The organism is Idiomarina sp. (genome assembly GCF_048260185.1).
Taxonomy (GTDB): domain Bacteria; phylum Pseudomonadota; class Gammaproteobacteria; order Enterobacterales; family Alteromonadaceae; genus Idiomarina.
Map to the genome: position 1 here is coordinate 748374 of NZ_JBLXHB010000001.1, position 56697 is coordinate 805070.

The 56697-nt window shown below is 47.6% G+C and carries 61 protein-coding genes, 1 pseudogene and 1 riboswitch (2 of these 63 running past the window's edge); of the genes and pseudogenes, 22 read left to right on the plus strand and 40 right to left on the minus strand.

Features of this window, described 5'->3' with window-relative positions:
* Positions 1-319: the 3' portion of an EAL domain-containing protein gene (locus ACN0RF_RS03675; RefSeq protein WP_417438094.1), read on the plus strand. 2171 nt of this gene lie to the left of the window's left edge; only the last 319 of its 2490 coding nucleotides appear in the window; its start codon lies off the left edge, out of view; its stop codon occupies positions 317-319.
* Between the two features lies 1 nt (position 320).
* On the opposite strand, the gene ACN0RF_RS03680 is transcribed toward ACN0RF_RS03675, so the two are convergent.
* Positions 321-587 (minus strand): DksA/TraR family C4-type zinc finger protein, encoded by a 267-nt coding sequence (locus ACN0RF_RS03680; protein WP_317496746.1) that lies wholly within the window; start codon positions 585-587, stop codon positions 321-323.
* A gap of 107 nt (positions 588-694) precedes the next feature.
* Here ACN0RF_RS03680 and ACN0RF_RS03685 point away from each other — a divergent pair, with 107 nt between their 5' ends.
* Entirely contained in the window at positions 695-997 is a 303-nt protein-coding gene (locus ACN0RF_RS03685; protein WP_417438095.1) for a DUF2007 domain-containing protein, read from the plus strand.
* A gap of 31 nt (positions 998-1028) precedes the next feature.
* Positions 1029-1451 (plus strand): MAPEG family protein, encoded by a 423-nt coding sequence (locus ACN0RF_RS03690; protein WP_417438096.1) that lies wholly within the window; start codon positions 1029-1031, stop codon positions 1449-1451.
* Positions 1452-1472: 21 nt separating this feature from the next.
* On the opposite strand, the gene ACN0RF_RS03695 is transcribed toward ACN0RF_RS03690, so the two are convergent.
* Positions 1473-2129, minus strand: coding sequence for a Fe2+-dependent dioxygenase (locus ACN0RF_RS03695; protein ID WP_417438097.1), 657 nt, complete (start codon positions 2127-2129; stop codon positions 1473-1475).
* 88 nt (positions 2130-2217) lie between these two features.
* On the opposite strand from ACN0RF_RS03695, the gene ACN0RF_RS03700 reads away from it, so the two are divergent.
* From ACN0RF_RS03700 to thiH, 11 genes are all read left to right on the plus strand, one after another.
* The gene (locus ACN0RF_RS03700; protein WP_417438098.1) at positions 2218-3012 is read left to right on the plus strand and encodes a hypothetical protein; all 795 of its coding nucleotides are present in this window, start codon (positions 2218-2220) and stop codon (positions 3010-3012) included.
* A gap of 135 nt (positions 3013-3147) precedes the next feature.
* Positions 3148-3540 (plus strand): c-type cytochrome, encoded by a 393-nt coding sequence (locus ACN0RF_RS03705; protein ID WP_417438099.1) that lies wholly within the window; start codon positions 3148-3150, stop codon positions 3538-3540.
* Between the two features lie 33 nt (positions 3541-3573).
* Positions 3574-4731: a multicopper oxidase domain-containing protein gene (locus ACN0RF_RS03710; RefSeq protein WP_417438100.1), complete on the plus strand. Its 1158-nt coding sequence runs from the start codon at positions 3574-3576 to the stop codon at positions 4729-4731.
* A gap of 10 nt (positions 4732-4741) precedes the next feature.
* Positions 4742-5494, plus strand: a complete 753-nt coding sequence (locus ACN0RF_RS03715) for a formylglycine-generating enzyme family protein (protein WP_417438101.1) — start codon at positions 4742-4744, stop codon at positions 5492-5494.
* Positions 5487-6131: an SCO family protein gene (locus ACN0RF_RS03720; RefSeq protein ID WP_417438102.1), complete on the plus strand. Its 645-nt coding sequence runs from the start codon at positions 5487-5489 to the stop codon at positions 6129-6131. Before ACN0RF_RS03715 ends, ACN0RF_RS03720 begins: the two co-directional genes overlap by 8 nt.
* 40 nt (positions 6132-6171) lie before the next feature.
* A riboswitch (TPP riboswitch) is annotated at positions 6172-6290 on the plus strand.
* Positions 6291-6373: 83 nt separating this feature from the next.
* Positions 6374-8077 (plus strand): phosphomethylpyrimidine synthase ThiC, encoded by a 1704-nt coding sequence (gene thiC, locus ACN0RF_RS03725; protein WP_342487555.1) that lies wholly within the window; start codon positions 6374-6376, stop codon positions 8075-8077.
* Positions 8074-9597, plus strand: a complete 1524-nt coding sequence (thiE, locus tag ACN0RF_RS03730; protein ID WP_417438103.1) for a thiamine phosphate synthase — start codon at positions 8074-8076, stop codon at positions 9595-9597. The genes thiC and thiE overlap by 4 nt, the downstream gene beginning before the upstream one ends.
* On the plus strand, positions 9587-10345 hold the full coding sequence (locus tag ACN0RF_RS03735; RefSeq protein WP_417438104.1) for a HesA/MoeB/ThiF family protein: 759 nt from the start codon (positions 9587-9589) through the stop codon (positions 10343-10345). Before thiE ends, ACN0RF_RS03735 begins: the two co-directional genes overlap by 11 nt.
* Positions 10329-10529, plus strand: coding sequence for a sulfur carrier protein ThiS (gene thiS, locus ACN0RF_RS03740; protein ID WP_417438105.1), 201 nt, complete (start codon positions 10329-10331; stop codon positions 10527-10529). The genes ACN0RF_RS03735 and thiS overlap by 17 nt, the downstream gene beginning before the upstream one ends.
* Before the next feature lie 3 nt (positions 10530-10532).
* Positions 10533-11303 carry a thiazole synthase gene (locus tag ACN0RF_RS03745; protein ID WP_011234021.1) on the plus strand — a complete coding sequence of 257 codons (771 nt, stop codon included), beginning with the start codon at positions 10533-10535 and terminating at the stop codon, positions 11301-11303.
* Positions 11300-12442: a 2-iminoacetate synthase ThiH gene (thiH, locus tag ACN0RF_RS03750; RefSeq protein WP_417438106.1), complete on the plus strand. Its 1143-nt coding sequence runs from the start codon at positions 11300-11302 to the stop codon at positions 12440-12442. Before ACN0RF_RS03745 ends, thiH begins: the two co-directional genes overlap by 4 nt.
* Here thiH and ACN0RF_RS03755 read toward each other — a convergent pair.
* The 15 genes from ACN0RF_RS03755 to ACN0RF_RS03825 form a co-directional block, all read right to left on the minus strand.
* Positions 12393-13070, minus strand: coding sequence for a hypothetical protein (locus tag ACN0RF_RS03755; RefSeq protein ID WP_011234023.1), 678 nt, complete (start codon positions 13068-13070; stop codon positions 12393-12395). The two genes, thiH and ACN0RF_RS03755, sit on opposite strands and share 50 nt — an antisense overlap.
* Positions 13024-14316: a phosphopyruvate hydratase gene (eno, locus tag ACN0RF_RS03760; protein WP_153849041.1), complete on the minus strand. Its 1293-nt coding sequence runs from the start codon at positions 14314-14316 to the stop codon at positions 13024-13026. Before eno ends, ACN0RF_RS03755 begins: the two co-directional genes overlap by 47 nt.
* Positions 14317-14355: 39 nt before the next feature.
* Positions 14356-15993, minus strand: a complete 1638-nt coding sequence (locus ACN0RF_RS03765; protein WP_317496729.1) for a CTP synthase — start codon at positions 15991-15993, stop codon at positions 14356-14358.
* A 236-nt stretch (positions 15994-16229) separates the two neighbouring features.
* Positions 16230-16460, minus strand: a complete 231-nt coding sequence (locus ACN0RF_RS03770) for a hypothetical protein (protein ID WP_417438107.1) — start codon at positions 16458-16460, stop codon at positions 16230-16232.
* A gap of 127 nt (positions 16461-16587) precedes the next feature.
* On the minus strand, positions 16588-19719 hold the full coding sequence (locus ACN0RF_RS03775) for an efflux RND transporter permease subunit (protein WP_417438108.1): 3132 nt from the start codon (positions 19717-19719) through the stop codon (positions 16588-16590).
* A 10-nt stretch (positions 19720-19729) separates the two neighbouring features.
* Positions 19730-20635: an efflux RND transporter periplasmic adaptor subunit gene (locus ACN0RF_RS03780; protein WP_417438109.1), complete on the minus strand. Its 906-nt coding sequence runs from the start codon at positions 20633-20635 to the stop codon at positions 19730-19732.
* On the minus strand, positions 20632-21879 hold the full coding sequence (locus ACN0RF_RS03785) for a TolC family protein (RefSeq protein ID WP_417438110.1): 1248 nt from the start codon (positions 21877-21879) through the stop codon (positions 20632-20634). The genes ACN0RF_RS03780 and ACN0RF_RS03785 overlap by 4 nt, the downstream gene beginning before the upstream one ends.
* Positions 21880-21928: 49 nt before the next feature.
* On the minus strand, positions 21929-22255 hold the full coding sequence (locus tag ACN0RF_RS03790) for a hypothetical protein (RefSeq protein ID WP_417438111.1): 327 nt from the start codon (positions 22253-22255) through the stop codon (positions 21929-21931).
* Positions 22256-22322: 67 nt separating this feature from the next.
* Positions 22323-24293: a hypothetical protein gene (locus ACN0RF_RS03795; RefSeq protein ID WP_417438112.1), complete on the minus strand. Its 1971-nt coding sequence runs from the start codon at positions 24291-24293 to the stop codon at positions 22323-22325.
* Between the two features lie 38 nt (positions 24294-24331).
* On the minus strand, positions 24332-25042 hold the full coding sequence (locus ACN0RF_RS03800; protein WP_417438113.1) for a hypothetical protein: 711 nt from the start codon (positions 25040-25042) through the stop codon (positions 24332-24334).
* Positions 25043-25238: 196 nt separating this feature from the next.
* Positions 25239-25631 (minus strand): SecDF P1 head subdomain-containing protein, encoded by a 393-nt coding sequence (locus ACN0RF_RS03805; RefSeq protein WP_034820564.1) that lies wholly within the window; start codon positions 25629-25631, stop codon positions 25239-25241.
* Between the two features lie 47 nt (positions 25632-25678).
* Positions 25679-26323 (minus strand): class I SAM-dependent methyltransferase, encoded by a 645-nt coding sequence (locus ACN0RF_RS03810; RefSeq protein ID WP_034820562.1) that lies wholly within the window; start codon positions 26321-26323, stop codon positions 25679-25681.
* 34 nt (positions 26324-26357) lie between these two features.
* On the minus strand, positions 26358-26978 hold the full coding sequence (locus ACN0RF_RS03815; RefSeq protein WP_153849036.1) for an HAD-IB family hydrolase: 621 nt from the start codon (positions 26976-26978) through the stop codon (positions 26358-26360).
* Between the two features lie 187 nt (positions 26979-27165).
* Positions 27166-27531: a cupin domain-containing protein gene (locus ACN0RF_RS03820; RefSeq protein ID WP_417438114.1), complete on the minus strand. Its 366-nt coding sequence runs from the start codon at positions 27529-27531 to the stop codon at positions 27166-27168.
* Between the two features lie 79 nt (positions 27532-27610).
* Positions 27611-28639, minus strand: coding sequence for a DUF2157 domain-containing protein (locus ACN0RF_RS03825; RefSeq protein ID WP_417438115.1), 1029 nt, complete (start codon positions 28637-28639; stop codon positions 27611-27613).
* A gap of 91 nt (positions 28640-28730) precedes the next feature.
* Here ACN0RF_RS03825 and ACN0RF_RS03830 point away from each other — a divergent pair, with 91 nt between their 5' ends.
* The 4 genes and pseudogenes from ACN0RF_RS03830 to ACN0RF_RS03845 all read left to right on the plus strand — a co-directional run bounded on the left by ACN0RF_RS03830 (position 28731) and on the right by ACN0RF_RS03845 (position 32936).
* A complete protein-coding gene (locus ACN0RF_RS03830) occupies positions 28731-31061 on the plus strand; it encodes a glucose/quinate/shikimate family membrane-bound PQQ-dependent dehydrogenase (RefSeq protein WP_417438116.1) in 2331 nt (776 codons plus the stop codon).
* 122 nt (positions 31062-31183) lie between these two features.
* The gene (locus tag ACN0RF_RS03835; RefSeq protein ID WP_417438117.1) at positions 31184-31672 is read left to right on the plus strand and encodes a hypothetical protein; all 489 of its coding nucleotides are present in this window, start codon (positions 31184-31186) and stop codon (positions 31670-31672) included.
* Between the two features lie 134 nt (positions 31673-31806).
* Positions 31807-32046 (plus strand): annotated as a pseudogene (locus ACN0RF_RS03840) (superoxide dismutase); the annotation flags it as partial.
* Positions 32043-32936, plus strand: a complete 894-nt coding sequence (locus tag ACN0RF_RS03845) for a ZIP family metal transporter (RefSeq protein ID WP_417438118.1) — start codon at positions 32043-32045, stop codon at positions 32934-32936. The pseudogene ACN0RF_RS03840 and the gene ACN0RF_RS03845, both read left to right, overlap by 4 nt.
* Positions 32937-32985: 49 nt before the next feature.
* On the opposite strand, the gene ACN0RF_RS03850 is transcribed toward ACN0RF_RS03845, so the two are convergent.
* The 4 genes from ACN0RF_RS03850 to ACN0RF_RS03865 form a co-directional block, all read right to left on the minus strand.
* On the minus strand, positions 32986-33204 hold the full coding sequence (locus ACN0RF_RS03850) for a type II toxin-antitoxin system Phd/YefM family antitoxin (RefSeq protein WP_417438119.1): 219 nt from the start codon (positions 33202-33204) through the stop codon (positions 32986-32988).
* A 275-nt stretch (positions 33205-33479) separates the two neighbouring features.
* Positions 33480-33905 (minus strand): GNAT family N-acetyltransferase, encoded by a 426-nt coding sequence (locus ACN0RF_RS03855; protein ID WP_417438120.1) that lies wholly within the window; start codon positions 33903-33905, stop codon positions 33480-33482.
* Positions 33906-33922: 17 nt separating this feature from the next.
* Positions 33923-34525, minus strand: coding sequence for a hypothetical protein (locus ACN0RF_RS03860; protein WP_417438121.1), 603 nt, complete (start codon positions 34523-34525; stop codon positions 33923-33925).
* 187 nt (positions 34526-34712) lie between these two features.
* Positions 34713-35108, minus strand: a complete 396-nt coding sequence (locus tag ACN0RF_RS03865) for a helix-turn-helix domain-containing protein (RefSeq protein WP_011234052.1) — start codon at positions 35106-35108, stop codon at positions 34713-34715.
* Between the two features lie 79 nt (positions 35109-35187).
* On the opposite strand from ACN0RF_RS03865, the gene ACN0RF_RS03870 reads away from it, so the two are divergent.
* On the plus strand, positions 35188-35679 hold the full coding sequence (locus ACN0RF_RS03870; RefSeq protein ID WP_417438122.1) for a DUF2938 domain-containing protein: 492 nt from the start codon (positions 35188-35190) through the stop codon (positions 35677-35679).
* Between the two features lie 49 nt (positions 35680-35728).
* Here the strand turns inward: ACN0RF_RS03870 and mazG are convergent, their stop codons facing one another.
* The 14 genes from mazG to rpoE all read right to left on the minus strand — a co-directional run bounded on the left by mazG (position 35729) and on the right by rpoE (position 48989).
* On the minus strand, positions 35729-36502 hold the full coding sequence (gene mazG / locus ACN0RF_RS03875; protein WP_417438123.1) for a nucleoside triphosphate pyrophosphohydrolase: 774 nt from the start codon (positions 36500-36502) through the stop codon (positions 35729-35731).
* A gap of 22 nt (positions 36503-36524) precedes the next feature.
* Positions 36525-38714, minus strand: coding sequence for a GTP diphosphokinase (relA, locus tag ACN0RF_RS03880; protein ID WP_417438124.1), 2190 nt, complete (start codon positions 38712-38714; stop codon positions 36525-36527).
* A 3-nt stretch (positions 38715-38717) separates the two neighbouring features.
* On the minus strand, positions 38718-40070 hold the full coding sequence (gene rlmD, locus ACN0RF_RS03885; protein WP_417438125.1) for a 23S rRNA (uracil(1939)-C(5))-methyltransferase RlmD: 1353 nt from the start codon (positions 40068-40070) through the stop codon (positions 38718-38720).
* 27 nt (positions 40071-40097) lie between these two features.
* The gene (gene acpS / locus ACN0RF_RS03890) at positions 40098-40478 is read right to left on the minus strand and encodes a holo-ACP synthase (protein WP_417438126.1); all 381 of its coding nucleotides are present in this window, start codon (positions 40476-40478) and stop codon (positions 40098-40100) included.
* Positions 40478-41206, minus strand: coding sequence for a pyridoxine 5'-phosphate synthase (gene pdxJ, locus ACN0RF_RS03895; RefSeq protein ID WP_011234058.1), 729 nt, complete (start codon positions 41204-41206; stop codon positions 40478-40480). The genes acpS and pdxJ overlap by 1 nt, the downstream gene beginning before the upstream one ends.
* 38 nt (positions 41207-41244) lie before the next feature.
* A complete protein-coding gene (gene recO, locus ACN0RF_RS03900; protein WP_417438127.1) occupies positions 41245-41949 on the minus strand; it encodes a DNA repair protein RecO in 705 nt (234 codons plus the stop codon).
* A gap of 3 nt (positions 41950-41952) precedes the next feature.
* On the minus strand, positions 41953-42870 hold the full coding sequence (gene era, locus ACN0RF_RS03905; protein WP_034820514.1) for a GTPase Era: 918 nt from the start codon (positions 42868-42870) through the stop codon (positions 41953-41955).
* The gene (rnc, locus tag ACN0RF_RS03910; RefSeq protein ID WP_417438128.1) at positions 42867-43556 is read right to left on the minus strand and encodes a ribonuclease III; all 690 of its coding nucleotides are present in this window, start codon (positions 43554-43556) and stop codon (positions 42867-42869) included. Before rnc ends, era begins: the two co-directional genes overlap by 4 nt.
* Positions 43553-44473 (minus strand): signal peptidase I, encoded by a 921-nt coding sequence (lepB, locus tag ACN0RF_RS03915; RefSeq protein ID WP_417438129.1) that lies wholly within the window; start codon positions 44471-44473, stop codon positions 43553-43555. Before lepB ends, rnc begins: the two co-directional genes overlap by 4 nt.
* Before the next feature lie 3 nt (positions 44474-44476).
* A complete protein-coding gene (gene lepA / locus ACN0RF_RS03920; protein WP_417438130.1) occupies positions 44477-46288 on the minus strand; it encodes a translation elongation factor 4 in 1812 nt (603 codons plus the stop codon).
* A 103-nt stretch (positions 46289-46391) separates the two neighbouring features.
* Positions 46392-46835: a SoxR reducing system RseC family protein gene (locus ACN0RF_RS03925; RefSeq protein WP_417438131.1), complete on the minus strand. Its 444-nt coding sequence runs from the start codon at positions 46833-46835 to the stop codon at positions 46392-46394.
* A complete protein-coding gene (locus ACN0RF_RS03930; RefSeq protein WP_417438132.1) occupies positions 46835-47800 on the minus strand; it encodes a MucB/RseB C-terminal domain-containing protein in 966 nt (321 codons plus the stop codon). The genes ACN0RF_RS03925 and ACN0RF_RS03930 overlap by 1 nt, the downstream gene beginning before the upstream one ends.
* A 4-nt stretch (positions 47801-47804) precedes the next feature.
* A complete protein-coding gene (locus tag ACN0RF_RS03935; protein WP_417438133.1) occupies positions 47805-48392 on the minus strand; it encodes a sigma-E factor negative regulatory protein in 588 nt (195 codons plus the stop codon).
* 18 nt (positions 48393-48410) lie between these two features.
* Positions 48411-48989, minus strand: coding sequence for an RNA polymerase sigma factor RpoE (gene rpoE, locus ACN0RF_RS03940; RefSeq protein ID WP_011234067.1), 579 nt, complete (start codon positions 48987-48989; stop codon positions 48411-48413).
* 145 nt (positions 48990-49134) lie between these two features.
* Here rpoE and nadB point away from each other — a divergent pair, with 145 nt between their 5' ends.
* Positions 49135-50736 carry an L-aspartate oxidase gene (gene nadB, locus ACN0RF_RS03945; RefSeq protein ID WP_417438134.1) on the plus strand — a complete coding sequence of 534 codons (1602 nt, stop codon included), beginning with the start codon at positions 49135-49137 and terminating at the stop codon, positions 50734-50736.
* Here the strand turns inward: nadB and ACN0RF_RS03950 are convergent.
* Together ACN0RF_RS03950 and ACN0RF_RS03955 are read right to left on the minus strand one after the other, a co-directional pair.
* Positions 50733-51002 (minus strand): hypothetical protein, encoded by a 270-nt coding sequence (locus ACN0RF_RS03950; protein ID WP_417438135.1) that lies wholly within the window; start codon positions 51000-51002, stop codon positions 50733-50735. The genes nadB and ACN0RF_RS03950 overlap by 4 nt on opposite strands.
* 9 nt (positions 51003-51011) lie before the next feature.
* Positions 51012-51284: a succinate dehydrogenase assembly factor 2 gene (locus ACN0RF_RS03955; RefSeq protein ID WP_417438136.1), complete on the minus strand. Its 273-nt coding sequence runs from the start codon at positions 51282-51284 to the stop codon at positions 51012-51014.
* Positions 51285-51364: 80 nt separating this feature from the next.
* Between ACN0RF_RS03955 and ACN0RF_RS03960 the strand changes: the two genes are divergently transcribed.
* Both ACN0RF_RS03960 and slyD read left to right on the plus strand, forming a co-directional pair.
* On the plus strand, positions 51365-52258 hold the full coding sequence (locus tag ACN0RF_RS03960) for a YgfZ/GcvT domain-containing protein (RefSeq protein WP_417438137.1): 894 nt from the start codon (positions 51365-51367) through the stop codon (positions 52256-52258).
* Between the two features lie 4 nt (positions 52259-52262).
* Positions 52263-52745 carry a peptidylprolyl isomerase gene (gene slyD / locus ACN0RF_RS03965; protein ID WP_034820491.1) on the plus strand — a complete coding sequence of 161 codons (483 nt, stop codon included), beginning with the start codon at positions 52263-52265 and terminating at the stop codon, positions 52743-52745.
* 62 nt (positions 52746-52807) lie between these two features.
* Here the strand turns inward: slyD and lysS are convergent, their stop codons facing one another.
* The 3 genes from lysS to recJ form a co-directional block, all read right to left on the minus strand.
* Positions 52808-54319 (minus strand): lysine--tRNA ligase, encoded by a 1512-nt coding sequence (gene lysS, locus ACN0RF_RS03970; RefSeq protein WP_417438138.1) that lies wholly within the window; start codon positions 54317-54319, stop codon positions 52808-52810.
* A gap of 36 nt (positions 54320-54355) precedes the next feature.
* Positions 54356-55454, minus strand: a protein-coding gene (prfB, locus tag ACN0RF_RS03975) for a peptide chain release factor 2 (protein ID WP_110012522.1) whose coding sequence is annotated in 2 segments (ribosomal slippage) — positions 54356-55378 and positions 55380-55454 — 1098 coding nt in all. Because the reading frame shifts where the segments join, the coding sequence is not laid out codon by codon here.
* Between the two features lie 39 nt (positions 55455-55493).
* A protein-coding gene (gene recJ, locus ACN0RF_RS03980; protein WP_034820485.1) for a single-stranded-DNA-specific exonuclease RecJ crosses the window boundary here: on the minus strand, positions 55494-56697 show its 3' portion. Its footprint extends 509 nt past the window's final position; the window shows 1204 of its 1713 coding nt (coding positions 510-1713); its start codon lies beyond the right edge, outside the window; its stop codon occupies positions 55494-55496.

A 56697-nucleotide genomic window follows, 5' to 3' on the forward strand; every position in this document is an offset into this window, starting at 1 on the left:
CCTTGGTATTGAGTTCGCTCTGGACGATTTTGGTACAGGTTACTCGTCGCTTTCTTATCTTATGCAAATTCCTTTCGACACCCTGAAAATTGACGTGTCGTTCGTACGCAATATGCTGGATAGTAAGGAAAAAGCCCAAATTGTTTATACTATTATCCAGTTAGGAGAAAGCCTAAAACTGAACATTGTCGCTGAGGGAGTCGAAACCGAAGAACAATTTAATTATCTGGCGCGACTAAATTGCGATACCTTTCAAGGCTACCTGTTCAGTAAACCCGTACCTGAGTCTGAATTTATGGCAGATAAGACAGCCCCATAGCTTAACGTAGCTGGCTGTCTTTACTTCCCCGCCGATTAAAGCCCGCTTTGCTTGAGTCCTGTTTGTCGAGTTCCGCCTGGCATTCCACACACAAACGAACACCCGGAATCGCTTTGCGCCGGGCTTCCGGAATAGGCTCGCCACACTCTTCGCAAAACTCCAGACTTTCCCCGCCGGTAAGTTTGCTGCGTACGCGTTTTACTTCATCTTCGGTACTGGCATCAATTTGTTCCTGTACGGCACCATCGTGCGACCAGCCACCCGCCATATACAACTCCTTAGAAAAATGGAGAACACAAACAGACGCTGAGTCTGATACATTAACTATAACGTAAAAATACATTGCTATTCAGGTTTTACCTATAAGAAACGCCTATGAAACTTATTTATACCCATGAAAACAAACTATTAGTGGAAAACGCCCGTAACCTATTGCAAATGGAAGGCATTGAAACGGTTATGAAAAATGAATTTTCCAGTGGTGCCGCCGGTGATCTAGCACCAATGGATACCTGGCCGGAACTCTGGCTTGTTGAAGATACTCAATTCGCTGTCGCAAAAACACTGATTGAAAAGATGGAAGAACAAGCGAACGGCTCGGACTGGCGTTGCAATAATTGTCAGGAAATTAACGGAGCCGCTTTTGAAGTCTGCTGGAGTTGTGGAAGCCCGGCTTAACCAAATCATAGAGAACAAAAGGAGAGATAAAATGAACGGAAGTGAAACTTATACAATGGCTTATTGGGGCGTACTTATTGCACTGGTGATTTTGTTGGTTCAATGGGTTATTGCCAGCGGTCAAAAAGCGAAACAACCCGGCGCCGTTCCGGGCAAAATCGACGACTCACTGAGTCATTCATCTTTTGTGTTTCGTGCTCACCGCACCCTGATGAATTCGTTAGAAAACTATCCGCTGATGCTGGGCACAGTATTTCTTGCCTTTTTCATCGGTGCCAGCGCTTTCTGGACGGGGCTTTTTATCTGGATTTTCGCTATTGCCCGCTTAATTCATATGGTGCTTTACTACGCTATAGCGACAGAGAAAAACCCCAGCCCCCGTAGTTATTTCTTTATGATTGGTTTGGCAGCCAATGTTGCGTTATTGGTCTTGTGCGGCATGACTCTCATCTAAATACACTGCTAAATGGGCTGATCATACATCAGCCCATTCTCTTAACAGGTTATGAAACACCTTGGTCAGGCGATCAAAGTTTTCAGACTTACCGTTTGCATCAAATTCAGCTTTCAACGATTGCTCTATATCAAAGAGTAGCTCCCGGTAATTCGGCTGTTTAACCAAGCTTTGCACCCAGCCTATCATTGCCAGCCGGGAACCTTTAGTCACCGGATTAACCCGATGTAGGTAATGGCTTGGATACATGAGAATATCTCCCTGGCCCAGTCGCCAGCTCCGTTCGCCACTGGCGTCCTCTATAACCAGCTCGCCGCCCTCAAAATCCGATAAGGGTGACAAACCCAGCGTAAAAGAAATATCGGTTCTTACCCCGTTCATCAAGGAATCATCCATGTGGGTACCATAGTACTCTCCCTGCTGATATCGGTTTACCGTCACCCGCGCCACCTGCTTTGGCCGCATAACCGATTGCACCAGAGCGTTTTGCTGAAGCCTGTCCAGCAGCACTTGTGTAGCTGCCTCAGACTTTTTACCCGACAGTTGCTGGTTATTTTTTACATCCTTCGCTGCCCAGCCTGCGGTTTTCTTACCATCACTAAACTGCCCGACATCAAGGCCTGCAACAATACTCTTTATCGTATCTGTATCTACGGCATTGCTAATTTGTAATATCATTATTCCACACTTCTAACTTGCGAATAGTTATCATTTCTGCAAATATACATGAGTTAACTCTCTCAAAAAAGCATACTAAGGTCTTTATATGTTTGAAAAGAAAAAAGTTTGGCTTGGCGTTGGCAGTGTTCTGGCCACCACCGTAGCAGCATCACAGGTAACAGCAGCGCCACTGACGCAGCCGGGCGCAGCACCTTCTATGTTCATGGCTGCCCCTATGGCAGAAGGCGAAATGGCCGCCCCTGAAATTGATTTAAACACCAATGACACGGCTTTTCTGGCTCAGCTCGGTTTTATCCGCGGCCATTTATGGGTGGGAATGAAACTGTACGAGCAAGGCCACATTAAAATGGCTAAAACTCATATGAAACACCCGGGTGACGAGCTCTATAGCGGCCTTACTGAAGCCTTCGAAGCACGCGGCTTACCCGGATTTGCCGAACCGTTAAATACCCTGGCGGAAAGTGTCATTAATGATAAAGATGAAGACACGGTCATGAGCAACTACAAGGCTCTGCTGGACTCTATCAGTACTAATGAGCCTATTGCTGACATGTCAGCTAAAGACGTCATACTGAGTGTTTCATCAATGCTAATGGTAGCCGCCGACGAATACGCTATTGGTATTCAAAATGGCGAAGTCGCTAACGTGCACGAATATCAGGACGCCATGGGCTTTAAAGAAATTGCGCTTGAACGCTTAAACCGCATTAATGATAAAGAAGCAAGCAAAGCTGAAGAAGCCATTAGCGAAACCCGCAAGGTCATCAGTAATCTTGAAAACCTCTGGCCTACTACTACTCCAGAAGGCGAATTCGAAGGTGATCCGAGTAAAATTTACGGTGCTGCCTCTCGTATTGAATTAGAAGCACGTAGTATTTAATACCCACCAACCTGCATTAGGCTTACTTCTTTTACACATAAAGGAGTAGGCCTGAGTTACCCCTTCATTTCACTCGTAAAAGCTCATTAAAGCAGTATTCTAAAGGCATCTTAAGTCAATTACGAAGGTGTCGTTATGAGCATTCAATCTCTTTGCAAAGTATCACTTATTGCCGTGTCTCTCGCGGGTTTATTCATAAGCCAGGCAGCCGATGCTAGCGAAGGCGAAAACGTATACAAAAAATATTGTCAGGCATGTCACCAACCAAATGGTAAGGGCATGCAAGGTGTATTTCCACCACTGGCCGGAAATACAAACATCAAGAATAACCCCGACTACATAGCTAAGACAATTATCAATGGTAAGTCCGGCGCTATCACCGTTAATGGAACTAACTACAACGGCGCTATGCCGCCCATGGGTTATCTGAAAGACGCCGATATCTCGACCTTAGTTAACTACATCAATACCGAGCTTGCAGATGGCGGTGAAACTATCACAGCCGAAGCCGTTGCCAGTTTGCGTTAAACCTATTTGTTATCAGTTAAAGGAAAAATCATTATGAAAACTCTAAGTTTATCAATTATCAGTGCATCTCTTCTGGCCGCTATGGCGTCTGCATCAGCTCCGCTTAATGCGGAAGAACTCAGCCTTAAGCACGACAGCGAATATGTCATTGACGGTAAAATCTTTGGCTTACCAGAAGCTAAAGTGTACCGTGAAGACTACAGTGGCCCGGCGGTTGTTGGCGACTACCTTACTCAGGTTCCAAATATCGCCGAGCTCGACTATGAAGGTAACAAAACCCACGATGTACGCATGGATGTGTTCTCTCAGAAAATAGAAGTTGCTCCGGGAGTAACCTATTCGGCCTGGACATTCGGTGGCTCAGTACCCGGTCCCGTATTACACGTACGTGAAGGCGACCGTGTTATCTTCAAAATGAAAAACCGCTCTGACGAAGAAGTGACTATCACTAAACCGGTCAAAAATGGTTCGCCATTTTTCCAGCAAGTACAAGCCAATGGTTATCAGAACAACCAGCCTGTCGTTAACCCAATGCCGCATTCTATGGACTTCCATAGCGGTACCGTCGCTGCTGAAGACAAATGGCGTACCATTTCTCCGGGTGAAACTATTGAGTTCGAATGGATAGCCAACTACGCGGGTACTTATATGTATCACTGTGGTACTTCCAGCGTACTCATGCACACAGCTATGGGCCAATACGGCGCCGTTGTGGTATCTCCTAAAGATGGCTACCCAACTGACAAAGACGTTGATAAAGAATTCGTTTTGGTTCAGTCAGAGCATTATCTGGAAGAAGCATCAGAAGGTAACTACATCTATAACCACGGTGCAGCTTTAGACCGCCAGCCAAGTCATGTGACTTTTAACGGACATGTTGCAGCACTTAGCGACAACCCGTTGCGTGCGAACGAAGGTGACCGTGTGCGCTTACATGTGTTAAACGCAGGTCCATCAGGCACTTCCAGCTTCCATGTTATTGGTGCGATTTTCGACCGCGTCTGGTACGAAGGTGACCCGCGTAACGAGTGGTATGGCATGCAAACCGTGCTGCTGGGTGCCAGTAACAGCGCAACCATTGAATTTATTGTTCCGGAAGAAGGCATCTATAAGTTGGTCGATCACGAATTTGCTGACGCAGAGCGTGGCGCAGCCGGCGCATTAATTGCCGGTTCGCGTAAAGAGAAATAAGGGGAAACTTATGGTTAAGTGGCTTGGAGTTGCAGGTGTTCTCTTATCACCGTTAGTGCTCGCCGATCCAGTTCTGATCAATGGTGGTACGTTTAAACCACCGGTATTACTGGATAAAGAGCGGCTCAGCATAGAAATGGAAAGTTTCATGCTGGACTCAACCCCTGTCACTAACCAGGAGTTTCTGGAATTTGTCATTGAACAACCTCAGTGGCAGCGAGACAACATCGCTGCCCTATTCCATGACGGAAATTACCTGAAGCATTGGGATGATAATACTGAATTTGCTAAAGGCAAAGAAAACGAGCCAGTCACTTATGTGTCCTGGTTTGCCGCACGCGAATACTGCTCCGCACAAGGTGGGCGTTTGCCTGGTCTTAACGAGTGGGAGTATGCGTCGGTCAAATATCGGCAACAACAGAACATCAGCGATGATGATTATGCCCGTAACCTGTTTGCCTGGTACAGCCAGCCCCACAGTGCGGAGCAACAAACCGTCGACCCAGATGCTGACCAATTGATGCACATGCACGACCGTGTCAACGAGTGGGTGGATGACTATCAATTATTACTCACTAACGGCGATGACGTTGATTTGCTCTCCGGTTCTTGTGGCGACGGAGCACGCTTTATGTCGAGTTTTAGTAACGCCAATTACGCCACATTTTTCCGTTATCAGTCACGCAGTGATTATGCCCCGCAAAGTGCCACCAGCACTATGGGTTTTCGTTGCGCATACGACCTGGAGAACGACCATGAATAAATTGCTAAAATTGACCGCCCTGGCCTCTTTTATCTTTGCTGTCCAGTCTTTTGCGCAGGATCATTCGCATCACGATATACACAAGAATCAGACAGCTAACGACCACAGTAATCATACGGCAATGAACGCAGCAGAGGTTTCTCACTCCGAGTCGGTATACCATGTGGATGCTATCTGGAAAACACATAAGAATAGCGAACTAAAACTTTCAGAACTTGAAGGTCATCCCGTTATCCTTTCCATGATTTATGGCAGTTGCACTACCGCCTGCCCGGTATTGGTCCATGATGTAAAACGCTTATACAGCAAGCTGGACGACGATACTAAACAGCAAGTTAAACTCGTTATGGTGAGTTTTGACACCGATCGCGATACACCCGAGGCACTCGCTGACTATGTTAAGCAGTATCAACTTAACAACAACAATTGGCTGTTTCTGAACGGTTCCGAGCAGGATATCAGAACCTTAGCTACAGTACTTGGTGTGAGGTATCGACAGCGTCCCGATGGTGATTTTGATCACAGCAATTTGATCACTATTCTCGATAAACAAGGGCTTATTGTTGAACGCATAGAAGGCTTAAGCCAGCCAATGAAGAAGCCAGCTAAAGTTGTCGCTAAACTGGTTAACGATTAACAGCGGTTGCATTCGCTCTAAGATTTTGTTCCACTAAAAAGGAATCTTGTCGGAGTGCCGGTAGCTTTCTTAATGAAGCTACCGGCTGAGACCGCAATTGCGGGATCCGTTGAACCTGATCAGGCTAATACCTGCGAAGGGAACAAGAGAGCATCAGCATGACACAACCGTCGTTTCTGCGCTGGTGTTCCTTTCAACACTCCTGACAAGCATCTCTAACATCAACAAAATGAGAGAATGCTATGTCAACTGCACCATCGAATAACCGTTTAAACCGCCAACAGGCTGAATCCTTTTTATCATCGCTATCCGGGCATTATTACCCTAATTCCAGCCGTGAATTTCTGTCTGGCAACAACGATATCCAGGTACCCTTTCGCCGCATTCATTTAAGCGAAACTTTGCACCAGCCCACGCCGGGCGTAAAGTTGCCACCGAACGAACCAGTGGATGTCTATGATACCTCCAGCGTTTACGGTGACCCGGACGCTAAAATTGACGTTAAAGCGGGTTTGAAAAAGGTTCGTGAGAGCTGGATTCAGGATCGCCATAGCGAGAACCAGCAATATAATCACAGCATTACGCAGTTAGCTTACGCAAGACGCGGCGTGATCACCCCTGAGATGGAGTTTATTGCACTGCGTGAGAATATGGGTCGGGAGCACCTGGATAACCCCATAACGCCAGAATTTGTACGCGATGAAGTTGCCAGTGGGCGCGCAATTATCCCCGTTAATACCCACCATCCCGAATCTGAACCGATGATTATTGGCCGCAACTTTTTAGTAAAAGTGAACGCCAACATTGGTAATTCTTCGGTCAGTTCGTCCATTGAAGAAGAAGTTGAAAAGCTGGTATGGGCGACTCGCTGGGGTGCTGATACCGTAATGGACTTATCTACCGGCCGTAATATTCACCAAACCCGGGAATGGATCTTACGCAACAGTCCAGTGCCTATTGGTACTGTGCCTATTTATCAGGCTTTAGAACGGGTCAATGGCGTTGCTGAGGATCTGAGCTGGCCAGTATTTAAAGACGTACTGCTGGAACAGGCTGAGCAAGGTGTGGACTACTTCACGATTCACGCGGGCGTGCTGCACGACTTCATTAAACTGACTGCAAAACGAGTTACCGGCATTGTCTCCCGTGGCGGTTCGATTATGGCTAAATGGTGCATGGCGCACCAGCAAGAAAGCTTTCTTTACCAACACTTCCGCGATATCTGCAAAATTTGTGCGAAATATGATGTGTCGCTGTCTTTAGGTGACGGCCTGCGCCCCGGTTCCATAGCCGACGCTAACGACGAAGCTCAATTTGCTGAACTGAGAGTACTCGGCGAGTTGACTCAAATTGCCTGGGAATACGATGTACAGGTGATGATAGAAGGCCCCGGCCATGTGCCCATGCATAAAATTCAGGAAAACATGGATGAGCAGTTAAAACACTGTCACGGCGCGCCGTTCTATACCTTAGGGCCGCTAACCACTGATATAGCCCCCGGTTACGACCATATTACTTCAGGTATTGGTGCTGCCATGATTGGCGCCTTTGGCTGCGCCATGCTTTGCTATGTTACTCCGAAGGAACACTTAGGCTTGCCCAACAAAGAAGACGTAAAACAGGGGATGATTGCCTACAAGATAGCTGCTCATGCCGCCGATTTAGCCAAAGGTCACCCGGGTGCTCAGGCGCGGGATGACGCTATGTCAAAAGCCCGCTTTGAGTTTCGCTGGGAGGATCAGTTTAACCTGGCATTGGATCCTGTAACTGCCCGCAGCTATCACGACGAAACTCTGCCGCAGGATTCGAACAAAATCGCGCAGTTTTGCTCCATGTGCGGTCCTAAGTTCTGCTCCATGAAAATTTCTCACGAGGTGCGTCAGTATAATCCTGACACCCGCATTGATGTAAAAGTGAAAGATGCGGCGACCGAAGGAGCAGAATGATGTCGGTACCTGTCGTATGGACCATCGCAGGTTCTGATAGCGGCGGTGGCGCAGGCATTCAGGCAGACTTGAACACCTTCCGTAGTCTGAACGTGCATGGCTGCAGTGTCATAACCACAATTACCGCCCAAAACTCTGTTGCAACCACCGGGTTATTCCCGTTAGCTGCTGACGCCATTCGTCAGCAGTTGGAATGCCTGCAACAGGACATGCCGCCTGCTGCGATAAAAATTGGGTTGCTTAGTAATGTGCAACAGCTTCAGTGTGTGGCTGACTTTTTAAAGCAGTGGCCTGATACCCTTCCCCGACCTTCCGTGGTCTGGGATCCGGTGGTTGTCAGCACTCAACAGGATCGTCTGTCAGAGCTCAAGCCTCAACATTGCGCGGAGTTATTCCCACTGGTTGATATTATGACACCGAATTTGGAGGAGCTAAGTTGGCTAAGTGGCGTGAATATTACTGATGAAGACTCAATGTGCCGCGCCGCCGAAAAACTCTTTCATACTGGGCTAACTCAGATCCTTATCACTGGTACTGACTTTGGTAATGCAGGGAAAATATCTGATCATTACCTAAATCCCGAAAAGCATATTCAATACATTCAGCAGAAGTTGAAAACAAAACACAGCCACGGAACAGGCTGCACCTTATCTTCTTCTATTGCGTCGGTATTAGCGCATGATTATCCACTTGAGGATGCCATTACGGTAGCTAATGCCTATGTGCATAACGGCTTGATTAAAGCTAAAGGTATAGGTCGCGGACCCGGTCCGGTTGCTCATACACACTGGCCACAGCTAATTGATCATTTTCCAAAGATTAAAACGCCGGAGTTGCCCTGCGTTGATCTCCAGTTTCCCGGGCTAGACAAGGAACCCGGATTGTATCCGGTAGTAGATTCTTATGAGTGGATAGAAAAGCTCTTAAAACTGGGCATTAAGACACTGCAACTGCGTATTAAAGACCCAGATGCTCCTCAGTTGGAAACCGCTATTAAAAAAAGCATTCAGCTGGCAGAGCAATATTCAGCGCAATTGTTTATTAATGACCACTGGCAACTGGCTATTAAGCACAACGCTTATGGCGTGCATTTAGGTCAGGAAGACTTAACCGAGGCCAACCTTAACACCATTCAGCAAGCAGGGTTGCGGTTGGGTATTTCCACTCACAGCTACACCGAGTTATTAATTGCTCAAGCGTATAAGCCCTCATACATAGCTCTGGGTCATATCTTTCCAACTCAGACCAAGGCTATGTCGTCTAAACCCCAAGGTCTGGAGCGACTACGCCGCTATGTCGCATTATTAGCGCCAACGAACATACCGACAGTCGCTATTGGGGGTATTTCTTTAAAGCGCGTAGCTGCCGTAAAAGCTACCGGAATTAACGGCATAGCGGTTGTTAGCGCTATTACTGCTACGAGCGACGTCGAGCAGGCTGTTCGTCAGTTACTGACTGCAATGGAAGCTGAAGTTAAAGCCGAAGTTAAGGAAGAAAGCGAGGTTTCCCATGCTAAGTAACGAGCAACTTCTACGCTACAGCAGCAACATTCTGATGAAAGAAATTGGCGAAACCGGACAACAGCGTTTGCTCAAAAGCCATGTTTTAATTATTGGTTTGGGCGGCCTTGGTTGTCCTGCCAGCCAATATTTAGCGTCATCGGGCGTTGGGCAAATCACACTGGTCGACCATGACACCATCAGCCTCAGTAACTTACAGCGGCAAACACTCTATTCCAGCGACGATATTGGTTTGTCCAAGGCGCGGCAAGCTGGTCATTCTTTGTCGCAGTTAAACCCGGACATCCGTATAACCGCTCTTGAAGAGCAAGCCTGTGAAGACAACCTGAAAGCGCTCGTCGAGCAAGCCGATTTAGTCCTCGACTGCACCGACAATCGTGAGACCCGGTACCTTATCAATCAAAGCTGCTACCGACTGAACACCCCGCTCATTTCTGCTGCGGCGCGCGGCTTTAACGGGCAACTCATTGCGCTTAACCCGGAGCATTCCCACGGCTGTTATCAGTGTCTATATCCTGACGATGTTAACGAACCACTGAACTGCAGTAACTCGGGTATAGCCGCTCCTGTTGTGGGCATTATGGGATCCAGTCAGGCGCTACTGGCAATTAATTATTTTACCGGACATAAGCTTGTCTGGGGTTACCTGCAAACCTTCAATGGCTTATCGCAAAACTGGCAACAACTCTATTTACCCCGGGCCGCTTCATGCCCTGTATGCGGAGGTCAAAATGCACATTCAAATTAATGACAAAGATTATGAGATTACTGAGGAAAGCAATTTATCGCAGCTACTGTCTGCTCAGAACGTCGATACCTCGGCCGTTGCCGTCGCCTTAAACGGACAGATTATACACCGCGAGCAATGGCAACAGACTGAGCTTAAAGACAACGATACCATTACACTTGTTCAAGCCGTGGCCGGAGGTTAAACCATGCTGAGAATAGCCGATCGAGATTTTCATTCCCGTTTATTCATAGGCTCTGGCAAATACAGTAGCGCGGATATTATGCAGAAGTCCCTTGCGGCTTCCGGTAGCGAGTTAGTAACGCTGGCATTAAAGCGCGTTGAACTTGAGCGCCCCACTGACGACATTGTCACGCCTATACAAAACTTAGGTTTACAGCTTTTGCCAAATACCTCTGGTGCCAAAACTGCACAAGACGCTATTTTTGCTGCACGCCTTGCCCGTGAAGCTTTAGGTACCCATTGGCTTAAACTGGAAATACACCCCGACCCCAACTATTTGCTGCCGGACCCGATAGAAACCCTAAAAGCCGCTGAAACTTTGGTAAAAGAAGGCTTTACCGTACTGCCCTACTGCGGTGCTGATCCCGTATTGTGTAAACGCTTAGAGGAAGTTGGCTGTGCGGCAGTTATGCCGTTAGGCGCTCCCATAGGCTCAAACCAGGGCCTGCTTACTCGAGACTTCCTACGGATTATTATCGAGCAGGCATCGCTACCCGTCATTGTCGATGCGGGCATTGGCGCGCCAAGCCACGCTGTTGAAGCTATGGAAATGGGCGCAGACGCTGTGCTGGTGAATACCGCCATAGCCACTGCAAACGACCCCGTCGCTATGTCAAAAACCTTTCGCGATGCGGTTATTGTTGGGCGTCAGGCCTTTGAAGCAGGCTTAAGTCAAAACGCTTCGCTAAAAGCGTCCGCATCCAGCCCGTTAACGGAGTTTCTGGAGTCGCTATGAGCTTTTATACTACCTGGGAGCAGACCAGCTGGGATGATACCCGCCTGCAGCTTTACAGTAAAAACGCGGCTGACGTTGAAACCGCTTTAAGCAAAAAACATCTGAATACGGGCGATTTTATGGCGTTACTGTCGCCGGCGGCGGAGTCCTATCTGCCCCTTATGGCAGAGCGCTCACAACAACTGACCCGGCAACGCTTTGGTAACACACTGCACTTGTTTATTCCGCTGTATTTATCGAATCTGTGTGCTAACGATTGCAGCTACTGCGGCTTTTCCATGAGTAACCGCTTAAAGCGCAAAACCTTGTCACCAACTGAAATCGAGCAGGAATGTCAGGCCATAAAAGCCAAAGGTTTTGACACCCTGCTGATAGTGACTGGCGAGCATGAAACCAAGGTAGGTATTGATTATTTTCGTCACGCGCTACCTATTATCAAACGCTATTTCAGCTATGTCATGTTTGAGGTGCAGCCATTGGCTACCCATGAATACGCTGAATTACGCACGCTGGGTCTGGACGCCGTTATGGTGTATCAGGAAACTTATCAGGCCGCTACCTATGCTAAGCATCACTTAAAAGGCAAAAAACGCGATTTCCGCTGGCGGCTTGAAACGCCCGACCGCCTGGGCGAATGCGGTATCGATAAAATTGGCCTGGGCTCGCTGATTGGACTGGAGGACTGGCGTATCGACAGCACCTTTACCGCCATGCATCTGGATTATTTACGGCGACGCTACTGGCGCAGTCGTTATTCGCTGTCGTTTCCCCGGCTACGGCCCTGTGCCGGTGGTGTCGATAACGCAAGGACAATTTCTGATAAACAACTGGTTCAGTTAATTTGCGCCTATCGGTTGCGGTTCCCCGATGTAGAACTCAGCCTTTCCACGCGCGAACAGCAGGCGCTTCGTGATGGATTGTTCCGGTTAGGTGTGACCTCGGTCAGTGCCGAATCGAAAACTCAGCCCGGCGGTTACGCCAACGAGCAACAAGAGCTGGAACAGTTTTCCATAGATGACGACAGGCCAGTAAGTGAAGTGGCGCAGGCAATAAAAGCGAAAGGATTACAACCGGTATGGCAGGACTGGCTTAACGAGCTATCCGCAATGCCACCTGAAACTTTTTCCAGTCCAGAGTAGCCACCAGTAACAACTCACGCAGCGTTAAGGTGCGTGGGTTAACGCGCCCTTTATGATTCCACTGATGTCCACAGCTGGCTGCGGTCATAACGCGCTTATTAGGCTTGAGTAAGGTATCCTGACTATGTTCACCCTGCCCGGTAAAATCAAACCAGCCACGGTAATTCAGATGCAGACGCTTTTTATCAGGATCCACACGGTCGATGCTGTCGAGCATTATGGTCGTAAATTCAGGAGTTTGATAACGAACAGGAACCACCAGACCCAAAGCTGCATGTTTAGCAAACCATTGGCTCTGCCCTTCGGCAGATATACCGGCTGAAGGAGATTTTGTTGGCTGAGGAGCCTGCCAGCTGGCGTTCTGAACATCCAACTTTAACGGCGAATACTGCACTGCATTGAGGCAACCATGAGCGGCGTGACGAATATAGTGCGGGAGACTGGCTAAACGACGTTGCAGAGCCGCAACAGGCATATCATTAACCTGTGCCAGTTGCGGTAATTCACGTTCATACAGCGCTGAGCACAGCTCGGCAAAATCGCCCTGCTGTGCCAGCGGCTGAAATATGTCCGCCTGTTGATTAGCCAGCGTTGACTTCCTGTCGTCCGCGGTAAGGCGCTTGGCCATTCAAATCGCCCTCTATACGCAATAATTGGTTGTACTTAGCAACCCGGTCAGAGCGACACAGCGAGCCGGTTTTAATTTGACCCGCTGCGGTGCCTACTGCCAAATCGGCAATAGTGGCGTCTTCGGTTTCACCCGAACGGTGAGAAATAACCGCCGAGTAACCTGCTTCACGCGCCATCGCAATGGCTGCTAAGGTTTCTGTCAGGCTACCAATCTGATTAAACTTAATCAAAATTGAATTGGCAATCGACTTGTCGATACCTTCTTTGAGAATACGCGTATTGGTTACAAACAGGTCATCACCGACCAGCTGAACTTTGCTGCCCAGTTTTTCGGTTAAGACTTTCCAGCCGTCCCAGTCGCTTTCATCCAGGCCATCCTCAATAGAAATAATAGGATAACGGTCACACAGCTCTGCCAGATAATCAGCAAACTCTTCGGCGGTAAAGGACTTACCTTCGCCAGACAATTCGTATTTACCGTCACGGTAGAATTCAGATGCAGCGCAATCCAAAGCCAGGGTAATGTCGCTGCCCATTTTATAGCCCGCGTTTTCAACCGCTTCGACAATCACCTGCAAGGCTTCTTCGTTAGACGCCAGGTTGGGCGCAAAGCCGCCCTCGTCACCAACCGCTGTGCTTAAACCGCGCTTCTGCAGAACCTTTTTCAGAGCATGGAACACTTCAGCGCCCATACGCAGGCCTTCTTTGAAGCTTTCAGCGCCAACCGGCTGGATCATGAACTCCTGAATATCCACGTTATTATCTGCATGTTCACCACCGTTTAAGATGTTCATCATTGGCAGTGGCATGCTGTATTTACCGCTGGTGTTATTCAGGTTGGCAATATGTTCGTAAAGCTCAATGCCTTTACTCAAAGCCGCTGCTTTCGCCACCGCCAGAGACACAGCTAAAATAGCGTTAGCACCTAGCTTTTCTTTATTATCGGTACCGTCCAGCTTCAACATAATGTTGTCGACAGCTTCCTGGTTAATCGCATCAATACCGCTTAAGGCTTCAGCAATAGCACCGTTAATATTGGCGACTGCCGTTTCAACACCCTTACCTAAGTAACGAGAAGTGTCGCCGTCACGTAACTCCAGAGCTTCACGTGAACCGGTTGATGCACCACTTGGTGCTGCCGCACGGCCCATGTGGCCAGATTCTAAATAAACGTCGGCTTCAACCGTCGGGTTACCACGGGAGTCCATAATTTCACGACCAACAACTTTAACAATCTTACTCATACTTAAATCCTGTTTAATGCTTAATCATTAGCCGGGTTATTAACCCAAACGCTCTTTATGAAATTCGCCAGCAGCTTCTATAAAGCCTTTAAATAACGGGTGCCCGTCACGCGGCGTTGAAGTGAATTCCGGGTGGAACTGTACTGCCACAAACCAGCGGTGTTTCGGGTTTTCCAGAATCTCAACCAACTGCTTATCGTGCGAGTAACCGGTAATTTTTAAGCCAGCTTTCTCCAGTGCCTCAACATAATGGTTGTTCACTTCGTAACGATGACGGTGGCGTTCTTCAATGGTCTCTTTACCGTACATTTTCAGCGCTTTAGAGCCCTTTTCTAAATGACACTCTTGTGAGCCAAGGCGCATGGTGCCACCCAAGTCAGAATGCTTATCGCGCAATTCTTTCTGGCCGCTGGCGTCCATCCATTCGGTGATAAGACCCACTACAGGATCGCTGCAATTTTCATCAAATTCAGTACTGTTAGCGCCAGCTAAACCGGCAACATTACGAGCGAATTCAATCATTGCGACTTGCATACCTAAACAAATGCCCAAATAAGGCACATTGTTTTCACGAGCGTATTTCGCTGCAATTAGTTTGCCTTCAATACCACGACCACCAAAGCCACCGGGAACCAAAATAGCGTCCACGTCTTCAAGCTTAGACGTACCTTTGGTTTCTAAATCTTGCGAGTCAATGTAACGAATGTTCACCGTTAAACGATTCTTAAGACCAGCGTGCGCTAAGGCTTCGTTAACTGACTTGTAAGCGTCAGGCAGTTCAACGTATTTACCAACAAAACCAACCGTGACTTCTCCGTTCGGGTTCGACTCCTGATACAGAACCTCTTCCCACTCATGCAAGTCGGCTTCAGGACAGTCCAGACGGAAACGTTTGGTCACTATATCGTCCAGGCTCTGAGCTTTTAGCATAGAAGGTATTTTGTAAATACTGTCAACGTCGCGCAGGCCAATAACCGCGCGCTCTTCTACATTGGTAAACAAAGCGATTTTCGAGCGCTCAGTTGCCGGTAAAGAACGATCTGAACGGCATATTAATATATCGGGTTGAATACCAATAGAACGCAGTTCTTTCACTGAGTGCTGTGTTGGCTTGGTTTTCACCTCACCCGCAGCACCTAAGAATGGCACCAGGGTCAGGTGCATAAATAAGGTGTGGTCACGACCAATTTCCGTGCCCAATTGACGAATGGCTTCAAGGAAAGGTTGTGACTCAATGTCACCCACCGTGCCGCCAATTTCAATAATGGCAATATCGAAGCCTTTACTGCCTTCAATAACACGACGCTTAATTTCGTTGGTAATGTGAGGAATGACCTGAATGGTCGCTCCTAAAAACTCACCTTTACGCTCACGGCGAATAATGTCTTCATAGACACGGCCGGTGGTAAAGTTGTTGCTGCTGGTCATACGGGTGCGGATAAAACGCTCGTAGTGACCAAGGTCAAGATCGGTTTCAGCTCCGTCTACGGTGACAAAAACTTCACCGTGCTGAATTGGACTCATGGTACCCGGATCTACGTTAATGTAGGGGTCCAGCTTCATGATAGTAACGTTAAGGCCCCGTGCTTCAAGAATTGCCGCCAGGGAGGCTGCAGCAATGCCTTTACCCAGCGAGGATACAACTCCGCCGGTTACGAAAATATAGTTTGTCGCCATGTGATACCTAGTTGGTCAGGTCAAATTTGGGATTGCATTCAGACGGGAAAGTAGTATACCGAAAGACGCCCCTAACAACAAATAAAAGCTGTCGTTAGCTACTTCTAAAAGCTAGTAATCGGCATCAAAATCTATGCACCGATAGATTAAAGTCAGGAATGTTGCTCAGTGCTCTCATGTGTTTCGGGCAGTTCTTCCCAACGGGATAATTTGTTTCGCTTTGCACTATATAACAATCAAAACCGCTTTAAGTAATGAAAAAGAACATATGTCCAAATAACAGCTGCGGGTATCAGACTAAAAGCAAGTTGAGCGTACATTTCAGAATTGCCGGTTAGTTCTACCGTGCTTATTGCTACTCCAATTCCCACACCGAAAAGTAAACTTAGAACGGAAAATAAGATGGTAAAGGCTTTGCGGTCGAATTTAGTTTCGCTAGCAGCTAATGCTTTCGCGCCTGAGTTCATGGTGTTTCCTTAATAGTCGGAACTTATTGTTTTAATCATGTTAATAAAACCAAACTAACTTGTTAAGAGTGAATCAATAAAAAAGCGCGCTCAAAATGAACGCGCTTATTCGGAGGCATTAATAAAATTACGTTTTCGCCTGTTTAAATCGATTTACCAAATAAAACAACGCGGGTAGAACAACCAGCGTCAGAAGCGTTGACGAAATAATACCGCCAATAACAACGGTGGCCAGAGGCCGTTGAACCTCTGCTCCTGTACCAGTATTAAATGCCATAGGAACAAAGCCTAAGCTCGCGACAAGAGCGGTCATTAATACCGGTCGCAGACGTTGTTGCGCTCCCTCAAATACAGCGTCTTTCAGCTGTAAGCCATCGCGGAGTAACTGCCGGATAAAAGACAGCATAACCACCCCGTTTAAAACTGCGACACCAGACAAGGCAATAAAACCCACCGCCGCAGAAATAGACAGAGGCATGCCTCGCAATGACAAAGCGAAAATTCCGCCAGTTAATGCAAGCGGCACTCCGGTAAAGATAATCAATGCGCTGCTTAAAGAACCGAAGGCACTATACAGCAGGCCTAAAATAAGCAGCAGCGTCAACGGAACCACCAGGCTTAAGCGCTCTGAAGCTGACTGCAACTGCTCAAAAGTGCCGCCATAATCAACCCAGTAACCCGTCGGAATATCCAGATTTGTGTTTAAACTCTCCTGAACCGCATTAACGAATGAGCCCAAGTCGCGGTCAGTAACGTTGGCACTAACTATGACATTCCGTTTACCACTTTCACGGTTAATTTGGTTCGGACCATTGGCCAGAGTCAGTTTGGCAACTTCCCCCAAAGGCACGTACTGCAACTCTGGGTTACTCGCTGCAGGTACATCCACCGGTAGTTGTTTCAATTTTTCAATGTTCTGCCGCCAGTCATTGTCCAGCCGAACCAATAGTTTGAAACGTTTGTCACCTTCATAAATAACCCCGGCCTGAATGCCGCCTACAGCGCTCTGCAATGTACTTTGTACATCAGCAACCGTAAGTCCCAGCAACGCCAAATGGTCTCGCTTAGGTTCAACAGACAAGATAGGTAAGCCGGTCATTTGCTCAACGCGAACACCGGAAGCCCCCGGAACCTCTCTGATAATAGCCGTCGCGGAGTCACCCAGTTGTTTGAGTTGTTCAAGGTCGTCGCCATATATACGTACGCCAAGATCAGCCCGCACGCCAGCAATCAGCTCGTTAAACCGCATTTCTATCGGCTGGGTGAATTCGTATTTGTTACCGGGTAACTCTTGTACCGCATTACGAATTTCGCTCACCAGCTGCTCTTTAGTTTTAGCGGGGTTAGGCCAATCTTCGCGTTCCTTCAGCATAATAAAGGTATCGGCGACGCTCGGCGGCATAGGATCCGTTGCGACATCCGGTGTACCAATTTTAGAGAATACCCGTTTCACTTCACCGAATTCAGCAACCACGGCTTCTACGTCTTTTTGCATGTTGACCGATTGCTGTAAGCCAGTCCCCGGAATCCGCAGCGCATGCATGGCAATATCGCCTTCGTCCAGCTGGGGCAAAAACTCTGTGCCCATACGGCTGGCCTGGAACAAAGAAGCTGCAAATAAGCCAAAGCCAATAACAATAACTAACACAGGGAGTTTCAACGCACCTCGTAACACCGGTTGATAAGCTTTACGAGCGCCGCGCATGACTTTGTTCTCGCCGTGCTTAATATTGCCACGGACAAAGATAGCGACAGCGGCAGGAACAAAAGTGACCGAGAAAATCAAGGCACCCAGCAGAGCTGCAACGACGGTGAAAGCCATAGGATGGAACATTTTCCCTTCCACGCCGCTTAGCGCGAATATGGGCAGATACACCAGCATAATAATGAGGACACCGAATACCGCCGGATTGAATACCTCACGCGTACTCTTCATGACCTCAGCTAAGCGTTCCTGAGTATTTAACACCCTTCCTAACCGCTGTTGCGCATTGCCCAGTCGTCGCAGAGCATTTTCCACTACAATAACGGCCCCATCGACAATAATACCGAAGTCAATCGCACCCAGGCTCATCAAGTTGCCGGACACTTTATTCGTGACCATTCCGGTAATAGCAAACAGCATACTAAGCGGGATAACGCATGCGGTGATCAAGGCCGCTCGTATATTGCCGAGCAGAATAAACAAAACCACAATAACCAGAATCGCGCCTTCGAAAAGGTTCTTCTCAACCGTGGCAATGGTTTTATCCACCAGGGTAGTACGGTTGTAAATGGCCTCAGCGACCACGCCGTCCGGCAGGCTTTGTTGCACTTGCTCCAGCTTTTCGGAAACCGCTTGTGCCACTATGCGACTGTTCTCACCAATCAACATCATGGCAGTGCCCAGCACCACTTCTTCCTGGTTAGACGTAGCCGCTCCGGTTCTCAGCTGCTCCCCCAGTTTCACATCGGCAACATGACGAACCCGAACCGGCGCATCGTCCCGCTTTGATACCACCACATTGCCAATTTCTTCCAGAGATTTTAACTGACCCGGCGAGCGCACCAGCCATTGTTCCCCGTTCTTTTCTATGTAACCAGCACCAGCGTTTCGGTTGTTCAAATCCAAAGCTCTGAGTAAGTCCTTCATGGTCACTTTGTAAGCCAGCATACGACCCGGGTCAGGTGCCACCTGGTACTGCTTCTCATAACCACCGACACTATTTATTTCGGTAACCCCAGGTACTTTTACCAACTGCGGTTTAATGATCCAGTCCTGAATGGTGCGCAGGGTTTCCGCAGTGTAAGGGTTACCCTCTGCGTCGGTTGCTCCGGGGTTTGCTCTGACAACGTAGTTAAAAATTTCACCTAGGCCTGACGCAATGGGTCCCATAGCGGGTTCAACGCCCTGCGGCAGCTCCCCTCTAACTTGCTGCAGCCGCTCGCTGATTTGTTGCCGAGCCCAGTAAATGTCAGTTCCTTCTTCAAATACCACTGTCACCTGAGACAAACCATAACGAGAAATTGAGCGGGTATAATCCAGCTTCGGGAGACCCGCCATAGCCGTTTCTACCGGATAAGTGATACGTTGTTCTGTTTCCAGCGGTGAGTAACCCGGCGCTTCGGTATTCACCTGTACCTGCACATTGGTTATGTCTGGCACCGCGTCAATTGGCAGCTTCACGGTGCTGTACACACCGACAGCCGCAATCAAAAAGGTTGCAGCCACGACCAGCCAGCGTCGTTCAATCGCAAAGCGAATGAGTGCATCAATCATTGTAGTCCCCTTAGTGGCTGTGCCCTGCACCCTGTTTGAGAATGTCGGCTTTAATCAAATAACTGTTGCCAATGACATACTCTGCGCCTAGCTCAAGCCCCGAAAGAACCTCCACGTAGTCACCCGATTTACGGCCGGTTCTAATCTCACTGGCTTCAAATCGGTTGCCGTTGCGGATAAAAACTACGGTTTCTCCGTTCAAGGTCTGAATAGCATCGGACTCAACCGCGATATCAGCAGTAAAGGTGTCGGTTGTGACATCCGCTTTAACGTGCATTCCCGGCCGCCAATGTCCTGATTTATTGGGCAATACTACGCGTGCCCGGGCGATGTGACCGCCGGTCATCTGAGGTGCAATGTAAGATACTGTACCGCTTACCGTTTTATGGTGGTGCAAGTCGTAGACCTCGGCGGTCTGACCTTCCTGCATTGCTTCCACGTTTTCGGGAAAAGCTGACAACTCTACCCAAACTGAAGCGGTATTAATTACCTGAAATAAAGGTTGCTGATCAACCAATTCACCAACATTGGTAAAACGTTCAGAAACCTGGCCACTAATGGGACTGACTACACTGAACCTGGTACCTGTACTGACGTTTTCGACTACGGCAAGTACCTCGCCCTTTTCAACTGAGTCGCCGATATTGGCATTAAGCGAACTCACAATGCCTTTATAGCGGGCGCTAATATGCGCAATATTGTTATTCTCCGGGGCAATTACACCGAATACGGTTTGAGTCACAGCCATGCGTTGAGAGCTAACTTGCCCCATGCTCAGGTCGGCGTTTTCAATGGCTTTATCACTCAGTTCGGTATGCGACTTTTCATGGTGGTCATCTTCCGACGCCCAGGTTTGTTGGGTGTAACTACAGACAGCCAACAAAGCAGCTGTTAGAAAGTAAGTTGATAGTTTCACTGCTGTTCTCCTAAAAATGCTTGTCCGGTCATACGTTCCAGCTGAATGACATCGCTATATATGGCGTGCTCCCGCGAAACTCTTTGGTACTCGAGCTGAGCTAGCTCATTCTGCGCATCCAGCACCTGCAATAGCGAATGCGTGCCACGCACATAGCCCTGGTTCGTTTGTTCGACCAGTTGCTGTGCCAGCGGCAATAGCGTGTCTTTCACTTTTTGTCGGTAGTTTTGATGGGTTTGCAGGCTGTTTATTAGCGCCAGTGCCAGCGAGCGCAACTGAGTTCGCACCAGTTTCTGCTGCTGCAGGTTCGATTGATGCAAAACCCGACGCTGCTGAATACGCCCAATATTAGGATCTTGCAGTTGCAATGGCATCGAAGCTTCAACCACAAAACCGGTATCATCCGACTGATTGTTGTAACGCAAGCCAAATCCGAGACTTAAGTCAGAGGTAGAGTCTGCTTCCAATGCCTTTGCCTGAGCCTGCAATAAGCGCTCGGAATCTAACAGCCGTAAATATTCAGGTGCCTTATTAACTGCATTTAGAACGTCAGATTGCTTCGGCAACTTTAAAGGGAAATAAAAAGTCCCCGAAACTTGGTTAAAGTTTGGCTGCTCAGCCCACATTGCACTGAGCTTTGCCTGCGCTTTAGCCAACTGGCCTTTCAGTTCTTCTATATCAGCCCGTTGGCTCTCGCGCTGAAGTCGAATACGGGTTACCTCAGAGTTTGGAACCGCGCCAGCATTTGCCCGCTCCTGTGCAGTTTCTAACAGACTCTCCGTACGATGGAGTTGCTGCTTGCTAAGGTTAATAAACTCCTGCAGCTTGAGTACTTGGTAAAAGCGTTGTGTGGTTTGTGCCAGTACCTCAATGCGCTGGTATTCAAACTCGGCCTGTTGCACTTTCTCTTCGGCTGTTGCCGCATTAATGCGCTGCTGGCGTTTCTCTCCTAACTCAATGACCTGAGAGAAGGACAGCGTCATCTGCGCACTATCCAGACCGGAGCTTTCACCAGAGCCAGCAAAGTTTTCAACTTCCAGTCCAACTCTCGGATTAGGTGAAAACTCAGCCTGCAGAGTCAGTGCCTCGGCGGCCTGCTGTTGGTAATCGTACTTTTGTAAATCGGGGTTACTCTTCAGCGTGCGGTTTAATGCATCACTTAAAGTTAAATCTGACGCGGCAGCACTAACCGGAAACACCAATATGGCACCCAGAAAGACCACCACGAAGCTCAAACGCTTCATGTTTTTTCTCCAATTGTTCGCTATTTAAAAATGACGGTAGAAATGGAGATTAAGCGTTTGGTGGGGGAACCGGCGGTTGATGGGCTAAACCCTTATCAAAAATCACAGCGGTAGGTTGAGCTTCGGTAATAACGGGACAAGCAGAGACACTAATGCCATAACCAGTAATGCAACTAACGTGCGCATGAAACTGGTGGTCGTGCCCCTGCTCAAGATCTAAAGATGAAGAATTCGCGCTATGTTCCAAACCATGGTTTACATCAAAAACAACATCCACACTGCTGTGGCTTGCGTCTTCCATATGGCCAACCACAGACGCACAGGTAAAAAAGCTGTGTATCAGGATGACTGTAATGAGTAACCATGAGATTTTCATGCCCGCTACTTTATCGAACTTAAGCCGCGAACGCTAGCGCAGAGCAATAAAGCTATAAGCCTATAAACTACTTTGCGTTCTGCGTGCCAGTAGAATTCAAGTCAATATCTACGTCATAGTCGATAAATTTAGCCTCCCCCATATACCAAATTTCAAAGGTTTCGGGCTCGCCATAAAAATAGTAAACATCTACCGGTGGCTTGTTCCGACCATGAGCATACACAAAAGACTGCCTCGTTATTTCCTTGAGGTATCCCTTGCTATCCTTAACAAAAACCTCATTCCGACGACGTTCTTGTTCGTACGCTTTTCTTTTTATCGTTTCGCGCGGCTCAAACTCCGCGTAGTCAATAATGAGTCGGTTACCTTTTAGACTTGCGCCTTGCGGCAATTCGTCTTTAGCATAGCTTTCTTTCGTCAGATTAGGTGCGATAAGCACCGGAAGCGCAGCTTTAAAGCGAGCAGGTTTAGTTGTGAACCTTTTTGGATAATAATCAATACTGTGCGCTTTAAAGTCATAAGCAAATTCAATGCTCTCTAAATCCGTGTTTTCGAGGTTCCCACTTTTCTTTAACTCAACTTCAGCGGCATCCTGCACTGGCTCATTATTTTCATCAAAGAACTTATGACCGGCCATTGCAGATGCCGCCACCCGGTTGCCACTTTCAATAAATACATCGCTTTGTACATTGGGGTAAAACCACCTTATAACTCCGGGGGTTTCAACATCCTGTTTTTTCGGGTCGTCGAACTCATATCCTCGGAAATGTAGTAATGTCATTAAATCTGAAATTTCTTGTGCATTTAATTCGGTACGGGATGCTGTAACAGGCAGACGATCATTGTAAACAGGAGCCGTTAGCTCAATCTCAGGTATATCGCCCAGGCTGATCTCATAAGTCCGGGAATATGGCAGGTCAAGCACTGGAAGCTCTAACTCACGTTCCACTTTTTTGCTTTCTTCACCGTACACTAATAGCGTTAACAACCCTTTTTCTACTTGTCCGTTAAAGGCTCTGCCTAAATATATTTTACCAGCGCGCGCCTCTTTACTGTCTTTTTGCCAGGCCTCAAAATCCTTTTTTACAGCTTCTAAATCGATATTTCCCTGTTTAGCCTTTGCTATTACCTCTTCCAGCAGGTCGTTTTCCTGATAAACCTCAGACGTAGGCCGACGTCGTGTTGACCGCCAGGCGAGATAATCCCCATTGGCTGTAACGGCCTCAGCAAGAACATCTTCATTTCCGAACAATTTAGAAGGGTCGGTGCCGTCTTCAATACTAATTTCAACTACGTAATAGTCTTCCCCAAACTCCAGCACGTTAATTAAAAAGCCGTCTCGCTCCAGAGTTTCTCCAACATCTTCAGCGCTGAGTTCAAATGTAATTATCTGTTCTGGCAATTCTGCATAAAACTCTCCCTTTACAGCAACTGGTCTGGGGGACTTCTCATCGCGTGCCTCGGTGAAACAGAATTCTTCACGTGTATCGACAATATCGCCCAATGCCTGCTTATTATTTGCCATATCAGGAAAGCTCGCATATTCAGGGAAGCCCAAGGTATCACCGTTGTCGAAAATCATATTGGTGTATGTCAGACTGTAACGAAACGGAAACTCAAAGCCAGGCTTCAGAGTAAAACCCTGTTCGTTTGAATATTGCATGCAAGAGAGGTGTTTCCAACTGTTTACCGCTACCATACTTTGCAAGTACGCTTCGATGATTGCGTCCCTGTCACTGTATTGGTTGAAATGGAAAAACTCCGGCTGAGTGTATTCAACTTTTTCTATCCCGGCATAAAAGACAAAAACGTCCATCATCCATTGGAAGTTAGACATTTCCTGACCGTACAGTGCACGTCCGAGCTCTTCGTCCTCAAGCCCTTTTAATATTTCAAAACGGGCGTCGTGAAGTTCATCGCGTTGCTGAATTTGCTCGTACACAGTTCGACCCTCCTGCTTAGCTTCCTTGCTTTCTGCACAACCCGCGCTCAGCATTGCGCTAACGACGGCAACACCCAAAACTTTGTATATATTCACTGTTTCCCTACCTACTTTTTTAAGTAAACCTTTGTGCGCTAGTCGTTTATTTGAAACCACCAGGACAAGTACGGATATTCTTCTAATGCTTCCGGCGGCGGTTGCTGTAAAAAGCCATGACCCGGATCAAGATCAAGCGCTCCGGTTTCCTGAACAATACCTCTAATTGCCTTAATGGATGCATCCGACTTAGCCTCTTCCAGCTGCGCTTCCTCGTGAAAAGACCATAAATATAAGCCTAATGCGGAATACCACAGGCTGACTAATTCAGGGTTACTCTGCTCTTTTGCCTCAACAATGACTTCTTTTGCCGTATCCTGAATAGCCATTTCCACCGGCGGCAATGCATCGTCGCCCGTCAGCAAGCCTGCTTCGACGAATTTTTGCCAGAGCGGTGAGCCGGCATCGCAATATAGGTAAGGTGGTTCAATGTAGCCGACGGTGGGGTTTGTCTCGCCGTTCCACTTTTCTTCAGGGTGAAGTCCAACAAAAGTAAACTCGCGTGCGCTATCGAAAAAGGCTTTATGCACGGCGTAGTCAGGGTGTTGAGTGAGTTTAAATTGGTAAACAAAGTTGTGTTTCAACAAAGTGTCAATAACACGAAGATGAGTAAAACCAGTATCCCAACATTCCTGAAATTGATAGAGGTTGCAGAATAGCGAGCGCAGTTCCTGGCTCGTCTTTGTTTTCGACTGAGCCAGACAGTTAACCGACGACTCAACCAGGTCTTCAAACTCGTGCATCGACATAAGACATTCCCTTATTAGTAATAGCGCGGCTCTTCACAATACAGCTAACGGAAGAAAACTTACTATGCACCTTCCATTGGCACCGTGTTGTCATTTTGTAAACTGAGTTTACCCAACTTAATACCCAGCTCCAATACAGTTGTGGACACCTTTACAGAAACTTAACCCTAAGTTTCTGCATAACGGCCTGGAGGAACTAACGTATGCGACGAGCGCCCTCGTCCATTCCGGTCACTCTAAACTTCTTTCCAAGTGGTGCCCTGACAACGGGGTTTGATATCAATTCATCACCACAATAAATTCGCATGGGTAAACCAATATGCTCTTTACTCGCGGCTTTCCATTTACTCAGCGCATGGTCGGCCACTTCTATTGTCCATTGAACCGTATTATTGTCGGTAGTTGTATTTAACGAACTAAGGTCAGAACGCTCTAACAGTAAGGTATCCGGGGCTCCCTCACTCTTTGCTGGTAAATATAAGTTAAAATCACAGTACTTTTCTTTGTCCTCTGCGATCGCAGTATCGTCCGCATACGTGAAAGCACTTACCAATAAAGCAAGAACCAGAATGTATTTAAAATTGGTCAAGTTTTGTCCCTGTAACTGAGTCGGTAAAAAGTTTTCCAGCTTTCTAATTAAGCTTTGCAGATAATAATATTTATTATTTTATCAACGACTTCACCTGTATTACTCACGCCCTGCTCTGCATAATATTCCGCATTGAGTAATCTGAACCCCGCGTCTTGCAACAAGTTACAGGCGAGTTCCCTATCGTAGAGCTCAAAGCCATAAGGCACGAAGGGCAAATCTTTCATAAATGAACTATCGCCAAAAGCGAGACAGAATAGCCCCTGAGGTTTAAGAACACGTCGAATTTCCACTAAGTGCTCAAGTGGTTTGTCCCAAAAATAGAGAGTATGAACGGTCAGAACTTTATCGAATACATTGTTATCAAAATTGAGTTGAGAGGAATTGCCCTGCTGAAATGTTGCCTGCCCCGAAGTCACTATATCTTCGTTCATGCGTTTCGCTTCGGCAACCATATCTGCTGACCAATCAACGCCAGTATAGGAGAGGTTATCAGCCCGTTTGATTATGTCAGCAGCAAAAACTCCATTGCCGGGACCAATTTCCAGCAGTGACTCCGAATTTTGTAGGTTTAAAAGATCTATGCACTTTACGTTCAACTGACCGTTTGCACTGTTCATGTTTAAAGCGACTTCAGAGGCGTGCTCTCCACTAGGATGACGTAGTTGTGAAGCCAGAATTTGTGGATCCATTTGAGGTTACCCGTTAACAAATAATATTTTTATTTTACAAAGCATCGGAAGGCTCTGCTAATTCAGACATACGCTGCCACCTAAAATACTTTTCATCCGCTAAAGACAACATGGGCATGTCTTCTTCGGTATCACCATAGGCAAATATGGTTTCAAACGCGGACAAATCGAGGGTACGTTTAATCCCTTTCACTTTATTATCCAGACTGCAGTCGCCGGAGACATAACGGCCTGTCAATTTATTGTTTTTAAGCTCCAGTTCACTGCATATGAACTTAATACCCTGGGCATTACACCAAAACGATAAATATGAATTTAACGATGCTGACACCACATAAATTTCGTCGCCGCGCTGTTTATGCCATTCAATTTTTGCAAGCGCTTCTTCCCTTGTAACACTGGGCAAATAGTGTTCAGCAAACTCTTTTGCCGATTCTAAAACTTCAGGTGCCCGGCGGTTCCAGAATACAATTCTGGATAACGCAGGCCTCGTTCGTGAGGCTTTTAAAAGCCCCAGTTTATAAAGAATAATAATTGGTGAGGCTAAAATCAGAGTTGCTATAACGCGGTGCTTAGGGGTTGCGTAAAACAGGAACTTTGTGTAAGTGTCCTGGTTAGTTATTGTGCCGTCAAAGTCAAAGAGAGCTAAGTTCATTGAGTTAGGCTATCCCGAATCCACTTTCATCAATCAATTTTTTTGCAGCTTTGGCTCTAAAGCGTTGTAACGATAATCTAATTACCGTTGAAGCAACCACCGCGCAGTCATTATTCGAAGGCTTCATCTAGACTCAGCTCTTTGCTGCCTAAAGACTGATTCAACTGTAGCAGGTTACGAATTAACCTCAAACCCAAACATCGTTCTTCGCCTTAAGCTCACCACCGGCTTTCCCTGTATTTATAACGCCCCTTGGTTCAATTAGAAGCACCTGACATTCGCTCTCAGCAAAGGGTTTATGCTCTACACCTTTAGGTACCACATACATTTCCCCTTCCGCTAGCTGCACAACGCTATCTCTGAACTCAATACCCATTTTTCCCTTGAGTACCAGAAAAACTTCGTCGGTATCTTTATGATCGTGCCAGACAAACTCCCCCTGAATCTTAACGACCTTAATTTGATAATCGTTCATTTCGGCAACCACCCGCGGCGACCAATGTTCAGAAAACTTACTCAGTTTTTCGGCAAAATTAACAACCTTTGATGACATTGGTCTTCTCCTTAACTTTCTTTGCTTTAACTCAAATTGTAATAGTGAATCATTCGATGGCTATATTAACTGACGTTCCTTAAGACCTTGCCTCTAGCAACTCCCGTAACTCCGCGGGAATCAGCGCACGCAATTTGTTAGTCATGGTCTTTTCATGCTTCTGCCAGAGAATACCTAAATAAACGATACCCAGACCAATAGCCGTTAAAGCGACTGGAAATAGCCAACTGTCCTGGAAAACATCCTGAGCTAGATAGCCAAGATAGAAGCAACTACCAAGGGCTCCAAGCACCACAAATACCCGGCGAACCAGTAATACACCAACACCTATCATCAGAAGATTTACGCAGAAATAGACAAATTTTGACAGCTCACTGTCGGACTCCATAAATGATAGGCTCCCCCAGAATGCCAAAGCGCCAAAAATATAAATCCAGAAGGCATAATCGGCTGTATCGCGCGAACGAATGTCCACCCAGAATGCAAAACCTATCATTAACAATCCAGTGTACAAGGATACGAGTTTTCTTAATTCCCAACTGAGGTCACCGCCAGCAATCATAACGGTAATATCCATCGTCATATACCAAAGTGTCACAGCTATAGGCATAACTAAAAAAGGATATTTGTACTTCCACGCCATAATGACACCGACAGCCAGTGTAGCCAGTTCCATGTATATCCAGTGCCACTTTATGTACCGGTGATACTCACGATAAACAGTTTCGTCGGGCCAGACACCTAACCATTGCTGAAGACCGTAGATAGCCAACGGCGTTAAGCAAACCACAAAGGTGGCGCAGATTCCTGCGGGAATAGATAAGCTTTTGGCGGAGAAAACATGAGTAAGTTTTAAGCCAATAGCGGCATAAAGAACGGATATCAGAACAATCCCGGCACCGCCAAAAGACTCCCACCCCAGGTTCATAAACAGCGTCATGGCGCCAATAGCAATAAGCCCGCCCAGATAATACAGCACATGATTAAAGGTAAATTGAGGCTTGTCCTGATGTTGCTCTTTAAAAAACTCAAAAAGAGCGTCGGCTTGCGAAGTCGAGATAATGTTTTTATCTGCCGCCTCGCTTAAGTTCTTCCTTGTAATATTCATACTGTTTCTTCAAATTCCGCGGTGACTTGGTACTCCATCTGCTAGAATATCGCTCACATCTGTATGCATTTCAACATATGGAATCATTGCTATGATTTTATTCGCTATTCTAACTGCACTTCTTGGCCTCGCCTTAACAGTAGGCGGTATTCACCTGCTTACATTGGGTGGCAGCTTCTATTACGCTCTAGCAGGCGTGATTTTACTATTTAATGCCTGGCTTGGTTACAAACAGCATCCGTTAACCCGCACTTTGTTCGCTGTATTCCTGATCCTCACCATGCTGTGGTCATTATGGGAATCTGGGTATGACTGGTGGGCATTAGCACCCCGCATAGGTTTATTTTTGGTGCTGGCCATACCTTTGCTTCTTTCCAAAGTGGTAGACAATGGCGGGCGCAAAGTATTGCTCCCGGTGTGGTCCGTTCTTGCGCTAATGACACTGGGCAGCCTTCTGGCAAACCCGCATGACTTATCCGGCAAATTAGATACTCAAGTAGACAGCGAGTCACCTAAACAGGGAAACTCCCCGGAAGACAGTTGGTACGCTTATGGCCGGACTAATATGGGTCAGCGTTATTCGCCACTGAATAAAATCACCACCGAAAATGTGGGGCAACTAGAAGAAGCCTGGCGCTACCGCACTGGTGATATGAAAGGCCCTAAAGACGTCGGTGAAACCACCTATGAAGCAACGCCATTGAAAATTGGCGATACACTCTATTTGTGTACACCGCACAATTGGTTAGTCGCACTGGATGCCGACAACGGCTCTAAACGCTGGGTATTTGACGCCGAAGTGCCGCCAGAAAGTCAGCGCCAGCATCAGACTTGTCGCGGTGTGTCCTATTTGCCGCCAAGCTCCGGTGAGGCGCCGTCTGCTGAAAAGCTGGACATAGCGGCTGAAAATCAGGAACCAGTACAGTGTGACGCCGAACTCTTTCTTCCCACGTCCGATGCCCGTTTAATTGCGATAGATCCAACCAGCGGCGCACGCTGTGCAAACTTCGCAAATAACGGTGAGCTCGATTTAACCCACAATATGCCGTTCAAACAAGCCGGTTATTATTACTCTACGTCGCCGCCAGTTGTGGCGAATGGCGTAGTGGTGGTTGCAGGCTCCGTAAACGACAACTACGACAAAAACTCACCTTCCGGCGTTATTCGTGCCTATGACGTAAAAACGGGCGAGCTGGTATGGAACTGGGATTCCGGCAACCCGAATGAAACCGCCCCTATTGCCGAAGACGAAGTTTACACTACCAGCTCGCCTAACAGCTGGTCGGTAGCCAGTGCCGATGAAGAGCTGGGTCTTATTTACTTTCCTATGGGGAACCGCACACCCGATCAGTTGGGTTGGTACCGCTCTGAAAATGAAGAGAAATATTCCAGCTCTGTGGTTGCACTAAGCCTTAAAACCGGACAGGTAGAGTGGGTACAACAATTTGTTCACCATGACCTTTGGGACATGGATACCCCTGCCCAGCCAGTATTGCTCGACTTAGACACTGTAAGCGGAAGACAACCAGCTCTTGTGGTACCCACTAAGCAAGGCGATGTGTACGTGCTGAATCGTGAAACCGGCGAACCTATATTCCCTATTACCGAAAAATCAGCACCTCAGGGAACGGTAGCTCTGGATAATGCCTCGCCAACACAGCCAATTTCAGCGCTAACCTTCCGTCCTCCTACCATGACTGAAAAAGACATGTGGGGAGCGACACCGCTGGATCAAATGATGTGCCGTATTCAATTTAAGTCTCTACGCTATGAAGGCCAGTACACACCGCCATCAGAACAAGGCACACTGGTGTATCCGGGTAACTTCGGGGTCTTTAACTGGGGCAGTGTTGCAATAGACCCAAAACGTCAGGTTATGTTCGGCATGCCTTTATACCTAGCCTTCACACAAACTCTGGTTAAAAAAGACGGCTCCGACATGGGTCCGGCCAACCAGGGAGAACAAGGTCTGAACTCAAACGACGGTGCACCTTATGCGGTAGATATGAAGCCTTTACTTTCTCCGCTGGGCGTCCCCTGTCAGCAGCCACCATGGGGCTACGTGGCCGGTGTTGACCTGAAAACCGGCGAAACCGTATACAAGCATAAAAACGGTACTGTCCGTGATCTGACACCACTTCCGCTGCCAATTAAAATGGGCGTCCCCGGTATTGGTGGCCCTATCATCACCGAAGGCGGTGTGGTCTTTATGGCAGCCGCTGTAGATAACTACCTGCGCGCTTATAACTTATCCACCGGTGAAGAACTTTGGCGCGCACGTTTGCCAGCTGGCGGACAAGCCACACCAATGACTTACTTGAACGGCCAGGGTGAACAAATGGTGGTTCAGGTAGCTGGTGGTCACGGCTCTATAGGCACCACCATTGGCGATTATGTAATTGCCTATAAACTCAAACGCTAAGCAATATAGCCGCGAAATGTAAGCTAAAGGCTATTTCCAAGGACGAACTAAAGTATTGGCAAACGTTGCCGATACTAATGCAAACCTACGGAAATAGCCTATAGCCTTCTGGAGAGAGTGCCATGCCTATCTCTTTATACACGAAACCCGCCTCTTCCAGTGTGCCTTCGGTTAGTACTAAGCCGCTCAACACAACAACGAATAACCAACCTACAAGCGACAAAGCCAGTAGCAACGCCAGTTTTTATGTTGACCTGTCACCTTTGGTTAAAGAACTTACCTCTGCCTCTGAAAAAGGGGAAAGCTCGCTGTTTTCTAAGAAGGAAAAAATTGACGAAAGTAGTCTTCCTTCAGGGCTAAAAGACTTACTAAAACGGATAGCGGAGTACAGAGAAAAGCTTAAGGAAAAACAACAGGAACTGCAGGATGTTATGAACGATAGCGCCCTGAGCGATGAAGAACGCAAGGCCCGAATAGACGCTCTGCAAAAGGAAATCAGTAGCTATAATACCGCACTTAGCCAGGCCATGCTCCAACTCAGTGAAACGGTTGATCAAATGGACTTAGATGACAAAGCAGTTGCGGAAGTTATGTCCTTGGTTATGTCCTAATGAAAAGCCCCACTTTTTGACCTGCATTTGCGAAACTTAACCGCCGCGTATGTACTCTAATTGAAGTACAATCATCAAATAAGTGTACGTTATGTCTATACAAAATAAAGTAGCTTTAATGACTGGAACTGGTCAGGTTCGAGCCACCTATGACGTGGCTTGAGCCTCAAGGTTCAAACGGAAAACTTGAAATAACCAGTACAGCGAATCAAGATAGCCCATTAATGGATAGACTGACTCCCATACTCGGACTGGATGTTTGGGAACACGCTTACTATTTAAAATATCAGAACAAACGTGCAGACTATATTGCAGCATTTTATGAAGTCGTCCACTGGTCCGAAGTTGCCAGGCGTTTTGAGGAACATAAATGAAGGTAATGGAATTAATTCAACCAGGCTGGCGGCTTGGAAGCAAGCTGCTTGCCTGGTGCGCCCTATTGCTGGGCGTGGGCTATGGTCTGCAGCAACTCATTCTGTTAATGCAGACTCAAGAAAATGTGCGCTATGCCTTTTATGCAGGAATGATAGCTGCAGGTGCAACCGCTTTAGGCACTTTTCCGGCTCTGTTCTCCAATCAGTTATCTAGCCGTTTACATGCTGCAATGCTGGGGTTTGGCGCTGGTGTCATGCTGGCGGCCAGTATTTTTTCTCTCATTGTACCTGCGTTAAACTTGTTTGAAGTGGCCGCACAAACGGCCTGGCAAGGCCCTCTCAAAGTAGCTGCCGCTATTCTCCTGGGCTCTTTTTTGATGATGGCTCTGGAGCGCAGTGTACCGCATGAGCACTTTATTAAAGGCACTGAAGGGCGTCAGGCACTAATATTAAAACGCAGTTGGCTATTTGTCATTGCTATTATCCTGCACAATATACCCGAGGGTCTGGCAATAGGCGTCGCCTACGCTGGCGAAGATACTGTTGGAGCTTCAACTCTGGCAACCGGTATTTCGGTGCAAGACATACCGGAAGGTTTTGTCGTAGCCATGGCCTTACTAACCGCCGGCTATAGCCGTAAGATAGCAATTGGTGTCGGGATGTTATCCGGCTTGGTGGAGCCATTAATGGCTGTTATTGGCGCCATTGCATTGAGCAACTCAGCTGTGCTGCCCTGGGGGCTGGCTATGGCGGCGGGCGCTATGCTGTTTGTTATCAGTCATGAAATGATTCCCGAATCACATAAACAAGGCCACGAAATGTCCGCAACGAATGGCCTTATGCTGGGGTTTGTTCTGATGTTTGTACTGGATACCGCTTTGGGCAGTTAGCGCTCAGCTTAAATACCTGAATACAGGCGAAGCAATCACAGAGTAACGCTTATTCGAAGGCTTTATCCAGGCTCAAAGCCTCCTTGCTTAGAGATTTCTCGGACAATTTAAGCAGTTTAAGCAAAGCCATAGTTTCCTTCTGAAACTCATCATCAGCGTAAGACTGCACCACATACGCAGGCTTACCTTTTTTGGTTACTAGCAAGTCCTCTTGCAACTCGAACGAATTCGCATTTTCTTTTAAATAAGTAACCGTTTCCGTTTTCATAGCATTTTTCACAAAGCTTATTTATCGAGTAACCACATGACAAAAGCGTACAAGTTGGTAAAGAGGTAAAAAGCACACAGACATAGTGTCACAAAATAAACTGAAAACAGTACCACTTTGGGTGCTATCTCCCTGACTAGCCATTGGAAGCCTGATGCGTCCAGCCAACAAGGTAATGCCGCGGTCAATGCTAAAATCACAACTTGCATATACTCGAGGCGATACTCCGCAGCGGAGTTAGCGTAATACCCGAATGTGTATTTTCGTTAAATCGACTACTTTCGAACAAAGCGACACATACCTTTCCCGAGGTTTTCGCCGTCTCGCGCAATAAACTCGTAATGCTGATAAAAAGCCTCTTTTCCTTTAGCTGCGAGTAGACCTACTGTTGAACCTTCAGGGCATGCTTTACTTAAATAGTTTTCCACTCTTTCCATAAGCTCACGGCCAATACCGTAGCCTTGATATTCAGGACTGACTAAAACATCTTGAATATAAAAGTAGATGAAACCATCACCAACAACTCTTGCCATGCCTATAAGGTTTTCCTCTTGGCGGATTGAAACATTGAACAATGAATTATCTAAGCTATTTTGCGCCACACTCTGCTCAACGCTGTCCCAAGCGACTTTGTGTCTTAACTCAATGTATTCGTCCGCTGTGGGTGGTTCGTTGACTATTGTGTAGTTTAGTTTTTTCATTGTGTGCTTTTACCCGTCTACTCGGCCTCCCCACAATTAGGAATAGCATTAATATTGCGCTGAATATCGCCGTCTAATTTAGTGATATCCATGTCCTCAAGGAACAAGAAAAAATCTTCATCGTCTTGAGTCTTTAAATAAACATCCAACTCTGAATTACTCCATGAGAACTTATCGCCACGGCAGGCAGAGACTAGTCTCACGTTCATACTGCCAGCTCCTCCGGCCTCATTCTTACTACGATACTCTTTTACAGCTTTCTGCCCTTCATACATTGTCTGTGCGTCTTGTTTTGATAACTGCATGATCGTTATTTTCTCGTTGTCCTCAATATCTTCTTTTAAGTTATCAGGAACGAGGTAGTCATCATTAATTATTACCGGAAAATTATGACTAAAACTGTATTCAGGATCGTCAGTTCGAAAATCAAAATCAATAACCACGTCGCCATCGCGCACGTCAACGCCTTCCGGGGCCTTTACCGCAACAACCAACTGCTTCGGATCAGTCTCTAAAGGATTTAGATCCATCAGTTTTATCATGGTGCTAAGTGGAATGTTACTGCATGCCGTTGCCAGAGCTAGAATGCTGGCTAGTAAAATTATTTTTATTTTATTCACAATGAATCCTAATTGTAAAAACCAAATGTAGAATTACATCTTATATTGTTGAAAAAATGTAACTCCTGCAAATAACTGACTATGGTTATGCAGTAAAGTTTCAATCTTGGTTTAGGAAATTAATTTTCAGTGAACACCGATAAGATAGGCAAGAACCGGAAAGTTGGTTGTTATTTTGGCGAAACGGTTATTTAGACCATGCCCCATCTGCCGCTAATCCAAGCAGACGACGAAATTTCGGGCACTCCATATGGCTTGGCGCGGAACAAGCGGCAGCATGTCGAAGGCCGTCGCGCATTCCTGTTAACTTTTGAATCGTTCTATCCAGTTCATCGGCCTTATTCGCTAATAACTCTCTGTCTATATTGGGTTTTCCTTTCGAGCCTATCATGCGTGCAATTTCATCAAGTGAAAAACCTGCCGCACGCCCAAGAGCAATCAATGCCAATTGATCGAGTATGTTCGCGTTAAAAACCCTACGCAACCCTTGCCGCCCGACAGAAGTGATCAGTCCTTTCTCCTCATAGAAGCGCAAAGTAGAAGCTGGAACTCCAGAAAGTTTGGCAACCTTAGCAATATCCATAAATTCCTCTTGACCTAAAGTTAACTTTAAGTTGTACGCTGTCATTGGTTCAAAATCAAGACGAACAAAGGAGATAATTATGAGCAATTTTCTAGTTATAGTATTAATCGGGTTTGGAGCAACTGCAGTGATGGATTTGTGGAGTATCGTGCGTAAATCGCTGCTTGGTATCCCTCTTCCAAACTATGGAATGGTTGGGCGCTGGATTACTCACATGACTCACGGTCAATTCAGACATAACGCCATTGCGAAGTCCAGTAAGGTAACCGGGGAGCATTTTATAGGATGGACGGCGCACTATATAATAGGCGCTATTTTTGCTGCATTACTCATTACTATTTGGGGAGAGTCGTGGCTTCACAATCCGACAATTACCCCGGCACTACTAGTCGGTATAGCTACCGTTTTAGCCCCTTTTCTCATTATGCAGCCAGGTATGGGAGCAGGTATTGCAGCGTCCAAAACACAAAACCCAGCCTCTGCCCGACTACAGAGCTTAATGACACATACAATTTTTGGTCTCGGCTTATATGTATCCGGCTGGGTAGTAAGACTTTTTTACTCAATATAGAAATACCCGAACCGCTGGTTCAGCCGCATTTCCGATCGCAGGCTTGCCCTTACGCCTTCTTAGCTTGCAGCCAGAGCGCTTCGAGTTCCTCGAGGTTGCAGTCAGTTGGGTGTTTACCCTGCTCGCTCAGGCTTCGCTCTATATGCTGAAAACGGCTTTTGAATTTGTCGTTAGCGCGTTGCAGCGCGGCTTCGGGGTTTACTTGTTTGTGGCGGGCCAGGTTAACTACGGCAAACAATAAGTCACCAATTTCTTCTTCAATATGGTCCTGGTCGGTGGCTTCTTTTACTTCCTGAATCTCTTCATCAACTTTGGCGTAAACCGGTTCGGCTTCGGCCCAGTCAAAACCTACTGACGCGGCACGCTTTTGCAGTTTGGCGGCTTTTAGAATACTGGGCAGTTGGCTGGGTATGTCGTCAAACACAGAGCCTGTGGCGTCTTTCTTTGTACGTTCCTGCTGCTTTATCTGCTCCCACTGGGCTTTAATTTCAGCATCAGACAGATTCCGCTCCGCATCGGTGCCGAACACATGCGGGTGACGGCTTATCAATTTTTCAGCGGTATGTGCAGCTATGTCATCCAGCTCAAATTGCTGCTCTTCGCGCGCTAACTGAGCATAAAACACCACCTGAAACAGTAAATCGCCCAGCTCATCTTTTATCGACTGCCAGTTACCCGACTGAATGGCATCTACCACTTCGTAGGTTTCCTCTATGGTGTAAGGAATTAACGAGGTCATGTTCTGCTTTAAATCCCAGGGGCATCCGCTTTCTGGGTTGCGTAGCTGAGTCATAACCTGTTGCAGTTGTTGCATGCCTTTCACTGAGGTACCTCTATTGTTTCAACTAAAGCTTTAAAGTAATGCGCTGAACTTGCTCAACACCATGAACCTGACGCAGTCTATCTGTAATACGGCTGAGCGCGTCGCTGTCTTTTACGGTCAGAGTTAACACCACGGTTGCCGACTGTGACTGCGCATCGCTTTCACTGTCCATTTGCGCCACCGCCGCTTTTTCATTCGACAGCACGCTGGTAATGTCATGCAACAAACCGTTACGGTCTAAAGCCGACACACGCAGGCTTGCCCGGTATTCCTGTTTGGAATGCCCCGACCAGGACACTTCAATACCGCGCTCGGGGTGCTGGTGCAATAAATGCTTCAATTGATCGCAGTCGCTGTGGTGCACGGACACGCCCCGCCCCTGAGTAATAAACCCGGTAATAGGCTCACCCGGCAACGGCTCGCAGCAGTTAGCAAAGTGCATCATCAGGTTACCAATGCCTTCTACCGTAACGTCAGACTTCGGCGTTTTTGGTGACTGCTTGGCTTTACGACGTTTAGTTAAGCGCTCGACTTTGTCGGCTTCGGTTTCCTGCGGTTTCAGGAAATTCACCACCTGATGCAGGCGAACGTCGCCAGCGCCAATAGCGGCTAACAAATCGTCCAGCGTAGGCACGTTAAAGCGCTCGACCGCTTTGTTCGCATCCTGCACATGCAGTTGATACTTCTGCAGTTCGTTTTCCAGTAACTCTTTACCGGCCTGCAGGTTCTTTTCCCGGTCTTCTTTTTTGAAGTAGGTGTGAACCTTGGCTCGTGCCCGTGACGAATGCAGGTAACCCAGTTGCGGGTTTAACCAGTCGCGCCGTGGCTGGGCGTTTTTCTGAGTCAGAATTTCAACCCGGTCACCGTTTTGCAACTGGTAAGTAAAAGGCACAATACGGCTGTCAATTTTAGCGCCAATGCACTTATGCCCTACCTGGCTGTGAATGTAGTAAGCAAAATCGAGCGGGGTTGAACCCATGGGCAAATCGACCACCTCGCCCTTTGGGGTAAACACGTACACACGATCTTCAAACACCTGCGAGCGAATTTCATCGACCAGAGTTTCGCTGCCGGCCATGTCTTCGTGCCAGGCCAGTAGCTTACGCAGCCAGGCTATTTTGTCTTCAAAACCATGACGTTTACCGGCGGCTGCGCCCTCTTTGTACATCCAGTGCGCCGCCACGCCCAACTCGGCGTCGTCGTGCATATCGTGCGAGCGTATCTGAATTTCAACGTTCTTATGTTCAGGCCCTATAACCACGGTATGAATGGACTGGTAGCCGTTCGCTTTAGGCGTTGCCACGTAGTCGTCAAACTCGGACGCAATATGACGCCAGCTGGAATGCACCACGCCCAGTGCGGCGTAACAGTCTTTCAGGTTATGCGTCAGAATACGTACGGCGCGAATGTCAAACAGCTGATCAAATTGCAGGTGCTTTTTCTGCATTTTGCGCCAAATAGAATAAATATGTTTGGGGCGACCATAGACATCGGCATCAATACCCTGCTGCTTCAGCGACTCCTGCAAACCCGACACAAAGTTATCTATGTAGAGTTCGCGGTCAGTGCGGCGCTCATCCAAACGCTGAGCAATGGTTTTGTAAGTTTTAGGATGCAGGTAACGGAAAGAAATATCCTCCAGTTCCCACTTAAGCTGCCCAATGCCTAACCGGTTAGCCAGCGGCGCGTATATTTCCGCGCACTCTTTAGCAGCCAGTACCCGGGTTTCTTCGTCGGCTTTTTTCACTTCGCGCAGGTAGCAAATGCGTTCGGCCAGTTTTATCAGCACCGCGCGCACATCTTCCACCATGGACAGTAACATGCGTCGCACGTTATCTATCTGGCTGCCGTCTGGCTGACCGTGTTGGAAGTGTTGTAAGTCACCAATGCTTTGCATTTGCTGTACGTTACGCAGCAGCACAATCAGGGTTTTAGATTGTTTACCGGTGAGTTTGTCTAAATCGAGCTTGCCAGCTTCCAACAATGGCACATACAACGCCGCCAGCAAGGATTCTGCATCCAGCTTTAGTGGTGCCAGTATTTCAACCATTTCCTGGCCTTTCAGCAAGGCTTCAGTTTCCTCAGGAAACTGCTGCTTCAGTTGCTGAAAAGTACTTTCTAACGGCTCAGGATCACTCACAGCGTTCAGCCAATGCTGTTCACTGTCTTTGTATTTGGGGTCATCCACGTGGGTACTGCGTACATGGACCATGATTTACGACGCTCTCTCCAGACAAACCATAGTTTCAATGTGATGGGTTTGCGGAAACATGTCAACTGTACTCAGGCCAATTATGCGGTAATTACAGCCCTTGCTTTCGGTTAGCATGCCGGCAATATCCCGCGCCAAAGTATCCGGTGCGCAGGAAACATACAAAATGCGTTGTGGTCTGTGTTCGGGCTTCAGCTTATGCAGCAGCTTCACCACACCTTCAGCCCCCGGTCTGGCAGGATCTAAACACCACAAGTCAGCGGGTTCGCCTAAGTCTGAAGCAGTTATTTCGTTTAAGTCAGCACTAAGTGAACTCAGGTTATCCATACCGTTGTTTTCGGCGTTAATGCGCGTCTGCTCTGCCATGCGGTAAACACCTTCTACCGCAAGTACCGACTTTGCCCGGCGCGCTAGCGGCAAACTGAAGTTACCAATACCGGCGAAAAAGTCATACACGCGCTGTGTTTTTTCTGGCTTCAGCCAGTCCATAGCCTGTTGCACCATACGCTGGTTAATACCGCCGTTAACTTGTAGGAAGTCACCCGGTTGAAAATACAGTTTGTCACTGTCGATGCTGGTATCAAAAGGCATTGCTGTACCAGCTAAAGGCTGCAGATCATTCTCGCTCTGTAACCAAATATCGGTTTTATTGGCCGTTTGCCACTTCTGCAACGCTTGCATGGCGTCACCCGGCAGCGTTTCCGTGATACGCAGCAAAATAATGGGTGTGTTGCTATTTATGGCTTCAATATGGCCCAGCTTGCTGGCAACCGCCGATGTATTTAACAGAGGGTACAAGGCATTGACACGTTGCAGCAGAATTTCTTCGGCTACCAGGCAGTCCTGTATGGCGACAATATGGTGGCTTTGTGCTTCTCTGAAACCAATTAGCAGCTTTTGCTCTTTGCCCAGCCAGCGCGTTGCCAGCCTCACTCTGCGACGGTAACGCATCGGTTCGCTGACAAGTGGTTCCTGCCACGGCAGACTATTGGTTTGGGGATTAAATACGCCGAACTTCTGAAACAGCTCTTCCACCACCTGCCGCTTATGAGCCAGCTGCTTTTGCTCGTCTATGTGCTGAAAGTCGCAACCTCCACAGCTAGCATAATACTCACAGGGCGCTTCGCGACGGTCGCTACTGGGTTCCAGAATACGCTCTAAATGACCACTGTGTTTGCCTGCGGTTTTGTACTCTATAACCTCGCCCGGCAAAGCGCCCATAATAAAACGGGTGGGCTGACCTTTTACAGCTGCACGCACAACCGCACGCGCCTGATGGTCAAGTGCTGACACCTGACCTTTTAGGGTTTTACTTACGGACTTATTGCGCTTCTGCGGCTTAAAAAATTGCGCCATGTTGGTTTTACTTTACCTAATTTATTTCTAGTCTGTTTCTAAAATAACCGTTGCTACCGCGTAGTGCTTTTCATCACTAATGGATAAATGGCTGCCGGTGATGCCCTGCTCTTTTACCCATCGTGCCGCGGTTTCGGTGAAATGCCACTCGGGTTTACCGTATTCGTTATGCACTACCTGCATATGCTGAAACGACAGTCCGGCGGAAATACCCCGGCCAAAGGCTTTGGAACAAGCCTCTTTAGCAGCAAAACGTTTGGCCAGAAAAGCGGCTTCATCAACCGAGGCTGTCATTTCTTCCTGCTCTTTTGGCGTTAACACGCGTTTCACTAAACTGTTGCCACGCGCTAAAGACTGCTCTATACGGGCTACTTCAACAATGTCAGTACCTAAGCCCCAAATTGCCATTAGCGCGCCTTATCTAAAATATTACGCATATCACGCACCGCCTGATCCAAGCCAACCAATACCGCACGGGCAATAATTGAATGACCAATGTTCAGTTCACAAACTTGTGGGATTTCCGCCACTTCTAATGTGTTGTGATAGTGCAAACCGTGACCTACATTCACCTGCAAACCAATAGAATGCGCGTATTCTGACGCTTCCATTAAGCGTGCCAGTTCAACGGTACGCTGCTCTTCAGTTTCGGCCTCAGCGTATTGCCCGGTGTGCAGCTCAACAATGGGTGCACCGGCTTTTTTAGCGGCGTCTATTTGCTCATGGTCAGCGTCAATAAACAACGAAACCTGAATACCGGCATCGCTTAAGCGACGGGTGGCATCGGTAATTGTCTCTAACTGACCGGCAACATTCAGGCCGCCTTCCGTGGTCAGTTCCTGACGTTTCTCCGGTACCAGACAACTGTAGGTAGGCTGCGTTTTTATCGCTATGTCGAGCATTTCTTCGGTAACCGCCATTTCCAGATTCATGGGCACGTTCAGTGTCTGCTTTAGCATAGCAACGTCGCGGTCAGTAATGTGGCGGCGGTCTTCACGCAAATGAATGGTAATGCCGTCGGCACCAGCTTGTTCGGCAATAGCTGCCGCAGCTACCGGGTCGGGATAACGAACCCCACGTGCGTTACGCAACGTGGCCACATGGTCAATGTTAACGCCCAGGCGTAAACCTTTCATTATTCAGCTCCTTTCGCTTTCGGCTAGTTCTTCGTAATTCACTGACGCTTAGTGCCCCGGAACAATTCACGACTGCGCAGAGGTTTATCACCTAAATAAACCGCTAAGGCGTCACGCATAATATATTTCAGCAGTCTTAAGCGGTTTTCATCGTCAACATCCCACGCCGCCAGTTTTTGAATATCCGCCACCGAGTATGCTCGTTGTTGGTCGTCTCGGGCTTGGATCACAAAGCCATGATCGGGAATAAAATAGCACCACTTCGAGTCCGACAGCGCATGGCCTGTGTCGGCGTCATAATGCCAGTCAAATGCCGCTCCCAGATGCTGCAACAACTGCCATTCAAACTGACGCAAAGCAGGCTCTACGCGCTCGCTGCTAGTCATATTTTGCAAAGCCGACAAATAGCTTTCAAAAAGCTCCGGGGCTTCAGCTTCTGTCGGCACCAGCCGTTGAATTAACTCGTTGAGGTAAAAGCCACTGTAGAGCTTATCGCCCTGCAACAGCAGCTTTTGAGTTGTCTGCTGCGGCTCCAGCAAGGTTAAGGTTTTTAAGTCGCTGCGCCCCTGAAATTCGGCCAATAGTGGAATAAAAGGTTGTGCTAAACCACGCCAGGGGCTTTTCGGACGCTTAGCGCCTTTTGCCACCACCCGAACCCGTCCCTTATCTTCAGTGAACAGATCCAGAATGAGGCTGGTCTCCTGATAGTCCCAACGATGCAACACCAGTGCCCGCTGCGCCACCGGTTAATCTTCCCGGTAGCCCAGACTTTTTAAAGCTCGTTCGTCGTCCGACCAACCAGATTTTACCTTAACCCAAAGTTTCATCATGACTTTGTTGTCCAGCAGTTTTTCTAAATCGCGTCGGGCTTCAGTGCCTATGGTTTTCAGTTTGCTACCACCCTGCCCGATGATCATCCGTTTCTGCGCTTCGCGCTCAACCAGTATTAAGGCATGAATATGAGTGGTGCCTTTTTCAGATTGACCAAACTGCTCAATTTCTACTGTTGTTTCATACGGCAGTTCGTCACCGGTAAAGCGCATAAGCTTTTCACGCACAATTTCTGCCGCCATAAAACGTACAGAACGGTCGGTTACGTAGTCTTCAGGATAATAGTGGTAGCCTGGCTGCAAATGCGAGCGAACAATTTTTCTCAATTCGTCAACATTGTCGCCGTGTGTCGCCGATATGGGAAGAATGGCATCAAACTTATGCTGTTCATTCAGCCACTGCAAATGCGGTAATAAGCGCTCTTTGTCTTTCAATTGGTCAACTTTATTAACCAATAACACTACCGGCACTTTACTGCGCTGAATTTTCTCCAACACCATTTTGTCGTCTTCTAACCACTTTAAGTTTTCAACCACAAAAAGTACTAGATCCACGTCTTTCAAGGCGGAGGATGCGGTCTGGTTCATCACCCGGTTTATGGCACGAGGTTCTTCTTTGTGCATACCTGGTGTGTCAACATAAATAGCCTGACAGCCATCGTCGGTGTCTACGCCTAAAATACGATGGCGGGTAGTCTGAGGTTTATTCGAGGTAATGCTGATTTTCTGCCCCAGCAACCGATTAATCAGTGTCGATTTACCCACATTCGGACGACCAACAATGGCGACAAAGCCGCTGTGTTTATTCTCGTCCAGTTCTATATCCAGCGTCATGCGCTCTCCTGCAAATGTTCTAATGCAGCCGTTGCTGCAGCCTGTTCGGCTTTACGGCGGCTGGTACCTGTACCCTTAAAAGGGCTTTCGATACCTTCTATAGAACAGTTCACGGTAAATTGTTGATTATGCGCCTGCCCCTGTGTAGCGACCACGTCGTACTCAGGTAGAGGCTTCTGACGCGCCTGCAGTAACTCCTGCAGGCGCGTTTTTGGATCTTTCTGGCTAGTGCCGGGCTCAATCAAGGTTAACTGGGGTTCAAACCAGTTAAGAATGACCTGTCGAATGGTATCCATGTCACTGTCCAGATAAATGGCACCAATAATGGCTTCTACTGCATCGGCAAGAATGGACTCGCGCCGATAACCGCCGCTTTTTAATTCGCCCTGACCCAGCGACAAAAAGTCACCCAGACCCATTTTTTTACCCAGCTTCGCCAAAGAACGACCACAAACTATGGCGGCGCGCATGCGACTTAAATCGCCTTCTGCTACTTTGGGAAATTTTTGATACAAAGCTTCGGCTATCACCAGACCTAAAATAGAATCGCCCAGAAACTCCAGACGTTCGTTGTGCGTTGATGAAGCACTACGGTGGGTCATTGCCTGACGCAATAAATCCTGCTGTTCAAAGCTATGACCAACAATCTTTTCCAGTTCCGTTAAAGGTGGTTTGGGCAAACTCACTCAATACTCCCTAGCCTTTCAAATCGAACTCCCGTAGGAACCCACGACGGTAACCAACTATCGCTACTGCGATCCATTTCAAAACTCATCCAGATGAATACCGCTCTGCCAACCAGCAGCTCTTCGTCAACGAAGCCCCAGTAGCGACTGTCACGAGAATTATCGCGGTTATCACCCATAGCAAAATACTGGCCTTCCGGCACTACCCACTCGTCTTTCTGTGTGCCCGGCTGATTAAAATACGACATAGTCCGTGGCGCAACACGTGGGTCGATAAGAATTTCGTGGCTTACATCGCCTAACTGCTCGCCATATGTCCGTAATGGCGACGAACCAGAGAAATATTCGCCATCTTCTTTTAACGAGGTGGAGACCACCTTCATTTCTTCACAGTCTTTCTCGCCAGCGGCACACGCTGGCTGAATATAAAGCGACTTGTTTCGGTAAATAATACGGTCGCCAGGCAAGCCAATAACACGTTTTATGTAATCTATGCTCGGTTCTTCCGGATATTTAAATACAGCAATATCGCCGCGTTCAGGCAACGAAGTGTCGACCAACGTCTTTTGGAAAAGCGGATCTTTAATGCCATAGGAAAACTTTTCTACCAGAATAAAGTCGCCCTTTAGTAAGGTTGGCATCATTGAGCCTGACGGTATCTGAAATGGCTCATACAACAAAGTGCGTACAACCAGTACTAAAGCAATAACCGGGAAAATAGACTCGCTCAGCTCCATAAGTTTAGGCTGAGGTGCCAGTGTGTCAATCTGCTGTTCGGTTAAAGCCTTGGTTGTTTTGGTCTCAACCTCAGCAATAACCGCTTTACGCTTTGGCTTCAGTACTCGCGCATCGTAAAGCCATAACAACCCGGACAGAACGGTAATAACGGTTAAAATAATTGAAAAATAATTGGCCATTTCCTATTTGCCTACTTTTAAAACCGCAAGAAAGGCTTCCTGAGGTACTTCTACGTTACCCAGGTTCTTCATGCGCTTTTTACCCTCTTTTTGTTTTTGTAAAAGCTTCTTCTTACGACTAATGTCGCCGCCATAACACTTCGCTGTTACGTTTTTACGCAACTGCTTGACCGTCGAGCGCGCAATAACATGGTTGCCAATGGTCGCCTGAATGGCAATATCAAACATTTGTCGTGGAATTAACTCACGCATTTTATCAACTAACATGCGGCCGCGCCCTTCAGCGTGATCACGGTGAGTGATCATTGCCAGCGCATCTACCCGGTCGCCGTTAATCAGTATATCGACACGAACCATGTCCGCAGGTTCAAATTTCTTGAACTGATAATCCAGTGAAGCGTAACCACGACTGGTCGATTTTAACCGGTCGAAGAAATCCATAACCACTTCTGCCATGGGCAGCTCGTAAGTTACCGCAACTTGTTTACCATGGTAAGCCATAGCCGTTTGTACGCCGCGCTTATCAACGCACAAGGTAATCACATTACCCAGAAACTCTTGCGGAACCAGAATATTGGCTTCCACAATAGGTTCGTAAATGGTTTCAATATCGTTAACCGCTGGCAAGTTCACCGGGTTATCCACTTTGACTATGCTGCCATCGGTCTTTTCAACTTCGTAAACAACCGTTGGTGCCGTGGTAATCAAGTCTATGTCGTACTCACGCTCTAAGCGTTCCTGAATAATTTCCATGTGCAGCATGCCAAGGAAACCACAACGGAAGCCAAAGCCAAGTGCCGCAGAGTTCTCCGGCTCATAAAAAAGCGACGCGTCATTTAACGACAATTTCCCCAAAGCATCCCGGAACGACTCATAGTCCTCTGAGCTGATTGGGAACATACCTGCGTAAACCTGAGGTTTGACTTTTTTAAAGCCCGGTACCGGCTCTTTTGCCGGCCTCTTCGTATTGGTTAGAGTATCACCGACCGGTGCACCCAGAATGTCTTTAATACCCGAAATAACATAGCCCACCTCACCAGTGTGTAAAATACCGGTTTCGTGAGGTTTCGGGTCAAAATAACCAACTTTATCAATTTGATACGACTGACCAGTAGACATTACTGTCATTTTCTCGCCGGCACGCAACGTTCCGTTGCGGACGCGAACCAAAGAAACAACCCCCTGATAATTATCAAACCAGGAGTCAATAATCAGTGCCTGTAATGGCTCTTCTGGTTCGCCCTTAGGCGGCGGTATTTGCCGGACAATGCGCTCAAGCACGTCGTCAATACCTAAACCAGTTTTAGCCGAACACTGAACCGCATCCACAGCTTCAATGCCGACAATGTCCTCTATTTCCTGTGCAACGCCCATAGCATCGGCCTGCGGCAAGTCAATTTTGTTCAATACCGGAACAACTTCCAGGTCCATTTCAATAGCGGTATAACAGTTTGCCAAAGTCTGCGCTTCAACACCCTGAGCTGCATCAACAACCAGCAGTGCGCCTTCACAACCCGCCAACGAACGCGAGACTTCATAAGAGAAGTCAACATGCCCTGGCGTATCGATGAAGTTTAACTGATAGGTTTCACCATCTTTAGCCGTGTAATAAAGGGTTACGCTCTGCGCTTTAATCGTAATACCCCGCTCACGCTCCAAATCCATGGAATCGAGTACTTGCTCAGCCATCTCACGGTCAGTCAGTCCACCGCAATGCTGGATCAAGCGGTCGGACAAGGTGGATTTACCGTGGTCAATGTGAGCGATGATCGAGAAGTTACGAATATTACTTTGCTTGAACGCCCTATTCGGCATTGATGATACCTCTGTAAAACTGAATTCTGGAACTTAAAAAATTAGTCCCGATCATACTCATGTTAGCGGCAAGAACAAAGGACTTTATGACAGTTCAGGGGTTTCAGTGCTGAACTTCAGCCGCGACGGTTTCCAGTTTGACCATTGCATTGACTTGAATGTCACGTTTACGGAACCAGCGTTTTAGTCCCCAGAAGGTAAAAGCAAAGCCAGCAAAGGACAATAAAATAACAAAACCTTCGGGTAACGTGCCTGTGTTTTCCAGTAGCACAGCTAATAGCAACAGTGTCAGTATAGGTAAACCGTAGAGTAGTAGAGCAAAACGTGTTACTGCGGTTTCCGGTACTTCTAATTGCACCTGGTCGCCGGGACTAAACGTTTGTTCGGTAACCACAGTAAACTGCGCATTTCGGTCGGCAAAAATTTTACTTAAAATGCCGGCGCCACAGTTAGATACCTGCGCACAACCTGAGCAGGCAGTTTTTAACTGGGTGGTAACGGTTACGCGGTTGCCATCAACCGCTGTTACTTCTGCTATTTCTTTCATTATTTAACTTCTGCCGCTATGCGTTGAGCCATGGCTAAAGGCACCTGACCCACCACTGTCACAAGAAAGTTATTATAACGCTTTGAGAACAAAGTGTGTGAAGAAGATAGCGCGAGATCGGTTTCCATGCCCTCAGTTAGTTCAGCTACATAAACCGAGTACTCGGCAAGACCATCGGAAAATAAATAGTGGTCAACCGGCGTTGAATCGACAACTAAAGTGTGGCTTTGCTGGCTTAATAATTTGAACCCTCGTGGTGCCCATTGCGGCACAACATTGTAATTTGTTGCACTTTGCACCCGCAAATCTTTTAGCAGCGGCGGCATTTCAATATTGCTTATTTCTTTCGTTATTTCCGGCGCAGTATTGCGAACCGATAAACTGGTTAATTGCATTTGCTCTACAACATCGCCGGACTGATTCATCATCATCATTTTAAGCGGCATACCGTTCTTACGGTCAATCCATAATGCGTAGCTGTAACGCTGATTATCGCGGCTTAGAATACGAATATGCTGGGCATTACGACCTAAAACTCTTGCGCCACCGCCTACCGTAACCTGATAGCTATGACTAAGACGTTCAAAGGGTTGAGAAAATGCTGCCGGAAAAATAGCGGTAATAGTATCGGACTTTAATGCGTAGTTACTGGCTGAGGTATTAAAGTGGGCAACCTTGTTATTCACTCTTAAGATGCGAAAGTCCGGACCATTCATTTGAATTAACAGTTCGGTACTTCCTGTTTCCGGGTCGTTGCCCTGTAACCACTGATAAGGCTCAATTTGGTCACCATGTACATGAACTAAAGAGGCCTCAAAATTCAGTTCAGTTAAGGCTTCTGCCATACGGTTGAACCAGTCAGCACCACTTTCTGCCTGTTCGCTAGCCTGTTGTGCGCTTACCGAAAAGGTTCCGGCGAATAATACAGCGCTACATAAAATAGACCGGTACAACCGAGTTATCATAGCCTTAATTACCTTTGTTGAGCTCCTGCTCTGACTGCTCATCTTTTTCTGTTTGCTCTGCTTTTTGCTGCAACATTAGTTGTTGCTGGTGATCAATCAGGTATGACTGAACCTGACGGCGTCTTTGCTGATCGCTGATTTGCGACATTGGCTCAACACGATTCAAGCTCACCGGCTCACGACCACCACCAATGGGACTGGTCAAAAGAGTAGGTTCCGCGCTGCTGCCATCGGGTGTCGCTGGCTGCTGATAAGTTTGCACTGTCATCACCGCAACCACGGCCACACTTGCCGCAACGGCAACTTTGGCGAAAGGCTGGAACCAACGTGAAGCCGCTTTATTCTGGCTCTTAGAGCGACCAAAACCTGGCTTAACGACATTGGACTCCTGGCTTACGCTAACGCGAACCCGCTCGCTAATATCAAGGCTGATATCGGAGTTTAAGTCACCTTTTATTGCCGCGCGAATAACACTGTAACGGTGCCACTCCTGTTGAGCCTGTTCATCTTTCAACAGTGCTTCAATTTCATCGGCATTGATGAGTTGTTCATCAAACAGCGCGGATGTTGATTCTGATTTGTTCCGAGACATAGATGCCCCTCTGTTAGTTTACCGTTCCAGCAACGGTCGGAGTTGATTATCTATTGCTTCCCGAGCGCGAAAGATGCGAGAGCGGACAGTACCTATAGGACAATCCATTTCTAGCGCAATTTCCTCGTAACCGAGACCTTCAATTTCCCTTAAAGTAATTGCCCGACGTAAATCATCCGGCAATTCATCAATCGTTTTTAGTACCACATCTCGAATTTCATCAGAGAGCATTTGTCTTTCCGGAGAGGCGCTGTCTCTTAGCGCACCGGCTCCTTCATAAAACTCTGCGTCTTCTGCATCAATGTCAGATGCGGGCGGTTTCCTACCTTGCGAAACTAAATAGTTTTTCGCCGTATTAACCGCAATTCGGTACAGCCAGGTATAAAAGGCACTGTCGCCACGGAAGTTCGGTAACGCCCGATACGCTTTTATAAACGCTTCCTGTGCAACATCAGCTACGTCGCCCTGTTGTTTGACATAACGCGATATCAAACTCATGACTTTATGCTGATACTTTTTTACCAGCAGATCAAAAGCTCGGTTATCACCTTGTTGTACTCTTTCGACCAGCTGTTGGTCACTCACCTGTTCGCTCATCCGAGCCTGTTCTCCCTTAACCCAGGAACTGCTGGAACTGGCGGCCCGTCCTGTTTCTTACTGACTGTGACAGAGCCGCATGTAAAAAGTTCGCAAAAATATCGCCAAATGCGTAAAATCGTTCAAAATTCACATTGAGTACTTTATGGAACCTGTTGCAAATTATCAATGCGATGTACTGATTATTGGTTCGGGAGCCGCGGGATTAACTACCGCTTTACAGTTAGCCGATAACTTAAACGTTACGGTACTAAGTAAAGGCCCGCTGACTGAAGGCTCAACCTTTTATGCGCAAGGCGGTATAGCCGCAGTATTCGACGAAAACGACAGTATTGAGAGTCACATCGAGGATACCTTAATTGCCGGTGCCGGCCTTTGCGATCCCGAAGCCGTTAAGTTTACCACAGAAAACGCGCGTGCAAGTCTGCAATGGCTGATTGACGCCGGAGTAGGCTTTGATCAAGTTGAATCTAAAGACAGCAGCCCGACCTACCACCTGAATCGTGAAGGCGGCCACAGCCATCGTCGTATTCTGCACGCAGCAGATGCGACCGGCAAGGCGGTACAAACAACATTGCAGAAAAAAGCAATGGAGCATCCAAATATTCAGGTGCTGGAACGATACAACGCCGTCGATTTGATCACGGGTTCACGTATCGGTAAACCTGACGGTTGCTATGGAGCTTATGTCTGGAGCCGCCAGAAAGAACAAGTTGAAACCGTTGCGGCAGGCTGTGTGGTATTGGCTACGGGCGGCGCAAGTAAGGTATATCAGTATACCAGTAACCCGGATATTGCCAGCGGCGACGGTATCGCCATGGCCTGGCGTGCCGGCTGTAGCGTTGCCAATATGGAATTTAATCAATTCCATCCGACTTGTTTATTTCACCCCAATGCACAGAGCTTTTTATTAAGCGAAGCCTTACGTGGCGAAGGTGCTTTATTGAAGCGGCCGGACGGTACTCGTTTTATGCCGGACTTTCATGAGTCTGCTGAGCTTGCCCCGCGCGACGTTGTTGCCCGCGCTATCGACTTTGAAATGAAGCGTCTGGGTGCCGACTGCATGTATCTGGATATTTCTCATAAACCAAAAGACTTTATCCAGCATCACTTCCCTACCATTATGGAAAAATGCTTGTCGCTGGGCATTGATATCAGCAAACAGCCGATGCCGGTTGTCCCTGCGGCCCATTACACCTGTGGCGGTGTTAAAACCGATATGAACGCAGCGACCGATTTACCCAACTTGTATGCTGTTGGTGAGGTTGCCTGCACAGGTCTGCACGGAGCCAATCGCATGGCCAGCAACTCCTTGCTGGAATGTCTGGTTTTCGCCCGTGCGGCGGCTAAAGATATTTTATCTAAACGCCCACATCAACAAGCCTTGAACCATATTCCCGGTTGGGATGAAAGTCAGGTAGGCAATTCCGACGAGGAAGTTATAATTCAACATAACTGGCATGAGCTACGACTGTTCATGTGGGACTACGTTGGCATTGTGCGTACCACCAAACGTCTGGAACGTGCGCTTCACCGAATTCAGTTGTTACAGCGTGAAATTCACGAGTATTACTCGAACTTCCGCGTGAGTAACAATTTACTGGAGTTACGTAACTTAGTGCAGGTATCAGAGCTTATTGTACGAAGCGCTATTAGTCGTAAAGAAAGTCGCGGCTTACACTATACTCTGGACTACCCTGACACATTGCCAGCTCCCCAACCTACGGTACTAACACCGAAAAGTTAAGACTCTGGCAGCTGTTGTAACTGGCGCCGCAGTTTTATCTGCTGCGCCTTTGGCATCTGAAACCACCAGACCCGGAGCCAGCGCCGTTTTTCCCGACCTTTTTCTGTTTTACAGGCAAACGGCAGTAAAACCAACATACCGCCTACGACCAGTGCCTTGCTGAATAATTGACAACGTTCGCCCTGCCACCACCAGTAACGCCCGCACGCTGACACAGACAACACGCGCATAGGTCGCTGTAAGCGGAAATAACTGTCAGGGTTCACCGCGCGGGTCTATACCTTAACGCGTGACAACATAAACTGAATCATTTCAGCTAGTTCTTCGTCTTCACACTTCTGGTGACCCATAAACCAGGCAAAAAGATCCGGGTCATCGCAGGTAATTAAACGGCGAAATACCGCTTTTTGTTCTTCACTCAGCTCGTCGTAAGCTTGATCGACAAAAGGTTCAAACAAGACATCCAGCTCCAGCATGCCCCGGCGGCATGCCCAACGTAAACGACGCTTGTCTTTTAGTGCTTCTTCCGACTGTTTTAACGGCAACATAAAATCTCCGCAGCAATTGCCCTTGTAATTCGATAATGTGCCCTAATATTACCACGTAAGCCATTTAATAAGGAGTCATTGTGGTTGAGTTAACGCAGCATTTTACTGACGCAAATCAGGATCACCTTTCCGTTCAACTGGTGGACTATGGTATCCTCTCGGTTTCTGGCGAAGATGCTGACAGTTTTTTACAGGGTCAGCTGACATGTGATTTACGCAAACTCGGCCAGGATAATTGCTTATATGGCGCACATTGCGATCAAACCGGAAAAGCATTTAGCATCTTCTGGCTTTATCGTGAAAACGACTCCGTTTTTTTAGTGATGCATCGCAGTGCAATTGAAGGCTCTTTGGCACAATTAAAGAAATTCGGTGTCTTTAGTAAAGTCATTATTGAAGATGTAAGCAACGACTGGAACATAGCCGGTGTTTTCGGTAGCAAAGCAGCCAGCGTTGCAGCAGAATTTGATGGCCGGGTAATACAGGTTGGGACCAGTCCCGACCAATATCTGTTGCTCAGCCAACAACCAATTTCTACGGATTATCCGCAACCTTACTGGGATGCGTTGGAAATTGAACGGGTTCGTCCACAACTTACGTCTGAGAACATCCAGGCGTTTGTCCCGCAAATGATGAATTTGCAGGCGTGGGATGGAATCAGTTTTGACAAAGGATGTTATATCGGCCAGGAGACTATTGCCCGGATGAAATATTTGGGCAAACAGAAACGGGCGCTCTTTCGCTTATCCGGTAAAGTAACGGCTCAAGTTACTGCTGGTACGCAATTAGAGAAAGCCATTGGCGAGAACTGGCGTCGTGCAGGTACGGTCATTATGGCAGTGAACCGCACCGACACCCAAGTGGACTTATTAGCTGTTTTACCCAGTGACATAAACACTGACACGGCTATACGAGTCCGGGATGACGACGCAAGTCTTCTGGAAATACACTCACTGCCTTATCAATTAGGTTAAATTTATGAGCGAAACCATTGCACCAAACAAAGTCGTGGCTATCAACTATGCCGTTAAAACGGAAGATGGCCAGACGCTGGACCAGTCTAAAGATGGCAGCCCACTGAACTTCATCCACGGTCGTGGCATGCTGATTCCTGGTCTGGAAAATGCACTGGAAGGCAAAAAAGTTGGCGATAGCTTCACTGCAGAAGTTAAACCAGAAGAAGCTTATGGCGAACGTCATGACGGCTTAATCCAGACTGTACCACGTAACCTGTTCGGCGAAAACGAAGTACAGCCTGGCATGCAGTTCCGTGCCAGCACGGATCAAGGCGAACAGTCTGTTGTTATCGTTGAAGTAAAAGACGACGAAGTGACTGTTGACGGTAACCACCCACTGGCCGGTGTTAACCTGAACTTTGACGTAGAAGTTATTGAAGTTCGTGAAGCGACTGAGCAAGAACTTGAGCACGGTCACGTTCACACTGACGGCGAAGATCACTAAGCGCTGTTTTTGATAAAAGAAACCCGGCTAATAAGCCGGGTTTTTTTGTTTCAGAGAGGTAATTAATCCGCTTTTGGGCGCATATGCGGGAACAATAATACGTCGCGAATAGACGCAGAATCCGTTAGCAACATTACCAGACGGTCAATACCAATGCCCTGACCGGCTGTTGGCGGCATACCGTGTTCCAGTGCGGTGACATAATCTTCGTCGTAGAACATGGCTTCATCATCGCCCGCTTCTTTCTGTTCAACTTGCTCGCGAAAACGTTCAGCCTGATCTTCAGCATCGTTAAGCTCCGAGAAACCATTCGCCAACTCACGACCACCGGCAAAGAATTCAAACCGGTCGGTCACAAACGGATTGTCGTCGTGACGACGAGCCAACGGTGAAACTTCAGCCGGGTACGCAGTAATAAAGGTAGGCTGAATTAAACGATGCTCAGCAACAGTCTCAAAAATTTCGATCTGAACTTTACCTAAGCCCCATGACGGCTTAACACTGACACCAACCTGCTCGGCAATTTCAGTTGCTGTATTCATGTCATTAAGCTGCTCAAGGCTCACTTCCGGCATGTACTTAACAATAGCTTCCAACACTGTCATGCGCTCAAACGGCTTACCGAAATCATAATCCACGCCCTGGCTGGTAAACTGAGCAGAGCCTAAGACCGACTCAGCCGCGCCGCGTAACATCTGCTCGGTTAAATCCATTAAGTCGTGATAATCCGCGTACGCCCAGTAGAACTCCAGCATAGTAAACTCTGGGTTATGGCGTGTGGAGAGACCTTCATTACGGAAATTACGGTTAATTTCGAACACCTTCTCAAAACCACCAACGACTAAACGTTTCAGGTAAAGTTCTGGTGCAATACGTAAAAACAGCTCCATATCCAGTGCGTTATGGTGCGTGCTGAAAGGACGAGCTGCGGCGCCACCCGGAATAGCCTGCATCATAGGAGTTTCAACTTCCAGAAACTGACGGTCACTTAAAAAACGACGAATATAGTCAATGATTTTAGAGCGAGCCATGAAAGTACTGCGAGACTCTTCGTTGGTAATCAGGTCCAGATAACGCTGACGATAGCGCATTTCCTGATCTGACAGACCATGGAATTTATCCGGCAAAGGACGCAGTGCTTTAGTCAGCAAACGTACTTCGTCAACTTGCACGCTTAACTCACCGGTTCCGGTAATAAACAAGGTGCCAGAGGCGCCGAGAATATCGCCTAAATCCCACTTTTTAAATTCCGTGTTGTAATAACCTTCAGGCAGATTGTCGCGGGCAACATACAGCTGAATTTTGCCGCTCATATCCTGGATGGTCGCGAAACTGGCTTTCCCCATAATACGACGGGTCATCATACGACCGGCCACTTTCACGCGAATGCCCTTTTCAGCCAGCTCCTCTTTGCTCACATCATCGTATTCAGCATGCAAATCGGCAGCCAAAGAATCCCGACGGAAATCGTTCGGGAATGCGATGCCCTTATCGCGAAGCGCCGACAGTTTCGCCTTTCGCTGCGCGATCTGTTCGTTTACGTCTACTTCAGGTGCCTGCGATTTATCAGTCATTATCGATTTTCCTCTGTCGGGATACTTAAATTAAACTTACAGCCCGCTTTTTAAGCTGGCTTCAATAAATGGGTCAAGTGCGCCATCAAGCACAGCCTGGGTATTACGGTTTTCGATACCCGTACGTAAATCTTTGATGCGCGCATCGTCCAGAACATAAGAGCGAATTTGACTGCCCCAGCCAATATCAGCTTTTGAGTCTTCTAATGCCTGTTTCTCTTCGTTCTGTTTCTGTAATTCAAATTCGTACAATTTCGCTTTCAGCTGTTTCATTGCTGAGTCGCGGTTCTTGTGCTGCGAACGGTCACTCTGACATTGCACAACAATGCCTGTCGGTTCGTGTGTTAAGCGAACCGCAGAATCGGTACGGTTAACGTGCTGACCACCTGCGCCAGAAGCACGATAGGTATCAACTCGTAAATCTGACGGATCAATTTCAATGTCTATATCGTCGTCAACTTCCGGGTAAACAAAAACCGAAGCGAACGATGTATGACGACGATTACCTGAGTCGAAGGGCGATTTACGTACTAAACGGTGCACACCGGTTTCGGTGCGCAGCCAGCCGTAGGCGTATTCTCCAACCACACGTACTGTCGCCGATTTAATACCAGCTACATCCCCTTCAGACAGCTCAGTAATTTCCGCTTTAAAGTCATGTGCTTCTGCCCAGCGCAAATACATGCGTAGCAGCATATTAGCCCAGTCTTGGGCTTCGGTTCCGCCGGAACCTGACTGAATATCCAGGTAGCAGTCTGCCGAGTCGTTGTCTTTTGAAAACATACGACGAAACTCTAAAGCTTCCAGCTGTTTTACTAAACCGGACAGCTCTTCATGGGCTTCGTTAAAGGTGTCTTCGTCTTCTGCTTCCACTGCAAGATCAACAAGACCTTCGACATCATCCAGCCCCTGCTGAAGTTTATCCAAGGTTTGTACCACTTGCTCTAATGCCGCACGCTCTTTACCTAAGGCTTGCGCCTTGGGTGGATCATCCCACACATTGGGCTGTTCCATCTCACGGGTAACTTCTTCCAGACGCTCTAACTTAGCATCGTAGTCAAAGATACCCCCTAAGCGAATTACTACGCTCACGCATTTCTTTGATGTTGTTGTAGGTTGCGTTGGTCTCGAACATGCGACTACCTAATTCTGTTAATTCTAAAAGGGGCGTAGTTTAACGTATTGCGCGGATTTGCTCCACCAACAACTGAACGTTTGTGCGTCCGCGAAAGTGATTAAGTTGTGGCTTGTATAAAAGTTCAACAACCGAGGCCTGCTGCGCCGGCCATTGTTGTGTATCAACGTTAAAGGCAATCGCATCTAATAATTCGCCTTGCGGGTGACGCACAACCAATTTTAGATGTCGCTCTCCGACAATACGCTGATCCACCAGCTCAAACTGGCCGTCAAACATAGGCTCGGGAAACTGCTGACCCCAGGGACCTGCACTTTGCAGCATATTCACACTGTCCTGCGAAAGTTGCAGTGTTGTGAGTTCGCCATCAGACCAGAACACACGTTGCTTCTGTTCTTCTGACAACCACTCCGACGCAACTTGCTCCGCCAGTTCAGAAAAGCGCGCCAGATTTTCTTTTTTCATGGTTAAGCCGGCGGCCATGGCATGTCCCCCGAAACGTTCCATAATGCCCGGCTCAAGACTATGAACACGTTCCAGTAAGTCTCGCATATGCAGACCACTGACCGAACGTGCGGAGCCTTTTAGGAATTCATCGTCATCGTTGGCTAACGCAATAACCGGACGGTTCACCTGCTCTTTTACCCTGCCCGCGACAATACCGATAACACCCGCATGCCAGTCCGGCTGATACAAAGTGACTAAATCAGGCACCTGTCCCTGATCAAAGCGCAACTTTGCGACAGCGCTTTCAGCGTGCTCGCGCATTTCCGTTTCAATTGATTTACGTTGCTGGTTTAAATCGTTAAGTTGCTGCGCTAACTGCTGCGCCCGGGTTTCACCCGCTAACAAGCATTCTATTCCCAGCCCAATATCGTCTAAACGGCCTGCAGCATTGATTCTCGGACCCAGAGCAAAACCTAAGTCGCTGGCAGCCAGCTGACTGGCATCACGGTTCGCAACTTCCAGCAACGCCTTAATTCCGGGGCGGCTCATACCTTTACGAATACGGGCTATACCCTGTTGCACCAATACGCGGTTGTTATAATCCAGCGGCACAACATCAGCTACAGTGCCAAGAGCAACGAGATCCAGCCAGTCAGCCAGGTTAGGTAGTGGCTCAACACCTTGTTCACGTAACGCTGAGCGCAACGCAAGCAGAACATAAAACGCCACACCCACACCGGCTAAATTTTTGCTTGGAAACTCACAGCCGTGCTGATTCGGGTTCACTATCGCATTA

Excerpts from the sequence above, each read along its gene's own strand:
- ACN0RF_RS03680 (WP_317496746.1), bottom strand. The coding sequence starts at position 587 with ATGGCGGGTGGCTGGTCGCACGATGGTGCCGTACAGGAACAAATTGAT.
- ACN0RF_RS03685 (WP_417438095.1), top strand. The coding sequence starts at position 695 with ATGAAACTTATTTATACCCATGAAAACAAACTATTAGTGGAAAACGCC.
- ACN0RF_RS03690 (WP_417438096.1), top strand. The coding sequence starts at position 1,029 with ATGAACGGAAGTGAAACTTATACAATGGCTTATTGGGGCGTACTTATT.
- ACN0RF_RS03695 (WP_417438097.1), bottom strand. The coding sequence starts at position 2,129 with ATGATATTACAAATTAGCAATGCCGTAGATACAGATACGATAAAGAGT.
- ACN0RF_RS03700 (WP_417438098.1), top strand. The coding sequence starts at position 2,218 with ATGTTTGAAAAGAAAAAAGTTTGGCTTGGCGTTGGCAGTGTTCTGGCC.
- ACN0RF_RS03705 (WP_417438099.1), top strand. The coding sequence starts at position 3,148 with ATGAGCATTCAATCTCTTTGCAAAGTATCACTTATTGCCGTGTCTCTC.
- ACN0RF_RS03710 (WP_417438100.1), top strand. The coding sequence starts at position 3,574 with ATGAAAACTCTAAGTTTATCAATTATCAGTGCATCTCTTCTGGCCGCT.
- ACN0RF_RS03715 (WP_417438101.1), top strand. The coding sequence starts at position 4,742 with ATGGTTAAGTGGCTTGGAGTTGCAGGTGTTCTCTTATCACCGTTAGTG.
- ACN0RF_RS03720 (WP_417438102.1), top strand. The coding sequence starts at position 5,487 with ATGAATAAATTGCTAAAATTGACCGCCCTGGCCTCTTTTATCTTTGCT.
- thiC (WP_342487555.1), top strand. The coding sequence starts at position 6,374 with ATGTCAACTGCACCATCGAATAACCGTTTAAACCGCCAACAGGCTGAA.
- thiE (WP_417438103.1), top strand. The coding sequence starts at position 8,074 with ATGATGTCGGTACCTGTCGTATGGACCATCGCAGGTTCTGATAGCGGC.
- ACN0RF_RS03735 (WP_417438104.1), top strand. The coding sequence starts at position 9,587 with ATGCTAAGTAACGAGCAACTTCTACGCTACAGCAGCAACATTCTGATG.
- thiS (WP_417438105.1), top strand. The coding sequence starts at position 10,329 with ATGCACATTCAAATTAATGACAAAGATTATGAGATTACTGAGGAAAGC.
- ACN0RF_RS03745 (WP_011234021.1), top strand. The coding sequence starts at position 10,533 with ATGCTGAGAATAGCCGATCGAGATTTTCATTCCCGTTTATTCATAGGC.
- thiH (WP_417438106.1), top strand. The coding sequence starts at position 11,300 with ATGAGCTTTTATACTACCTGGGAGCAGACCAGCTGGGATGATACCCGC.
- ACN0RF_RS03755 (WP_011234023.1), bottom strand. The coding sequence starts at position 13,070 with ATGGCCAAGCGCCTTACCGCGGACGACAGGAAGTCAACGCTGGCTAAT.
- eno (WP_153849041.1), bottom strand. The coding sequence starts at position 14,316 with ATGAGTAAGATTGTTAAAGTTGTTGGTCGTGAAATTATGGACTCCCGT.
- ACN0RF_RS03765 (WP_317496729.1), bottom strand. The coding sequence starts at position 15,993 with ATGGCGACAAACTATATTTTCGTAACCGGCGGAGTTGTATCCTCGCTG.
- ACN0RF_RS03770 (WP_417438107.1), bottom strand. The coding sequence starts at position 16,460 with ATGAACTCAGGCGCGAAAGCATTAGCTGCTAGCGAAACTAAATTCGAC.
- ACN0RF_RS03775 (WP_417438108.1), bottom strand. The coding sequence starts at position 19,719 with ATGATTGATGCACTCATTCGCTTTGCGATTGAACGACGCTGGCTGGTC.
- ACN0RF_RS03785 (WP_417438110.1), bottom strand. The coding sequence starts at position 21,879 with ATGAAGCGTTTGAGCTTCGTGGTGGTCTTTCTGGGTGCCATATTGGTG.
- ACN0RF_RS03790 (WP_417438111.1), bottom strand. The coding sequence starts at position 22,255 with ATGAAAATCTCATGGTTACTCATTACAGTCATCCTGATACACAGCTTT.
- ACN0RF_RS03800 (WP_417438113.1), bottom strand. The coding sequence starts at position 25,042 with ATGTCGATGCACGAGTTTGAAGACCTGGTTGAGTCGTCGGTTAACTGT.
- ACN0RF_RS03810 (WP_034820562.1), bottom strand. The coding sequence starts at position 26,323 with ATGGATCCACAAATTCTGGCTTCACAACTACGTCATCCTAGTGGAGAG.
- ACN0RF_RS03815 (WP_153849036.1), bottom strand. The coding sequence starts at position 26,978 with ATGAACTTAGCTCTCTTTGACTTTGACGGCACAATAACTAACCAGGAC.
- ACN0RF_RS03820 (WP_417438114.1), bottom strand. The coding sequence starts at position 27,531 with ATGTCATCAAAGGTTGTTAATTTTGCCGAAAAACTGAGTAAGTTTTCT.
- ACN0RF_RS03825 (WP_417438115.1), bottom strand. The coding sequence starts at position 28,639 with ATGAATATTACAAGGAAGAACTTAAGCGAGGCGGCAGATAAAAACATT.
- ACN0RF_RS03830 (WP_417438116.1), top strand. The coding sequence starts at position 28,731 with ATGATTTTATTCGCTATTCTAACTGCACTTCTTGGCCTCGCCTTAACA.
- ACN0RF_RS03835 (WP_417438117.1), top strand. The coding sequence starts at position 31,184 with ATGCCTATCTCTTTATACACGAAACCCGCCTCTTCCAGTGTGCCTTCG.
- ACN0RF_RS03845 (WP_417438118.1), top strand. The coding sequence starts at position 32,043 with ATGAAGGTAATGGAATTAATTCAACCAGGCTGGCGGCTTGGAAGCAAG.
- ACN0RF_RS03850 (WP_417438119.1), bottom strand. The coding sequence starts at position 33,204 with ATGAAAACGGAAACGGTTACTTATTTAAAAGAAAATGCGAATTCGTTC.
- ACN0RF_RS03855 (WP_417438120.1), bottom strand. The coding sequence starts at position 33,905 with ATGAAAAAACTAAACTACACAATAGTCAACGAACCACCCACAGCGGAC.
- ACN0RF_RS03865 (WP_011234052.1), bottom strand. The coding sequence starts at position 35,108 with ATGGATATTGCTAAGGTTGCCAAACTTTCTGGAGTTCCAGCTTCTACT.
- ACN0RF_RS03870 (WP_417438122.1), top strand. The coding sequence starts at position 35,188 with ATGAGCAATTTTCTAGTTATAGTATTAATCGGGTTTGGAGCAACTGCA.
- relA (WP_417438124.1), bottom strand. The coding sequence starts at position 38,714 with ATGGTCCATGTACGCAGTACCCACGTGGATGACCCCAAATACAAAGAC.
- rlmD (WP_417438125.1), bottom strand. The coding sequence starts at position 40,070 with ATGGCGCAATTTTTTAAGCCGCAGAAGCGCAATAAGTCCGTAAGTAAA.
- acpS (WP_417438126.1), bottom strand. The coding sequence starts at position 40,478 with ATGGCAATTTGGGGCTTAGGTACTGACATTGTTGAAGTAGCCCGTATA.
- pdxJ (WP_011234058.1), bottom strand. The coding sequence starts at position 41,206 with ATGAAAGGTTTACGCCTGGGCGTTAACATTGACCATGTGGCCACGTTG.
- era (WP_034820514.1), bottom strand. The coding sequence starts at position 42,870 with ATGACGCTGGATATAGAACTGGACGAGAATAAACACAGCGGCTTTGTC.
- lepB (WP_417438129.1), bottom strand. The coding sequence starts at position 44,473 with ATGGCCAATTATTTTTCAATTATTTTAACCGTTATTACCGTTCTGTCC.
- lepA (WP_417438130.1), bottom strand. The coding sequence starts at position 46,288 with ATGCCGAATAGGGCGTTCAAGCAAAGTAATATTCGTAACTTCTCGATC.
- ACN0RF_RS03925 (WP_417438131.1), bottom strand. The coding sequence starts at position 46,835 with ATGAAAGAAATAGCAGAAGTAACAGCGGTTGATGGCAACCGCGTAACC.
- ACN0RF_RS03930 (WP_417438132.1), bottom strand. The coding sequence starts at position 47,800 with ATGATAACTCGGTTGTACCGGTCTATTTTATGTAGCGCTGTATTATTC.
- ACN0RF_RS03935 (WP_417438133.1), bottom strand. The coding sequence starts at position 48,392 with ATGTCTCGGAACAAATCAGAATCAACATCCGCGCTGTTTGATGAACAA.
- rpoE (WP_011234067.1), bottom strand. The coding sequence starts at position 48,989 with ATGAGCGAACAGGTGAGTGACCAACAGCTGGTCGAAAGAGTACAACAA.
- nadB (WP_417438134.1), top strand. The coding sequence starts at position 49,135 with ATGGAACCTGTTGCAAATTATCAATGCGATGTACTGATTATTGGTTCG.
- ACN0RF_RS03955 (WP_417438136.1), bottom strand. The coding sequence starts at position 51,284 with ATGTTGCCGTTAAAACAGTCGGAAGAAGCACTAAAAGACAAGCGTCGT.
- slyD (WP_034820491.1), top strand. The coding sequence starts at position 52,263 with ATGAGCGAAACCATTGCACCAAACAAAGTCGTGGCTATCAACTATGCC.
- lysS (WP_417438138.1), bottom strand. The coding sequence starts at position 54,319 with ATGACTGATAAATCGCAGGCACCTGAAGTAGACGTAAACGAACAGATC.